This is a genomic window from Sandaracinobacter sp. T42, assembly GCF_059115405.1.
Map to the genome: position 1 here is coordinate 1802067 of NZ_CM181101.1, position 55376 is coordinate 1857442.

At 66.4% G+C, this 55376-nt stretch carries 53 protein-coding genes and 3 tRNA genes (2 of these 56 cut by a window edge); 25 read left to right on the forward strand and 31 right to left on the reverse strand.

The features are described 5' to 3' along the window. On the forward strand, nt 1-3330 hold the 3' portion of the coding sequence (locus ACW9TV_RS08750) for a TonB-dependent receptor (protein WP_494303099.1). It extends 6 nt beyond the left edge of the window; the window shows 3330 of its 3336 coding nt (coding positions 7-3336); its start codon lies off the left edge, out of view; the stop codon is at nt 3328-3330. A gap of 82 nt (nt 3331-3412) precedes the next feature. Further along, nucleotides 3413-3497: transfer RNA gene (locus ACW9TV_RS08755), tRNA-Leu, on the forward strand. Nucleotides 3498-3501: 4 nt separating this feature from the next. Here the strand turns inward: ACW9TV_RS08755 and ACW9TV_RS08760 are convergent. Beyond that, complete coding sequence (locus ACW9TV_RS08760) at nt 3502-3999, reverse strand: MarR family winged helix-turn-helix transcriptional regulator (RefSeq protein WP_494303100.1); 498 nt, start codon at nt 3997-3999, stop codon at nt 3502-3504. A gap of 193 nt (nt 4000-4192) precedes the next feature. Between ACW9TV_RS08760 and ACW9TV_RS08765 the strand changes: the two genes are divergently transcribed. Beyond that, a complete protein-coding gene (locus tag ACW9TV_RS08765) occupies nt 4193-4402 on the forward strand; it encodes a DUF2061 domain-containing protein (RefSeq protein ID WP_494303101.1) in 210 nt (69 codons plus the stop codon). Here ACW9TV_RS08765 and ACW9TV_RS08770 read toward each other — a convergent pair whose 3' ends face one another. The 4 genes from ACW9TV_RS08770 to ACW9TV_RS08785 all read right to left on the reverse strand — a co-directional run bounded on the left by ACW9TV_RS08770 (nt 4403) and on the right by ACW9TV_RS08785 (nt 8322). Further along, on the reverse strand, nt 4403-4978 hold the full coding sequence (locus tag ACW9TV_RS08770) for a DUF2939 domain-containing protein (protein WP_494303102.1): 576 nt from the start codon (nt 4976-4978) through the stop codon (nt 4403-4405). Between the two features lie 78 nt (nt 4979-5056). Further along, complete coding sequence (locus tag ACW9TV_RS08775; RefSeq protein WP_494303103.1) at nt 5057-5476, reverse strand: OsmC family protein; 420 nt, start codon at nt 5474-5476, stop codon at nt 5057-5059. A 3-nt stretch (nt 5477-5479) separates the two neighbouring features. Then, complete coding sequence (locus ACW9TV_RS08780; protein WP_494303104.1) at nt 5480-6874, reverse strand: alanine/glycine:cation symporter family protein; 1395 nt, start codon at nt 6872-6874, stop codon at nt 5480-5482. Beyond that, entirely contained in the window at nt 6871-8322 is a 1452-nt protein-coding gene (locus tag ACW9TV_RS08785) for an alpha/beta hydrolase (RefSeq protein WP_494303105.1), read from the reverse strand. Before ACW9TV_RS08785 ends, ACW9TV_RS08780 begins: the two co-directional genes overlap by 4 nt. A gap of 89 nt (nt 8323-8411) precedes the next feature. On the opposite strand from ACW9TV_RS08785, the gene ACW9TV_RS08790 reads away from it, so the two are divergent. The 3 genes from ACW9TV_RS08790 to ACW9TV_RS08800 all read left to right on the forward strand — a co-directional run bounded on the left by ACW9TV_RS08790 (nt 8412) and on the right by ACW9TV_RS08800 (nt 12751). Then, nucleotides 8412-9416: a ligase-associated DNA damage response exonuclease gene (locus ACW9TV_RS08790; RefSeq protein ID WP_494303106.1), complete on the forward strand. Its 1005-nt coding sequence runs from the start codon at nt 8412-8414 to the stop codon at nt 9414-9416. Between the two features lie 37 nt (nt 9417-9453). Further along, a complete protein-coding gene (locus ACW9TV_RS08795) occupies nt 9454-11028 on the forward strand; it encodes a cisplatin damage response ATP-dependent DNA ligase (RefSeq protein ID WP_494305070.1) in 1575 nt (524 codons plus the stop codon). A gap of 208 nt (nt 11029-11236) precedes the next feature. Beyond that, nucleotides 11237-12751, forward strand: a complete 1515-nt coding sequence (locus ACW9TV_RS08800; RefSeq protein ID WP_494303107.1) for a hypothetical protein — start codon at nt 11237-11239, stop codon at nt 12749-12751. On the opposite strand, the gene ACW9TV_RS08805 is transcribed toward ACW9TV_RS08800, so the two are convergent. Further along, nucleotides 12739-13614, reverse strand: a complete 876-nt coding sequence (locus ACW9TV_RS08805) for an acyl-CoA thioesterase (RefSeq protein ID WP_494303108.1) — start codon at nt 13612-13614, stop codon at nt 12739-12741. The two genes, ACW9TV_RS08800 and ACW9TV_RS08805, sit on opposite strands and share 13 nt — an antisense overlap. A 67-nt stretch (nt 13615-13681) precedes the next feature. On the opposite strand from ACW9TV_RS08805, the gene ACW9TV_RS08810 reads away from it, so the two are divergent. After that, nucleotides 13682-14575, forward strand: a complete 894-nt coding sequence (locus ACW9TV_RS08810; protein WP_494303109.1) for an alpha/beta fold hydrolase — start codon at nt 13682-13684, stop codon at nt 14573-14575. On the opposite strand, the gene ACW9TV_RS08815 is transcribed toward ACW9TV_RS08810, so the two are convergent. The 4 genes from ACW9TV_RS08815 to ACW9TV_RS08830 are packed head-to-tail and all read right to left on the reverse strand — an operon-like array spanning nt 14553 to nt 19732. Then, nucleotides 14553-15842, reverse strand: a complete 1290-nt coding sequence (locus ACW9TV_RS08815; protein WP_494303110.1) for an adenylosuccinate synthase — start codon at nt 15840-15842, stop codon at nt 14553-14555. The genes ACW9TV_RS08810 and ACW9TV_RS08815 overlap by 23 nt on opposite strands. Nucleotides 15843-15859: 17 nt before the next feature. Then, on the reverse strand, nt 15860-16987 hold the full coding sequence (locus tag ACW9TV_RS08820; protein ID WP_494303111.1) for an ATP phosphoribosyltransferase regulatory subunit: 1128 nt from the start codon (nt 16985-16987) through the stop codon (nt 15860-15862). Next, on the reverse strand, nt 16984-18579 hold the full coding sequence (gene serA / locus ACW9TV_RS08825; RefSeq protein WP_494303112.1) for a phosphoglycerate dehydrogenase: 1596 nt from the start codon (nt 18577-18579) through the stop codon (nt 16984-16986). The genes ACW9TV_RS08820 and serA overlap by 4 nt, the downstream gene beginning before the upstream one ends. 4 nt (nt 18580-18583) lie before the next feature. Continuing rightward, nucleotides 18584-19732: a phosphoserine transaminase gene (locus ACW9TV_RS08830; RefSeq protein ID WP_494303113.1), complete on the reverse strand. Its 1149-nt coding sequence runs from the start codon at nt 19730-19732 to the stop codon at nt 18584-18586. Nucleotides 19733-19910: 178 nt separating this feature from the next. Here ACW9TV_RS08830 and ACW9TV_RS08835 point away from each other — a divergent pair, with 178 nt between their 5' ends. Further along, the gene (locus ACW9TV_RS08835) at nt 19911-20786 is read left to right on the forward strand and encodes an LOG family protein (RefSeq protein WP_494303114.1); all 876 of its coding nucleotides are present in this window, start codon (nt 19911-19913) and stop codon (nt 20784-20786) included. Here ACW9TV_RS08835 and ACW9TV_RS08840 read toward each other — a convergent pair. Together ACW9TV_RS08840 and ACW9TV_RS08845 are read right to left on the reverse strand one after the other, a co-directional pair. After that, the gene (locus ACW9TV_RS08840) at nt 20783-22231 is read right to left on the reverse strand and encodes a S41 family peptidase (protein WP_494303115.1); all 1449 of its coding nucleotides are present in this window, start codon (nt 22229-22231) and stop codon (nt 20783-20785) included. The two genes, ACW9TV_RS08835 and ACW9TV_RS08840, sit on opposite strands and share 4 nt — an antisense overlap. 103 nt (nt 22232-22334) lie before the next feature. Further along, nucleotides 22335-23000 carry a c-type cytochrome gene (locus ACW9TV_RS08845; protein ID WP_494303116.1) on the reverse strand — a complete coding sequence of 222 codons (666 nt, stop codon included), beginning with the start codon at nt 22998-23000 and terminating at the stop codon, nt 22335-22337. A 178-nt stretch (nt 23001-23178) separates the two neighbouring features. Between ACW9TV_RS08845 and ACW9TV_RS08850 the strand changes: the two genes are divergently transcribed. Continuing rightward, on the forward strand, nt 23179-24087 hold the full coding sequence (locus ACW9TV_RS08850; RefSeq protein ID WP_494303117.1) for a prephenate dehydratase: 909 nt from the start codon (nt 23179-23181) through the stop codon (nt 24085-24087). 108 nt (nt 24088-24195) lie between these two features. After that, a complete protein-coding gene (locus ACW9TV_RS08855) occupies nt 24196-26631 on the forward strand; it encodes a putative bifunctional diguanylate cyclase/phosphodiesterase (protein ID WP_494303118.1) in 2436 nt (811 codons plus the stop codon). Here ACW9TV_RS08855 and nudC read toward each other — a convergent pair. Together nudC and ACW9TV_RS08865 are read right to left on the reverse strand one after the other, a co-directional pair. Further along, on the reverse strand, nt 26546-27427 hold the full coding sequence (gene nudC / locus ACW9TV_RS08860) for an NAD(+) diphosphatase (protein ID WP_494303119.1): 882 nt from the start codon (nt 27425-27427) through the stop codon (nt 26546-26548). The genes ACW9TV_RS08855 and nudC overlap by 86 nt on opposite strands. Beyond that, nucleotides 27424-28491: an A/G-specific adenine glycosylase gene (locus ACW9TV_RS08865; protein ID WP_494303120.1), complete on the reverse strand. Its 1068-nt coding sequence runs from the start codon at nt 28489-28491 to the stop codon at nt 27424-27426. Before ACW9TV_RS08865 ends, nudC begins: the two co-directional genes overlap by 4 nt. Nucleotides 28492-28518: 27 nt before the next feature. On the opposite strand from ACW9TV_RS08865, the gene ACW9TV_RS08870 reads away from it, so the two are divergent. Next, nucleotides 28519-29034 carry a DUF721 domain-containing protein gene (locus ACW9TV_RS08870; RefSeq protein WP_494303121.1) on the forward strand — a complete coding sequence of 172 codons (516 nt, stop codon included), beginning with the start codon at nt 28519-28521 and terminating at the stop codon, nt 29032-29034. Between the two features lie 6 nt (nt 29035-29040). Here ACW9TV_RS08870 and ACW9TV_RS08875 read toward each other — a convergent pair whose 3' ends face one another. Then, complete coding sequence (locus ACW9TV_RS08875) at nt 29041-29217, reverse strand: YegP family protein (RefSeq protein WP_374388842.1); 177 nt, start codon at nt 29215-29217, stop codon at nt 29041-29043. Nucleotides 29218-29368: 151 nt separating this feature from the next. On the opposite strand from ACW9TV_RS08875, the gene ACW9TV_RS08880 reads away from it, so the two are divergent. The 6 genes from ACW9TV_RS08880 to ACW9TV_RS08905 are packed head-to-tail and all read left to right on the forward strand — an operon-like array spanning nt 29369 to nt 32509. Next, entirely contained in the window at nt 29369-29689 is a 321-nt protein-coding gene (locus ACW9TV_RS08880) for a DUF1476 domain-containing protein (RefSeq protein ID WP_494303122.1), read from the forward strand. 7 nt (nt 29690-29696) lie between these two features. Then, the gene (locus ACW9TV_RS08885) at nt 29697-29930 is read left to right on the forward strand and encodes a BolA/IbaG family iron-sulfur metabolism protein (protein WP_494303123.1); all 234 of its coding nucleotides are present in this window, start codon (nt 29697-29699) and stop codon (nt 29928-29930) included. A 20-nt stretch (nt 29931-29950) separates the two neighbouring features. Further along, nucleotides 29951-30277, forward strand: coding sequence for a Grx4 family monothiol glutaredoxin (gene grxD / locus ACW9TV_RS08890; RefSeq protein WP_494303124.1), 327 nt, complete (start codon nt 29951-29953; stop codon nt 30275-30277). Nucleotides 30278-30296: 19 nt separating this feature from the next. Continuing rightward, on the forward strand, nt 30297-31043 hold the full coding sequence (locus ACW9TV_RS08895; protein ID WP_494303125.1) for a glycerophosphoryl diester phosphodiesterase membrane domain-containing protein: 747 nt from the start codon (nt 30297-30299) through the stop codon (nt 31041-31043). A gap of 3 nt (nt 31044-31046) precedes the next feature. Further along, nucleotides 31047-31544 (forward strand): dihydrofolate reductase, encoded by a 498-nt coding sequence (locus ACW9TV_RS08900; RefSeq protein WP_494303126.1) that lies wholly within the window; start codon nt 31047-31049, stop codon nt 31542-31544. 41 nt (nt 31545-31585) lie between these two features. Beyond that, entirely contained in the window at nt 31586-32509 is a 924-nt protein-coding gene (locus tag ACW9TV_RS08905) for a bifunctional riboflavin kinase/FAD synthetase (RefSeq protein ID WP_494303127.1), read from the forward strand. A gap of 80 nt (nt 32510-32589) precedes the next feature. Here ACW9TV_RS08905 and ACW9TV_RS08910 read toward each other — a convergent pair whose 3' ends face one another. Next, nucleotides 32590-32766, reverse strand: coding sequence for a (2Fe-2S)-binding protein (locus tag ACW9TV_RS08910; protein WP_494303128.1), 177 nt, complete (start codon nt 32764-32766; stop codon nt 32590-32592). A 218-nt stretch (nt 32767-32984) separates the two neighbouring features. Here ACW9TV_RS08910 and wecB point away from each other — a divergent pair, with 218 nt between their 5' ends. Then, complete coding sequence (gene wecB / locus ACW9TV_RS08915) at nt 32985-34139, forward strand: non-hydrolyzing UDP-N-acetylglucosamine 2-epimerase (protein WP_494303129.1); 1155 nt, start codon at nt 32985-32987, stop codon at nt 34137-34139. Here the strand turns inward: wecB and aroA are convergent. Next, nucleotides 34136-35485, reverse strand: a complete 1350-nt coding sequence (gene aroA, locus ACW9TV_RS08920) for a 3-phosphoshikimate 1-carboxyvinyltransferase (protein WP_494303130.1) — start codon at nt 35483-35485, stop codon at nt 34136-34138. The two genes, wecB and aroA, sit on opposite strands and share 4 nt — an antisense overlap. Nucleotides 35486-35630: 145 nt before the next feature. Here aroA and ACW9TV_RS08925 point away from each other — a divergent pair, with 145 nt between their 5' ends. From ACW9TV_RS08925 to ACW9TV_RS08935, 3 genes are all read left to right on the forward strand, one after another. Further along, nucleotides 35631-35954, forward strand: a complete 324-nt coding sequence (locus tag ACW9TV_RS08925; protein ID WP_494303131.1) for a TIGR02300 family protein — start codon at nt 35631-35633, stop codon at nt 35952-35954. Nucleotides 35955-36076: 122 nt separating this feature from the next. Next, nucleotides 36077-36152 (forward strand) — tRNA-Ala (locus tag ACW9TV_RS08930). Nucleotides 36153-36386: 234 nt separating this feature from the next. After that, nucleotides 36387-39290 (forward strand): TonB-dependent receptor domain-containing protein, encoded by a 2904-nt coding sequence (locus ACW9TV_RS08935; protein ID WP_494303132.1) that lies wholly within the window; start codon nt 36387-36389, stop codon nt 39288-39290. Nucleotides 39291-39383: 93 nt separating this feature from the next. Here ACW9TV_RS08935 and ACW9TV_RS08940 read toward each other — a convergent pair whose 3' ends face one another. The 10 genes from ACW9TV_RS08940 to ACW9TV_RS08985 form a co-directional block, all read right to left on the reverse strand. Beyond that, a complete protein-coding gene (locus ACW9TV_RS08940; protein WP_494303133.1) occupies nt 39384-39704 on the reverse strand; it encodes a hypothetical protein in 321 nt (106 codons plus the stop codon). A 1-nt stretch (nt 39705) separates the two neighbouring features. Continuing rightward, nucleotides 39706-40158: a DUF6325 family protein gene (locus ACW9TV_RS08945; RefSeq protein WP_494303134.1), complete on the reverse strand. Its 453-nt coding sequence runs from the start codon at nt 40156-40158 to the stop codon at nt 39706-39708. Between the two features lie 57 nt (nt 40159-40215). Next, complete coding sequence (locus tag ACW9TV_RS08950) at nt 40216-41031, reverse strand: universal stress protein (protein ID WP_494303135.1); 816 nt, start codon at nt 41029-41031, stop codon at nt 40216-40218. 113 nt (nt 41032-41144) lie between these two features. Further along, nucleotides 41145-41927 (reverse strand): carbonic anhydrase family protein, encoded by a 783-nt coding sequence (locus tag ACW9TV_RS08955; RefSeq protein ID WP_494303136.1) that lies wholly within the window; start codon nt 41925-41927, stop codon nt 41145-41147. Nucleotides 41928-42028: 101 nt separating this feature from the next. Further along, nucleotides 42029-43321 (reverse strand): fumarylacetoacetase, encoded by a 1293-nt coding sequence (gene fahA, locus ACW9TV_RS08960; protein ID WP_494303137.1) that lies wholly within the window; start codon nt 43319-43321, stop codon nt 42029-42031. After that, nucleotides 43318-44583, reverse strand: a complete 1266-nt coding sequence (hmgA, locus tag ACW9TV_RS08965; RefSeq protein ID WP_494303138.1) for a homogentisate 1,2-dioxygenase — start codon at nt 44581-44583, stop codon at nt 43318-43320. The genes fahA and hmgA overlap by 4 nt, the downstream gene beginning before the upstream one ends. Next, nucleotides 44580-45671 carry a 4-hydroxyphenylpyruvate dioxygenase gene (gene hppD, locus ACW9TV_RS08970; protein ID WP_494303139.1) on the reverse strand — a complete coding sequence of 364 codons (1092 nt, stop codon included), beginning with the start codon at nt 45669-45671 and terminating at the stop codon, nt 44580-44582. The genes hmgA and hppD overlap by 4 nt, the downstream gene beginning before the upstream one ends. Nucleotides 45672-45713: 42 nt before the next feature. Further along, on the reverse strand, nt 45714-46139 hold the full coding sequence (locus ACW9TV_RS08975; protein ID WP_494303140.1) for a MarR family winged helix-turn-helix transcriptional regulator: 426 nt from the start codon (nt 46137-46139) through the stop codon (nt 45714-45716). A gap of 5 nt (nt 46140-46144) precedes the next feature. Next, nucleotides 46145-47764 (reverse strand): acyl-CoA dehydrogenase family protein, encoded by a 1620-nt coding sequence (locus ACW9TV_RS08980; RefSeq protein WP_494303141.1) that lies wholly within the window; start codon nt 47762-47764, stop codon nt 46145-46147. A gap of 58 nt (nt 47765-47822) precedes the next feature. Next, the gene (locus ACW9TV_RS08985) at nt 47823-48698 is read right to left on the reverse strand and encodes a LysR family transcriptional regulator (protein WP_494303142.1); all 876 of its coding nucleotides are present in this window, start codon (nt 48696-48698) and stop codon (nt 47823-47825) included. Nucleotides 48699-48804: 106 nt separating this feature from the next. On the opposite strand from ACW9TV_RS08985, the gene ACW9TV_RS08990 reads away from it, so the two are divergent. From ACW9TV_RS08990 to ACW9TV_RS09000, 3 genes are read left to right on the forward strand one after another with little or no spacing between them, the layout of a single operon-like run. Beyond that, nucleotides 48805-50298: a CoA-acylating methylmalonate-semialdehyde dehydrogenase gene (locus tag ACW9TV_RS08990; protein WP_494303143.1), complete on the forward strand. Its 1494-nt coding sequence runs from the start codon at nt 48805-48807 to the stop codon at nt 50296-50298. Between the two features lie 4 nt (nt 50299-50302). Further along, entirely contained in the window at nt 50303-51178 is an 876-nt protein-coding gene (mmsB, locus tag ACW9TV_RS08995) for a 3-hydroxyisobutyrate dehydrogenase (RefSeq protein WP_494303144.1), read from the forward strand. 14 nt (nt 51179-51192) lie between these two features. Beyond that, a complete protein-coding gene (locus ACW9TV_RS09000; protein ID WP_494303145.1) occupies nt 51193-51663 on the forward strand; it encodes a low molecular weight protein-tyrosine-phosphatase in 471 nt (156 codons plus the stop codon). A gap of 89 nt (nt 51664-51752) precedes the next feature. Here the strand turns inward: ACW9TV_RS09000 and ACW9TV_RS09005 are convergent. The 4 genes from ACW9TV_RS09005 to ACW9TV_RS09020 all read right to left on the reverse strand — a co-directional run bounded on the left by ACW9TV_RS09005 (nt 51753) and on the right by ACW9TV_RS09020 (nt 54429). After that, a tRNA-Pro gene (locus ACW9TV_RS09005) sits at nt 51753-51829 on the reverse strand. A 75-nt stretch (nt 51830-51904) separates the two neighbouring features. Then, nucleotides 51905-53206: an FAD-dependent oxidoreductase gene (locus tag ACW9TV_RS09010; protein ID WP_494303146.1), complete on the reverse strand. Its 1302-nt coding sequence runs from the start codon at nt 53204-53206 to the stop codon at nt 51905-51907. 93 nt (nt 53207-53299) lie between these two features. Continuing rightward, complete coding sequence (locus ACW9TV_RS09015) at nt 53300-54118, reverse strand: hypothetical protein (RefSeq protein ID WP_494303147.1); 819 nt, start codon at nt 54116-54118, stop codon at nt 53300-53302. Next, nucleotides 54115-54429, reverse strand: coding sequence for a hypothetical protein (locus ACW9TV_RS09020; protein ID WP_494303148.1), 315 nt, complete (start codon nt 54427-54429; stop codon nt 54115-54117). Before ACW9TV_RS09020 ends, ACW9TV_RS09015 begins: the two co-directional genes overlap by 4 nt. A gap of 62 nt (nt 54430-54491) precedes the next feature. Between ACW9TV_RS09020 and ACW9TV_RS09025 the strand changes: the two genes are divergently transcribed. Beyond that, on the forward strand, nt 54492-55376 hold the 5' portion of the coding sequence (locus ACW9TV_RS09025; protein ID WP_494303149.1) for a sigma-54 interaction domain-containing protein. 183 nt of this gene lie beyond the right edge of the window; 885 of the gene's 1068 nt are visible here — the first part of the coding sequence; its start codon is at nt 54492-54494; its stop codon lies off the right edge, out of view.

Below are 55376 nucleotides of genomic sequence, written 5' to 3' on the forward strand. Positions count from 1 at the left end.
TTTCGGCTTTCCACTCTCGTCTGGGCGGGTCTTCGCCTCGGCGCCTCCGCCTCCATCATCGCCCTCGCCGCTACCTCTGCCTATGCGCAGGAAGTCTCCGGCACGATTCGGGGCGAAGTCCAGGATGAGAATGGCGCGCCGCTCGCCGGTGCAACCGTCACCATCGTCCATGTCCCTTCGGGCACGCAGAGCGTCGTGACATCCGGTGCCGGCGGCAGCTTCAACGCCGCCAACCTGCGGATCGGCGGCCCCTATGACATCAGCGTCACCGCGAGCGGTTTCGAAGGTGCGAAGGCGACGATCTCCACGGTCTCCGCTGGCCAGCCGCAGCGGATCTCCGTCGTTCTCGTGTCGGAAGGCGCCACGATCGAGGTGACCGCCGCCCGCTCGACTTCCAGCATCGCGCTGGGCACCGGCCCGGCGACCGTTATGTCGTCCACGGAGATTGCCGGCGTCGCCAGCATCAACCGCGACATCCGCAGCCTCGCCAACCGCAGCCCCTTCGTTCAGTTGGATCCGACGAACGGCACCGGCGCCATTTCCATCGCGGGTCAGAACAACCGCTTCAACCGCATCACGGTCGACGGCATCGGCTTCGGGGATCCGTTCGGCCTGGAGGCCGGGGGCCTTGCTTCCGCCCGCGGCCCGGTGCCGCTGGATGCGATCGGCCAGTTTTCCGTTGAAGTTGCCCCTGCGGACATCCAGCAAGGCAATTTCCAGGGCGGCGCCGTCAACACCGTTCTGAAATCCGGTGGCAATGACTACAACTTCACCGGATTCTACAGCTTCACCAACGACGGCATGGCTGGGAAGAGGTCCCGGAATACGCGCGTCGTCCGTGATTTCGACTCCAAGATCTGGGGCGTTCAGGCGACAGGTCCGATCATCAAGGACAAGCTGTTCTTCGCCGTCACCTACGAGCAAACGAAGAACACGACGCCGACTGATGTCGGGCCGGCCGGTGAAAACTTCAGCTCCACGCTGAATGCCGTGACGCGCGCAAGCGTCGATCAGATCCAGGGCATCGCGCAGAGCGTCTATGGCTATGACGCGCTGGATGTCGCGACATCCGTGGCCGAAAACGACAAGAAGCTCGCCGCCAAGGTCGACTGGAACATCAGCGACAAGCACCGGCTGGCGCTGACCTACATCTATTCGAACGGCGACCTGCTGGCAGGGCAGACAAGCACGAACGAAGTGTCCGCCACCAACCCCACGCTGTCGCTTCAGTCCAACAACTATTCGCAGGGTGCGATCAACCATTATGGTGTCGGCCAGCTGAACTCCGACTGGACCGAGACCTTCTCGACCCAGGTGCGTGTCAGCTACAACGACTACAAGCGCCTGCAGGTGCCATATAATGGCCGTGACTTCGGCCAGTTCCAGGTCTGCCTTGCGCCGAATGCGACGACTGGCGCACCGACCCCGAACTGCCCTGCCAACATCGGCCGTATCCAGTTCGGACCGGACGTGTCGCGGCAGGCAAACGAACTGTTCGTTCAGACGCTCGGCGTGGAGTTCCAGGCCCGTCTTCGCCAGAACGACCATGATGTGAAGCTGATCGTCGAGCGGCGCCAGCAGGACTTCAACAACCTGTTTGCTCAGAATGTCGCGGGCAACTGGCGGTTCGACTCGATTGCCGACCTTCAGAACCGCCGCGCCAACAACCTGGTGATCTCCACGCCGACCAGCGGTGACATCACAGACGTTCGCGCCCTGTTCGGCAGCACGACCTGGACGTTTGGCGTGCAGGATGTGTGGGACGTGAACAGCGACCTGACGATCCTCTATGGCGCGCGCTACGACCTTTATGAATCGAGCGATCGTCCTGTGTTCAACCAGGCTTTCTTCAACCGCTATGGCTTTGCCAACAACGGTACGCTGAACGGTCGGGGCATCCTGCAGCCGCGCTTCAACGCCGACTGGCGCGCGACAGACAGGCTCAGCACCAAGCTTTCGGCTGGCCTTTATGCCGGTGGCAGCCCGAATGTGTGGATTTCCAACAGCTTCTCCAACCCGGGGCCGCTGCTGGCGACTGCCACCGTCACCCGTGGCGCCGGCGATGTGTTCAGCATCAGCGGCATCACCGGCCTGACGCCCGCCGAGGTGCAGGCTCTCGGCGCGGCGACGTTGAACAATGTTTCCGGCGGGACCGGCGTTCCGCAGTCGCTTCTGGATCGGCTGCAAAGCAACGGGCCGGCTCTTGCGTCCACAAACGCCATCGATCCGAACCTGGAACTGCCCTCGCAATGGCGGATCGCCGCCACCTTCGACTATGATGCGAACTTCGGTCCGCTGGGCGATGACTGGCAGCTGGGCGCAGACGTGATCTGGTCGCGCGTGAAGTCCGCACTGACCTGGACCGACCTGCGTTCGGTGCGCAACACCGTGCAAGGGACCCTGCCGGATGGTCGTCCGCGCTACATGGCTTACCCGGGCGGCGGCAATAACCAGGATCTTCTGCTGACCAACACGGATCGTGGCTACAGCTGGAACATCATCGGTCGCCTCGACAAAAATTGGGACAACGGGCTTTCGCTGGGTGCCGCCTACACCTGGCAGCGCGTGCGCGATGTGAGCCCGGCCACGTCGTCGACCGCCGGTTCCAGCTTCGGCCAGGCCGCCGCGGCGGATCCGAACAACAGCGCCTACGGCATCTCCAACTATCAGCGGGACAGCGCGTTCCGCCTGAGCGTTGGGTATCAGAAGGAACTGTTCGGCGACAATCTGAGCCGCGTTGACCTGTTCTTCAATTCGGTGTCCGGCCAGCGCTACAGCTATGTGTTCCAGGATTCGACGCCGAACCGGTCGGCCGTGTTCGGAACCACGGGTCAGAACAACCGCTATCTCCTGTATGTGCCGAACGTGGCGTCGATCGATGCCGACCCGATCGTCAGCTATGCCGGAACCTCCACGCAGACGGCGGCGCAGGCGTTCGAAGCGATGCGCAACTTGGTGGAGAACAGCGTTCTTGATGGGTATCAGGGCAAGATTGCGCCCAAGAACATCGGCAAGTCGCCGCGGTTCAACAAGATGGATATCCGCATCAGCCAGGAACTGCCGTTCGTGCTTGGCGGCAAGGTGCAGGTGTTCGCCGATGTCGAGAATTTCCTGAACCTGATCAACAAGGACTGGAACGCACTTCGTCAGGTGGCGTTCCCCTATCTGGCGACCGTGGCCAACGTCAGCTGTGTTGGTGGCGCCAATGTGGGCACCCCCTGCACCAAATATGTCTACTCCAACGTCCGCAATCCTTCACTGACGCAGTACAACAACTACTCGCTGTGGCAGGTCCGGCTGGGCGTCCGCCTGAGCTTCAACGGCCTCTGAGGCGAATGACAGGATTTGGGCGGCGCCTTCGGGTGCCGCCCTTTTCTTTTGCCCCAAGTGCCGCTAGCAGGCGGCACCCGCTGCCCCCGTGGCGGAATTGGTAGACGCGTGCGACTCAAAATCGCGTGCCGCAAGGCTTGCCGGTTCGAGTCCGGCCGGGGGTACCATGGGTCAGCGGCGCCAGTTTGGCCCCTGTGACCGTGCCGGGTGTCCAGCGCTGCTGCGCGCCACCGCTTCGGCCAGGCCCTCTGCCAGGGCAGAAAGAGGGCCAGCCAGCGACCGCACCGTTTCTGTCGGGACTGCGTCGACAGCCAGCGCAATCTGTGGCCCGATCCGCCCCAGGCATCCATTGAGGGTCAGCTGTCCCGCGTCCGTAAGGGCGATGCGGCGCAGCCGTCTGTCGGCCGGATCGGCCGACACGCACACCAGCCCCTGGCGTTCCAGACGCCGGATCGTCGTCGTCATCGTCTGCCGGGTGACGCCCAGCCGAGCTGCAAGACGCATCGGGGTAAAGACTGCCCTGTCACAGCCAAGTTCCGTCATCACGGCGAGTTGCGCCAGCGTCAGGCCGGCGGGCAGGGCGCGTTCCACCAGTGATCGGGCAAGCTGATCCACGGCGGCGATGCGCTGGAACAAGGTGTAGAGTGACGCTTCTGGACCGGACAGCAAGGGCAACCTCCGGCTGCAATCCTGCCGCGCATTTCACAGGCGGGGGAAGCCGGACAGCATTGGGAATGATCCGAAACCGATTAGTCTGCCTTCGTCGATCGGCAGCTTGAATGAGAGTCATTCGCAAATAAGGTTGGCGCCCAGGCCGGGGGCAACGGTAGATGGCCGGGACTGCCGCTTTCCGGGGACGCTCATGCGCCGACTTGCCAAGACTGCCAGCTACTGGCTGGTGCACATCAGCGTCGCATTCACGCTGGCCTATGTGCTGACGGGCAAATTGGCTGCGGCGATGGCGATGGGCCTTCTGGAGCCGACGGTACAGGCGCTCGTCTTCTTCCTGCACGACTGGCTGTGGGACCGGGCTTCCGCGGGCGGTGGTGAAATGACGGACGGAGTCGCCTGATCAGGCCGATGGGGCCGGGGCCGCCGTTGGCGGATCCAGATCGACGGCCGCCAGCCGCCAGGAAAAGCCGTCCCGGCGGAACGTCAGTTCCGGCGAACGCGGATTGCCTGCTGCCGAGACATGAAAGGCTTCAAGCCCCTCCCGTCGGACAGAAAGATCAGGGCCAGCCAGTACTGAAAGGCTTTCCAGAGCCGGTTGCCCGAACAGGGCGCCGCCATTGCCGGCCGCCGCGACCACCAGCCCGACCGTGTCGGGCGAGACGGCGGAATCGACCAGCGGATCGATGAAGGCCCGGGCCATCGCGACCCCCACGGCCTTCAGCGAACCGGGCTGGCTGACGCGCGATTCCGCATCCAGTTGCGCCTGCAACTCGCTCTTCAGCGATTGGCGAAGCGCGGGATAGTCCACATGGCGGGAAAAGCCCTCTGCGTCTCCGCCAAGGGCCGCGCGCTGCATCGCGCCAAGCGTGAGGCGCGGCGACGCGGCATACCAGCCACCGAAGGTTGCGAGGCCAAGCGCCAGCGCAGAGCCGGCGGCGATCGAGGCGCGCCGGAAGGCGCGGGCGGGAATGATCATCGAAATGGAGGATCCTGCGAAAGTGTCGCGATTGGCGGACGCCTTTGGACGCTGCTGCCGGAACCCCCGATGAATGGGCTATTCAGCGTCCGTCAGGATTTGGGGGGTGCCTTCCAGTGAGCGCTGCACCGGGCATTTGGCGGCGACCTCTATCAGCTTGGCCTTCTGCTCCGCAGACAGGCCCGGGCCGCGCAGGCGGATCTGCTTGGCGAACATGTCCTGCCGGGGGCTGATGGCGCCTGGCCCGCCCTTCCGGTGGGTCACCGTCACCTCCACATGCTCCAGCGGCCATTTCTGCTGCAAGGCATACCAGCGCACCGTCATCGCGGTGCATTCCGCCAGCGCTGCGGTCAGCAGGTCGTAGGGGGCCGGGCCCAGATTTCCGCCGCCCTGATCCACCGGTTCGTCCCCGGTGAGCCGGTGGCCCGAAACCTCGATTGCAACGGCAAAGTCGCTTTCGCCCGATTCCGTGACATGGGCTGTCGTCGTGTCTGCCATCTCTTAAAGTCCCTTGCGCCAGGCCAGGTAGGATTGCATTTCCGCCCGCAATGGCTTCGCCAGCAGATAGACGCCGATGATGTTCGGGATGGCCATCAGGAAATAGACGGAATCGACGAAGTCGACGATCTTGCCCAGTTCCAGGATCACGCCCAGCGGAAGGATGCAGCAGAAGGCGGTCTTCACCAGCAGTTCGCGCCGCCGGCCGTGCCCGGCCAGATACTGGAAGGCTTCAGCGGCATAGAAACCGTTGGCGATCACGGTCGCATAGGCGAACAGGAAAACGGCGACGGCCAGCAGCATCGGAAACCAGGGCGCGATGGTGGCGAACGCGGCGGTGGCGATCTCCACGCCTTCCAGCCCGCCGTTGGTCGCTGGATTCCAGGTGTCGGCCACGACGAAGGCGATGCCGGTGATGGTGCACATCACCACCGTGTCCATGAACGGCTCGATCAGCGCCACCAGCCCTTCGGAAGCCGGATGCCGTGTCTTGGCCTGTGCGTGGGCGGCGACCGCCGTGCCCAGTCCGGCCTCGCAGCTGTAGATCGCCCGGCGCATGCCCGTCACGAAGGCGCCCAAGATGCCGCCGAACAGGCTCTGCGTGTTGAAGGCTTCCGAAACGATAAGGCCGACTGCGCCCGGTATCCGGTCGTATCCGGCGATCAGGATTGCAAGGCAGCCGCCCATGAAGATCAGGCTCATCGCGGGCACCAGGATCGAGGTGGCGGATGCGATCCAGCGGATCGACCCCAGCAGCACCAGCGCCACCATCAGCGCGAAGAAGATGCCGAACAGCAGGCGGTCATCGAAGCCGAACTGTTGCGCCATCGGCGGATAGGCCTGATTCACCTGGAACAGCGACAAGGAGCCGCCGATCATCAGGAAGGCATGGAACAGCCCCAGCCCGCGGCCGAGCTTCGGCCTCCCGATGGAGGCAAGGCCGCGCTCCAGCGTGATCCAGGCGCCACCCCGGATGCGGCCGCCCGCCATCTCCTCGCGGAACATCAGCCCCAGCGTCACTTCCGCGCACTTCAGGCCCATGGCGAACAGGCCGATCACGAACATCCAGAAGATGGCGCCCGGTCCGCCCACCGTCAGCGCGACGCCGATGCCGGCGATATTGCCAAGACCGATGGTCCCCGACAGCGCGGTTGCTAGGGCCGCGAACTGGCTGACCTCGCCCGGCGCCGTCGGATCCCAGTATTTGCCGCGCAGGATGCGCCAGCTTTCCGAGAATCCCCGGATCTGCGGGACTCCCAGCCAGAAGGTGATGAAGATCATGGCGAAGGCCAGCCACAGCACGATCAGTTGAACATCCACCCCGCCGATCGGCACGGTATAGAAGACAAAGGCGGAAAGCCGCTCGATGCCGCCGTTGATCAAATCGATGAAGCTCATTGTTCGCGGCCCAGTGTCTGGTCGATCCGCCCCAGAACCCAGGGCATGAACGGATTGGAACTCACCCGCGCCAGCGCGGCGGGGGAAATGCCCAGCACGCCATTTTCCCCGCGGGTCGCCAGCGCTCCAAGCGCGACGCCTTGCGGATCATCCGGGGAGGGTTCAGCGCCATAGAGCCCGTCCGACAGAGGGAAGGGCAGGGCGACATGACCCAGAGAGAAGAAATCCCGTCGATAGGGAATGCCAAGCGGTTCTTCGACGGGAACGGTGGAATCCGGCGCATAGCTTCGCACCACGGTTTCCGGATCGCCCGTCGTCACATTCCCCACGATGCTCAGCCGGTAGTTGTGCCGGCCGGTCGGGCGCAGCCTGTCCAGCGCGGTCTGCGCCGAGGGGCGGATGAGCGGGCCGACATAGGCGGCGCGATTGATGTCGAACAGGATCAGTTCCGATCCGTTTGCCGGCAGATGGGCATACAGGGCCTCCACCACGGCGGGCGCACTGACGGTTGAATCGACGACCGACTGGAAGGTCAGGACCGGCGGCAGTGTGTTGATGCGGCCGCTGGCGCGCGCAGCCTCGATCCTGTCGTTCAGGATGCGGGTGACGCGGTGGGATTCCGCACCTGCCTTTACAGGGAAGCTATTGTATTTGAAGGGATTGTATTCAGGCATGACATCAAGCCAGGCGGCCTTGACGAAGGCCGGAAAGACCGCCGGTATCGCCGCCAGCCCGGCGAAACGGGCAAAGCGCGTCAGCCCGATCATCGGGGACAGCAGCACCACCTGACGAGGCGCGCCCAGAGACGGGTTTTCGGTTGCGTCCAGCGCATGGATCATGGCGAGCGCGGCGCCATTGGAATAGCCGGCGATGTGCAGCGGCTTGCCGGGCGCCCGGCGCATGGCCTCACGCATGGCGAGCCGTGTCGCGGCCTGCCACTGTTCCGCCCGGGCGTTCGCCAGGCCGGCGGGCACGGTTCCATGGCCCGGCATGCGGATGGCCACCACCGCCCAGCCGCGCTTCTGGTACAGATCCCCCACATGGCGCAGGCTGTAGGGGGCGTCGGTAAGCCCGTGCAGCAGCACCACCGCGCCCACCGGTTCGCCGGCGGGATCCAGTGTGAAGCTGCGGTTCCAGTTACGGCGCAGGTTGGCCGGATTCAGCGGCGCATCGGCCCAGTAGCGGTTCTGCGGTATCCGCTGATCCGGCGGAAGCTTCGCCGACACCTCGGTAGCCACAAAGCGGAATGCCGCGTCCTCGGCCTTCAGCCAATGTGCCCAGTCCATTGAGTCAAGCTCGCTGGCGGATGGCTCGGGCGGCACCAGACGGTGCCATGGCTGAAGTTCGGGTCCGCGCATCGACTGCACCGCGCGAACCAGGAACACGGCACCCAGCAGCAGCAGCGCGCCGATCAGCAGATACTTGATCGTGGACATGACGATGGACATGCGCTTGCGTAGCCGACAAGTCGCGGCGCGCGAAAGCGTTTTCATGCGCGAGGCTGGAGCTTTGGCCGCAGCCGTCCTATCTGGGGCGGATGGCACCGGATGTGCTGACCTGGATCCAGCCCCGCCCCGAAGGGCTGTACCTGCCCACGGCCGATGCCTGGATCGATCCGGCGGGTCCGGTTCAGCGGGCCATCATCACTCACGGACATTCCGATCATGCGCGTGCCGGCCATGGCGAAATCCGGGCGACGGCGCCCACCCTTGCCATCATGGCGGAGCGTTACGGTCCTCAGCCGGGCGGCTGCCCGCTGCCCTATGGCGAGACGTTCGAGATGGGCGGCGTTCGCATCAGCCTGCATCCGGCCGGCCATGTGCTCGGGTCGGCCCAGGTCCGGCTGGAACGGGACGGCGTGGTTGTGGTGGTGTCGGGAGATTACAAGCGTCGGCCCGACCCGACCTGTGCGCCGTTCGAGCCTGTCCCGTGCGACATCTTCGTGACCGAGGCGACCTTCGCGTTGCCCGTCTTCCGCCATCCGCCTGCCGAAGCCGAGGTGGCGCGGGCGCTGGCAATGCTGGCGGCCAACGGGGATCGCTGCCTGCTGATCGGCGCCTATGCCCTGGGAAAGGCGCAGCGGCTTGTGGCGCTGCTTCGGGCGGCCGGATACCTGGCTCCTGTGTATCTGCATGGCGCGATGCTGCGGCTGATGGCGCTTTATCAGGCGCATGGAATCGAACTGGGCGAACTGCGCCCCGCAGCCGATGTTCCGCCGGCAGAACTGCGCGGGCAGATCGTGATCGCGCCGCCATCCGCCCTGCAGGATCGCTGGAGCCGGCGGTTGCCCGATCCGATCACGGCGATGGCGTCGGGCTGGATGCGGGTGCGGGCCCGCGCGCGCCAGCGCGATGTGGAACTGCCGCTGGTGATTTCCGACCATGCCGATTGGGACGAACTGACCGCGACCATCGCAGAGCTTCGCCCGAAGGCCCTGTGGGTGACCCACGGACGCGACGATGCGCTGGTGCGCTGGTGCAGCCTGCGCCAGATCGATGCCCGGGCACTGCATCTCGTGGGCCGCGAGGATGAGGATGACTGACGCCGCGCCAGCCGCGCCCGCTGGATCCATGCGGGGGCTGTCCGGTTTCGCGGACCTGATCGACGGTCTGTCCTGGACCAGTGGCCGGAACGCCAGGCTGAAGCTGATCGCCGACTGGCTGACGCATACGCCCGACCCGGACAGGGGCTGGGGCCTCGCAGCGCTGACGGGCGCGCTTGATCTGCCGTCGGTGAAGCCAGCCCTTGTCCGCGCCCTGATCGAGACACGGGTCGATCCGGAGCTGTTCCGGCTGTCTTACGATTATGTGGGCGACCTGGCGGAAACCGTGTCGCTGCTGTGGGAGGGGGCTGGCGGGGATCCGCACGGCCTTGCCGACGTGGTGGATCGGCTGCGGTCCGTGGGCCGCGCCGAAGCGCCGGTTGCCCTGGCCGACCTGCTGGACAGGCTGGATGCGCCGGCGCGCTACGCGCTTCTGAAGCTGGCGACCGGCAATCTTCGCGTGGGTGCAGGGGCCCGGCTGTCGCGTCTTGCGTTCGCGCAGGCCTTCGGTGTTTCCGTGGAGGATGTGGAAGAGCTGTGGCACGGGATCCGGCCGCCCTTTGCCGAGCTGTTCGCCTGGGCCGAGGGGCGTGGCGAACGGCCTGATCCCGCCGCCCGGCCGCTATTCCGTCCCTTCATGTTGGCCCACCCGCTGGAGGCGCCGGAGTCGCTCGACGTGAATGCCTTTGCGGCTGAGTGGAAGTGGGATGGAATTCGCGCGATGGCCGTGCGTGTGGCGGGGGCCGCCAGGCTTTATTCGCGCGACGGCAACGACATTTCGGCGACTTTCCCGGAAATCGCTTCCGCTCTGTCGGCTGACGCTGTTCTGGATGGCGAACTGCTGGTGCGGGCGCCGGATGGCGGCGTGGGCAGTTTCAACGCGCTTAAGCAGCGCCTCGGGCGAAAGACGGTCAGCCCGCGGATGCTGGCCGAATATCCCGTATTCCTTCGCTGCTATGATCTTCTGTTCGAGGGGAGCGAGGATCTGCGCGGCCAGCCGCTTGCCTTGCGCCGGGCCCGCATGGCGGCGGTGGTGGCGGATCTCGATCCCCTGCGCTTCGATCTTTCGCCCGATGTGCCGGCGGCCAGTCTCTCCGAACTCGCGGCGCTGCGGGCGGATCCGCCCCATCCGGCGATCGAGGGCCTGATGTTGAAACGTCGTGACAGCCCCTATGTGGCGGGCCGCCGGGCGGGCCTATGGTACAAGTGGAAGCGCGAGGCGCTGAGGGCCGATTGCGTGCTGATGTACGCGCAGCGTGGCCACGGAAAGCGATCCAGTTTCTATTCGGACTTCACCTTCGGAGCCTGGAGCGATGAGGGCGTTCTCCTCCCCGTTGGCAAGGCCTATTTCGGCTTCACCGATGCAGAGCTGAAATGGCTGGATCAGTGGGTTCGCGGCCACAGCATCAACCGCTTCGGCCCCGTGCGCGAGGTGGCGAAGTCGCTGGTGCTGGAAGTCGCCTTCGACGCCATCGGGCCGTCCAGCCGCCACAAGTCCGGCTTGGCCATGCGCTTTCCCCGCATCGCCCACATCCGCACAGATAAGCCGGCGGCCGAGGCGGACACGATCCGGACATTGCGGGCACTGGCGATGGAAAAGCCCCCGAAATAGCCCAAAAGCTCAGCCAATCCGTTCCTGTCGGCAGATGGCGTGTGTTGCGTTTGCTGCCTTGCGCATGGCCCTGTCGATCGCCAGCGCCATCTCGGCCGGCTGTCTGGCAGCCGTCACACTGCTTCACACTTCACAGGGAATGGGCGGCTTTCGCCGATGCGGCGTCAGGGTTACCCTTGGTTCACCATGGTCAGGCGGTAGGTTTCGCGTGCGCTTTCTGATTGCCATTCTCTGCCTGCTGCTGCCTGCACCGCTCTTCGCCGGCTGGAAGGTCGCGGAAACCGGGCGGTTCCGGGTTCATGCCGACATGCCGGCGCGCGCGCTTGAATCCCGCGCCCTTCTGCTGGAGGATTTCCACCAGCTGCTTGTCCGCGCCACGGGGCGGGATCTTCCACGCGATGCGCCCCGGCTGGATGTGTTCCTTGTGCCGGACATCCAGTCCGCCAGTCCGTGGCAGCCGGTGGGGGCCAATGTGTCCGGCTTCTACCGGGCCAGCCCGGGCCGCATTTCGGCTATCGCCCTCGAAGAGGTGCGAGGCAGCCAGTCCTCGGGCCTGGCGCAGGCGCTGCTGCTGCACGAATATGCGCACCACTTCCTGCTGGGCGCGAGCCGCACCGCCTATCCCGCCTGGTATGTCGAAGGGTTCGCGGAATATTTCTCCACCGCGCGTTTCCGCGACGACCGCATCGAATATGGGGAGGCAAGTCCGATCCGCGCGGCTGCCCTTTCACAGGCCCGGTGGATCCCGCTGGAATCGCTGCTGGCCCGCGATCCGGCCCTGCTGCGGGGTAGCCAGTCCGCGATCTTCTATGCGCAGAGCTGGTTGCTGACCCATTACCTGTTCCGGGCGCCGGGCATGCGGGAGAAGCTTGCTGCCTATCTGAAGGCCTATGCGGCGGGCGCGGACCCGGTCGCGGCCTTCCGCACCCATGTCGATCCGGATTTTCGCGCGTTCCAGGAACGGCTCAGGACCTATGTGCTTCGGGAAGCGACCTTTTCCCGCTTCGATCGGGCCGGTGGGCAGGCCGTGAAGGTGACCGTTTCGGAACTGCCGCCCTCCGCTTCGGATCTGCTGTTGCCGATGGTCGCGGTGGAACATGGCGTGCCGCCCGCCCGCCGTGCGGAGGCGCTGGCTGACCTGCGCGCCCGCGCCGGGCGGTATCCCGGTGATGCCCTGTCTGCACGGGCGCTCGCGCTTGGGGAACTGATGCTGGGTTCGCCGTCTGTGGCGGCTGAGCTGCTGGATGCCCAGATCGATCAGTTCCCGCGCGACGCGGATCTGCTGCGCTGGCGGGCCCAGGCGGCGCGGATGGTGGATCCGAAGGGAGACAGAGAAGTAGCGCGCCGCTATCTGCTGCGCGCCTGGAATGCCGACCCGCAGGATTGGCGCACGCTCCATTCCTATGCCCGCCTGTATCGCAGCCAGACAAGGCCGATGCCCGACGATGCAATGGCCGCGCTGCTGAAGGCCTATGGCCTTGCGCCGCAGGTGACGGATGTGGTGCTGGATACCGCGCTCGCCCTTTCCAACGCAGGCAGGCTGGCAGAGGCCGCGCAGGTGCTGCAGCCGCTGGCCTGGTCGCCCCACGGGGGGCCGGCCGCGGAGCTTGCCCAGCGCATGCTGCTGAAGGCACGGGCAGGCGACAAGGCCGGCGTTCAGGCCGAAATCGGGGAACTGCGCCGAATCCGGCTTGCGCTGGTCGCCACGGCTCAGCGCCTGTAGCGGATCAGTCCTTCCTGGACGACGGTGGCCACCAGCAGTCCATCCTGCCGATAGATTTTCCCGATGTTCAGCCCGCGCCCGCCTGAAGCGGCCGGGCTGGCCTGATCGAAGAGGTGCCAGGCCGAAGGATCGGGCTGGTGATGGAACCAGATGGCGTGATCAAGGCTCGCGGCCTGAAGCTTCGGATCGGTCCAGGCCACACCATGGGGCAGGGTGCAGGTGTCCAGCAGGGTCATGTCTGTCGCATAGGCGAAGATGGCCGCCCGCAGCGCCTGGCCTTCCGGCACGTCCCCGTCTGCCCGGAACCAGTTGTGGGCGACGGGTTCGGTCGGCTTCGGCTTGAACGGATTGTGCCGCTGAACAGCCCGGAACTCGAACGGGCGATCCCGTTCCGCCCAGATGGTGCGGAAGGGTTCGGGGATGCGGTCGCCGGCAAGGGCGTGCAGTTCGGCGTCGTTCAGCAGGCCTTCCGGGCCCTTCACTGCGGGCATGCTGTCCTGGTGGGTCAGCCCCGGCTCGACCAGCTGGAAGCTGGCCGCCAGCGAGAAGATGGCCCGGCCGTGCTGGATGGCGGTGACGCGCCTTGTGGTGAAGCTCGCCCCGTCGCGCTCGCGGTCCACCTTGTAGAGGATGGGAATTCGCGGTTCCCCGGGGCGGATGAAATAGCTGTGCAGCGAATGCACCGGCCTGTCTTCGGCCACGGTGCGCTGGGCGGCGGCAAGCGCCTGCGCCACCACCTGACCGCCATAAACCCGCACCCAGCCGGCGTCGGTGTTGGCGCCGCGATAGAGGTCGACTTCGATCTCCTCCACATCGAGGAGGTGGATCAGGCGGGACAGCGGGGTGGAGCCGGGTGTTGACATGCGCTGGCGGTTAGGCCCCGCGCGCGCCGCTTGCAACCTGCCGCAAGGATTGGCACCCCCATTGGCCATGCGACGCGCCCCCAACCTGTTCGCGGCCCTTTGTCTTGCGCTCGGCACGGCGGCCTGCGCCGCGCCGGAGGATCGGGCCGTCACCCTGCCGGACGGCCGAATCCTGAACCTCTACTGCCAGGGGGGGCAAGGCCCGGTGGTTGTGTTCGACAGCGGCTGGGCGGCGGACAGCCGGGTCTGGCGACGGGTGATGTCTCAGCTGCCGCCGGAGGTGAGGGCCTGCGCGTCCGACAGGGCGGGGCAGGGATCAAGCAGCCCGGGCCCGCTGCCTCGGGACGGCGCGGCCGTTGCGGCGGATCTGCACGCCGCGCTGAAGGCGGCCGCCCTGCCGGGCCCCTGGGTGCTCGTCGGCCATTCGCTGGGCGGGCTCAACATGCGCCATTTCGCGCGCGCATTTCCGCCGGATGTCGCCGCGCTCGTGCTTGTCGACCCGACGGGTCTTTCCGCGCCCGGCAGCTTCGCGGCGCTGGCTACCCGGTCGCGCAACTGCGTGGAGGCGCTGAAGGCAGATACGTTTCCGCCCGACAGGCCCGATCTCGGCCGCTGCAAGGGGGCGGATCGGGCCGTCGCGCTCGCCCGTTGGGAAGCCCGGCTGTCCGAGATCGAATCCGTCGGCGGCACGACCTCCTCGGGCCTTGCCGATCAGGGGCCGGGCAGTCTGTCTGTGCCGCTGATCGTTCTGCGCCCCGCCCCGTCGCCACAGCCCGGTCAGGAGCAGCCGGCCGGGCCCTTCGCGGACCCACTCACCACCCTGTCCACGAAGGGCGAGGCGCGGCTGGTTCCCGGTTCCGGCCACATGATCATGATCGACCAGCCGCAGGCGGTCGTTCAGGCGATCCTGGATGCGCTGAAGGCGGCGAAGCCGCCCGTCAGTCCCGGAACGGATCCCTGACGAGGATCGTATCGTCCCGCTCGGGGCTGGTGCTGACGAGAGCGACTGGGCAGTCGATCAGTTCCTCGATGCGGCGGATATATTTGATCGCCGCCGCCGGCAGGTCCGCCCAGCTGCGCGCGCCCTGCGTGCTTTCCTGCCAGCCTTCGAAACGTTCATAGACGGGCTTCGCGGCTGCCTGTTCCGCCGCGCTGGAGGGCAGATAGTCCAGCGTGCGGCCGTTCACCTCATAGCCGGTGCAGACCAGCAGTTCCTCGAACCCGTCCAGCACGTCCAGCTTGGTCAGCGCGATGCCGTCCACGCCCGACAGCGCGATGGACTGCTTCACCAGCGCTGCATCGAACCAGCCGCAGCGGCGCTTGCGCCCGGTTACGGTGCCGAATTCCCGGCCCCGCTCGCCCAGCCGTTCGCCGGTCGCGTCCGACAGTTCGGTGGGGAAGGGGCCCGATCCCACGCGGGTGGTGTAGGCCTTCACGATCCCCAACACATAGTTGATGGCGCCGGGGCCCATGCCCGAGCCGGCCGCGGCCTGCCCCGCCACGACGTTGGAGGAGGTGACGAAGGGATAGGTGCCATGATCGACATCCAGCAGCACGCCCTGCGCGCCTTCGAACAGGATGCGCGCGCGCTGCCGCCGCTTGGCCGCCAGCGTGAGCCACACGGGCGCGGCAAAGGGCAGGATGTCGGGTGCGATGGCGCGAAGCTCCGTAAGCAGCGCCTCACGGTCGATCGGTTCCACACCGAAGCCGGCGCGCAGCGCATTGTGGTGCGCCAGCAGCCTGTCGATCTGCGGCGCGGCATTGTCCAGATCGGCAAGGTCGCAAACGCGCAGCGCCCGGCGGCCGACCTTGTCCTCATAGGCGGGGCCGATGCCGCGCCGGGTTGTGCCGATCTTGCCCGCGCCGCTGGCGTCCTCACGCAGGGCGTCGAGATCGCGGTGGAAAGGAAGGATCAACGGGCAGTTGTCCGCCACCATCAGCTTTTCCGGCGTGATCTGCACGCCCTGCGTGCGCAGACGCGCCATTTCATCTTTCAGCGCCCATGGGTCCAGAACCACGCCGTTGCCGATAAGGGAAAGCGTGCCGCGGACGATTCCGGACGGCAGGAGGGAAAGCTTGTAGACCTGTTCGCCGACGACGAGCGTATGCCCGGCATTGTGGCCGCCCTGGAATCGCACCACCACATCGGCCCGCGCCGACAGCCAGTCGACGATCTTGCCTTTCCCCTCGTCACCCCATTGGGCGCCGATCACGACCACGTTCGCCAAGACGAATTCCTTTCGGGTCAGCCCTTAGCGACTGCTTCGCGCCCGTTCCAGACATGCGTGCAGCCTTCGGACGAATCCATCTCGCACAGGCCCTGCACCGTCGCCCAGCCTTCGGCCCGCAGCCGCGCCGCCACCTGCGGATCGGTGCCCAGCGGCAGGAACAGCCGCCGGCCTGGCAGGATGCCCAGCCCCGCATCGACGAGGGTGTCCACATAGAGCGAAACGCCCGCGGCCCGTTCCTCGCTGCCATCGGGGTGGCGCACGCGATAGGCGCCGCCGCGCCCGATCTCGGTGGCAAAGGGGCGGCCGCCGGCGCTGCCGAACAAGGAAAAGCCCACCCAGCTATGATATTCGAATCCATGCCGTTCCGTTGGATCCAGCGTGACCCTGACGTTCGGCAGTGCGCGCACCAGGGCAGTCAGCTCAATGGCAAGGGCGGGGGCGATCCCCGCAAGACGGGGCAGGGCGGTTTCCACCCCGCCGGCCAGATCCAGCAACTGGCGGTATTGCTCCGCCTCCGGGGTGCCCAGCGCGCCCCAGTCCTTGCCGTCCAGCGCAGCCAGCAGCGAATCGATGTCGGCTACGGGCCATTGCCCGGCGGCCAGTTCGGGCACCAGATCAGGGGTGGTCAGATCCACGGACAAGTCGCTGACGCCGGCAGCCGCCAGCGCTTCCAGCGCCGTCGTCACCAGTTCGGCGAGTGCCGCCACGCTGTCGCTGCCGATCAGCTCGGCGCCCGCCTGCGTCAGTTCCCGCGCGGGATCCAGCTGCCCGGCGCGTGCGCGCAACACGGGCCCCGCATAGGCGAGGCGCAAGGGGCGTGGCGCATCCGCCAGCCGGGTCGCGGCGATCCGCGCGATCTGGCCGGTGATGTCCGGGCGAAGGGCGAGCCCTTCGCCGGTGGCAGGGTCTGAGGTGCGGAACAAGGCGCCGCCCAGCGGCTTGCCCAGCCAGCAGGCCAGCGAGGCTTCATGTTCGACTAGCGGGGGCGAAACGCGAGCGTAACCGCGCGCCGCGAAGCTGTCGACGACGATGCGCGTGAGGGCTGACGCGGCTTCCGCCGCCGGCGGAAGCCGGTCGCGGAAGCCGGATGGCAGAAGAGCAGCCGTCGGGCCCGAGGCCGGATATGCAGGGCAGTCCGTCACCCGAACTTCAGCGCCTTCACGGTCTTCACGCCCGGCAGGCGGCAGATGTCCTGCAGGGTGGCCTCGTCGACGGCCGAATCGAGCGACAGCAGCAGGATCGCCTCAGCGCCCGCGTCGCGGCGGCCCAGGTGGAAGGTGCCGATGTTCACGCCGGCCTCGCCCAGTCGCGTGCCCAGCCGGCCGATGAAGCCCGGCTTGTCCTCGTTGATGATGAACAACATCCGGGGCGCGAAATCCGCCTCCACCTTGATGCCGAAGATCTCGATGAGGCGCGGCTGCGCCGCCCCGAACAGGGTGCCCGCGACAGAGCGCTCGCCGGCCGGCGACTTCACCTTCACCCGAACCAGCGTCTGATAGTCGGTGTCGCGCTCGTGCCGGACTTCGGCGACCTCGATGTTGCGATCCCGCGCCATGGTGGGGGCGTTCACCATGTTCACCGTGTCGCTGAAGGTGCGCATCAGGCCTGCCAGCACCGCGCCGGTGATCGGCTTGATGTTGAGCTGGGCGGCCGCGCCCTCGACCTCCACCGTGACGGCGCGGATTTCATCGCCCGTCAGCTGGCCGATCAGATGGCCCAGATGCTCCGCCAGAGCCATATAGGGTTTCAGCTTCGGCGCATCTTCCGCCGAAAGGCTGGGCATGTTCAGCGCGTTGGTGACGCCGCCTGTCAGCAGGAAGTCTGACATCTGCTCGGCCACCTGGATCGCCACATTCACCTGCGCTTCGTCGGTGGAGGCGCCGAGGTGCGGGGTTGAGATGAAATTGGGGGTGCCGAACAGCGGGCTCGTCGTCGCGGGCTCTTCCACGAAAACGTCCAGCGCAGCGCCTGCGATATGGCCGGAATCGAGCCCCGCCTTCAGCGCGGCCTCGTCGATCAGGCCGCCCCGCGCACAGTTGATGATGCGCACGCCCTTCTTCGTCTTCGCCAGATTTTCGGCAGAGAGGATGTTGCGCGTGCTGTCCGTCAGCGGGGTGTGCAGCGTGATGAAGTCCGCCTTGGCCAGCAATTCGTCCAGCGTCACCTTCTCAACGCCGATGTCCTGCGCGCGCTCGGGCGTGAGGAAGGGATCGAAGGCGATCACCTTCATCTTCAGCCCAAGCCCGCGTTCCGCCACGATGGAGCCGATGTTGCCGCAGCCGATGAGGCCCAGCACCTTGGAGGTGACTTCCACCCCCATGAAGCGGTTCTTTTCCCACTTGCCGGCCTGGGTGGAGGCGTCTGCCTCTGGCAACTGGCGGGCGAGGGCGAACATGAGCGCGATGGCATGTTCGGCCGTGGTGATGCTGTTGCCGAACGGTGTGTTCATCACCACGATGCCGCGCGCGGTGGCGGCGGGCACGTCCACATTGTCCACGCCGATGCCGGCGCGGCCGATCACCTTCAGTCGCTTCGCCGCATCCAGCAGCGGGGCCGTTGCCTTGGTGGAGGAACGGATGGCGAGCCCGTCATAGTCGCCGATGATGGCGATCAGCTCGTCCTTCGTCAGGCCCGGCTTCTCGTCCACCTCGATCCCGCGGGCGCGGAAGATCTCGGCGGCTTTGGGGGACATCTTGTCGGAAATCAGCACCCGCGGGGGTTTTGTGTCGGGCATGTCTTCAGGCCTCCTTCGCGGTGGCATAGGCCCAGTCGAGCCAGGGAATCAGGGCTTCGATATCGGCGGTGTCGACGGTTGCGCCGCACCAGATGCGCAGGGACGGCGGGGCGTCCCGATAGCCGTTGATGTCGAACGCGACGCCTTCCTTCTCGAGGAGGGAGGCCATCGCCTTGGGCAGGTCCGCCGGCCCGTCGATCCGGATGCAGACCGAGGTGTTCGAGCGGGTGGCCGGATCGGCCGCAAGGTTCGAAGCCCAGGGCGTGCGATCCACCCAGCCATTCAGCGCGGCGGCGTTGGCGTCCGCGCGGGCGAACAGGGCAGGGAGGCCGCCGATGGATTCGGCCCAGCGCAGGGCGTCCAGATAATCCTCCACCGCCAGCATGGACGGGGTGTTGATCGTCTCGCCCTCGAAAATGCCTTCGATCAGCTTTCCGCCCTTTGTCAGCCGGAAGATCTTGGGCATCGGCCAGGCGGGGGTGTGGCTTTCCAGCCGGGCGACCGCCCGGGGCGAAAGAATGAGGATGCCGTGCGCGCCTTCGCCGCCCAGCACCTTCTGCCAGCTGAAGGTCACCACATCGAGTTTCGCGAATGGCAGATCCTGCGCGAAGGCGGCGCTGGTTGCGTCGCACAGCGTCAGCCCTTCGCGCGCATCGGAAATCCAGTCCGCATCCGGAACCCGCACGCCGGACGTGGTGCCGTTCCAGGTGAAGAGAATGTCAGACGCCTGATCAACAACCGAGAGATCAGGCAGCATGCCGTAATCGGCCTTGAGGACGGTGGGGTTCAGCTTCAGCTGCTTCACCGCGTCCGTCACCCAGCCTTCGCCGAAGCTTTCCCAGGCAATCGCCGTCACGGGGCGGGCGCCCAGCAGGCTCCACATCGCCATCTCGTAAGCGCCGGTGTCGGATGCGGGGACGATGCCGATTCGATAGTCGGCCGGAACGCCCAGGATCGCACGCGTCCGCTCGATGGCGTCCTTCAGGCGCGACTTGCCGATCCTGGCGCGGTGAGAGCGCCCGAGGCTGTCCGTGGGGAGGGCTGAAAGATCATATCCGGGGCGCTTGGCGCAGGGACCGGATGAAAAATGTGCACGCGCGGGGCGAGTCGCAGGTTTGTGCGCTCCGCGCACGGCGGTTGGCTTTGCAGTCATATTCTCTCCTCTCAGAGAGCGCGCGCCGCGTTGGGGCGGCGTGGCCCGCTGCCGCTCATAGAGGTGAATTGTGTCAGGTCAAGGAAAAGAGCGGCGGCCCTGCCCGGCAGACCCGCACGGCGCCTGCGGATGCCGGAGATCGGGGTGTGGAAATCCGCTGCCCACCTGATTATGTTGGATGGCAATGAAAAAGGAAGTGATGCACACGCCGTTCAAGCCGGCGTCCCGCGAGGCGGACTTCGCGGCCCACCCGACCCCCACGGCGCAAACGGAACATCCCGCTTACCGCCTGGCGTTCCAGGATCATGATTTCCTGCTCCGGGACGAGCTTCGCCCGGTGCGCTTCCAGCTGGAGCTGCTGAAGCCCGAACTTCTTCTCACGGAAGCCGGGATCGCCTCCACCTTCGTGTTCTACGGCTCGGCGCGGATCCCCTCCCCGGAAGAGGCTGCGGACCTGCTGGCAGGCGCGGACACCCCCGAACGCAAGGCTGTCGTCGAACGGCTTGTCGCCAAGTCCCGATACTATGAGGAGGCGCGCAAGCTTGCCTATCTTGCCTCTTGCCGGGACTGCAACGTCGGCGGACCGCGCGACTATGTCGTCTGTTCGGGCGGCGGCCCTTCCATCATGGAAGCCGCCAACCGCGGCGCGCACGAGGCCGGCGGGATTTCCGTGGGGCTCAACATCATCCTCCCCCACGAGCAGCTGCCCAATGCCTATGTCACGCCGGGCCTCAGCTTCCAGTTCCACTATTTCGCGCTGAGGAAGATGCACTTCCTGATGCGGGCGCGCGCGGTTGCGGTGTTCCCCGGCGGGTTCGGCACGTTCGACGAACTGTTCGAACTGCTGACGCTGGTGCAGACCGGCAAGATGGCGCGCATCCCGATCCTGTTGTTCGGCAAGGCGTTCTGGGAAAATGTCGTCAACTTCCAGTCCCTTGCGGACGAAGGCGTGATATCCCCGCGCGATCTTGAACTGTTCCACTTCATGGAAACAGCGGACGAGGCCTGGGATTTCGTCTGCCGCCACGCGGCTGAGACGGCGAAGGCCGCCTAGAACAGACCCGGATTCTCCCGCTGGGCGGTCGTGGCCCGCAGCGCCGCCGGCCGGGCGTCGCCGGCGGACATCGCGCGCGCCACCGGCTCGATGGGCGGGCAGTTCAGGCTCTGATGCTGGCCGCGCAGGAACCAGATGGCGCGTTCCGTCGACTGTTCCTGCGGATTTCCCATGGGCAGTCGGCTGTCGTCGATGGCCGCGCAGCTCGCGCCGGTCTTGCCGGCCAGGCCGTTGTAATAATCGCCCTGACGATCGGCATTCTGCGTGGCGAAGGCAACGATCCGCAGTCTGTCGTCGCAGGCGGCACGGTCCACGGCGATCTGGCCGACCGGTTTGCCATAGGTGTTGGCGCCGATGATCGCGCTGTTCTCTTTCAACCAGGGCGTCATGCTGTTGATGACCATCTCACTCGCGGATGCGCTGGCCCCGGTCACGATGAATGCCACCCGCATCGGCGCGACCGAACCGGATTCGGCCCTGAACCGCCGCGTTTCGTCATAAGCGGACTTCGACGCCCGAAAGACGGTGTAGTTCTGCACATCCATCGGGGTGCGGGCGCCGCCCAGCAGATCCGCAAGCAGTTCCGCGACGCTGACAAGCCCTCCGCCATTGTAGCGAAGATCCACGATCACCTTGTCAACCCCCCGGGAACGGAATTGCGCGAATGCCGATCTCAGCTGCGGGGTTGCCGTGCTGATGAATGTCCTGAGGTGCAGATAGCCGATCGGATCATTGCCGTAGGGGTCGATGATCTGCACGCCGTAGCGGGAAGGCACCGGCTCTATGGCATAGTTCGCCTTCGTCAGCGTTTCGGTTTCCTGGATTGCGCCATGAAGGACATTCCAGCTGTATCGGATCGTCCGGGTCACACCGGGCGTCGAAGGCCCCAACGCCGCATAGAGTCCCTCTTCACCTTCGTTCCGCAGGATCTCGCCGACATCCCGCATGTCGGAAGGGCTGTTCCCGATCGCCAGGATCTGCGAGCCGCGTTCCAGCTTCGTCGCGGCCGCGGGGGATCCCTCGAACACGTCGAGGATCCAGGCCTCGTCGCCAACGATCTTCAGGCGGATGCCCAGCCCGGCCGTGGAGCCGGACTCGTAATAGGCATTTTCCTCTGCAATCGACGTGACATAGGTGAATTGACGATCCTTGCCCTGCAAGCGTGCCGTTGCTGTCAGCGAATCCACATAGTCCGCAACGCTGGAATAGGCCGCCGGGTTTGGAGCGGCCGGCAGCGTGTCAGGAAACAGATACCATTCGGCAAGTTGCGTTGCGGCCCAATTCTGCCGTTCCCGCAGGGTGCAGCCTGTTGGCGTCGGGGAAGGGGTGGGGGCCGGCGTGGGTGTCGGCGCAGGCGCAGCCGGCGTGCCGCCGCCTCCGCCGGATGAACAGCCGATCAGAAGTGCGGAAACCGCCGAAGCGGCAAGCAGGGTCAACCGGAACATGCGTGCAGGCGTAACGGGCTGCGCAGCAATGAAAAGAGGCCGCACAAAGCGGCCTCCTTGAAATCGGAAGATGTCAGGGCCGAATTAGTCTGGCCCGGGTTGTTCAGGACTTTGCCGGTGCAGCCGGTGCGGCAGCCGCATCGGCGGCCGGCGCCGCAGCTGCCGGCGCTGCGGACGCGTCTGCCGGGGCAGCCGCCGCATCAGCGGCCGGTGCAGGCTCTTCGGCGGGCATGGCAGGCGCGGGAAGCGGGCTGTCGCTCTTGCTGTTGAGGAAGGCGATCAGGTTGGCGCGGTCTTCCGGCTTGCTGATGCCCGCGAAGCTCATCTTGTTGCCGGGAATCGCCTTCTTGGGGTTGGCGATCCATTCGGACAGGGCCTTCCAGTCCCACTTCTTGTCGGATACGGCCTTCATGGCGTCGGAATAGCCGAAGCCGCTGGAATGGGCATGGGATGCGCCCACGATGCCATAAAGATTGGGGCCGATGCCGGCCGCGCCGCCCTTGTCGATCGTGTGGCACGAAGCACACTTCTTGAACTGCGCTTCGCCCTTCGCGACGTCGGCCGAGGCGAGGTAGAATTCGATCGGCTTGTCCGCCGCGGCCGCGCCGCCGGCAGCTTCGCCCTCGGCTTCAACGCCTTCCACCACGAAGGCCGGCTTTTCCGGCCCGTGGGTGGGGAACATGTAGCCAGTCAGGATCGACAGGCCCAGAACGGAAATGGCGGCCGCCAGCACCCAGCCGGCAATCTTGTTCCACTCGTAGCTGTCCACCTGTCCTGCTCTCCGAAGCGTGCATCATACGGGCGATGCCGGGCGGCACCACCTTCCGCCGGGCCTCATAGAAACAGCGGTGCCGGTTGGCAATGGCTGCCTCACCTCGCCAATTGCCGCAGGTTCGCACGGATGGCGGATGGTTGACGGGCCGGGGAAGGGCGGGCAAGCGCCGCCGATGCAAAGCTACCCGCCCCTTGCCCAGCACCTTGTGGATGAAATGCGCGCCCGCGCCGCCGCCGCCCCTTCGCGCGCGGTCGCGTTCCAGGGCGCGCCGGGGGCCTATTCGCACCAGGCGGTCCGCGAAGTCGCGCCCGAAGGCCTGCCGCTGCCCTGCTTCAGTTTCGAGGACGCGCTGGCCGCCGTTCAGGACGGGGCCGCCGCGCTGGCGGTGATCCCGGTCGAGAACAGCCTGCATGGCCGTGTGGCCGATGTGCATTTCCTGCTGCCCGAGTCCGGCCTGTTCGTGACGGGCGAGCATTATGTGAAAGTGGAACATTGCCTGCTGGGCGCACCGGGCGCGGCCTTGTCCGACGTGAAAGAGGTGATTTCCCACCCGCAGGCGCTGGGCCAGTGCCGCAAGCGACTGCGTGCGCTGGGCCTGCGCCCTACCAGTTTCGCAGACACGGCAGCGGCTGCCGCCGCTGTTGGCGGGGGGGATGATTCCACCGTCGCCGCCATCGCTTCGCGCCTTGCGGGCGAACTCTACGGCAACAGCCTGCTGGTGGAAGGGCTTCAGGATGCGGATCACAATCGCACCCGTTTTCTGCTGCTCTCGCGCACACCGCGCGATCCCGGCCGGCTGGAAGGGCCGGTGAAGACCACGCTGGCTTTCGAGGTGAAGAACGTGCCCGCCGCGCTGTTCAAGGCGCTGGGCGGTTTCGCCACCAACGGAATCAACCTCACGCGGCTGGAAAGCCACCTGCGCGGCGGCGCCTTCACGGCGGCCGAATTCCTGATCGATATCGAAGGGCGGCCATCCGATGCGCATGTCGCCCGCGCACTGGAAGAACTGGCCTTCCATTCGAAATGGGTTCGCCTTCTGGGCAGCTATCCGATGATTCCCCCGGAAGTCGCCGCGCCCTGAGGCCGGAAGGCGGCGCGCTTAAGTCATTGCGAATCCCGCCGTTCAGGCCTTTCGGGTCTGCGCGACGGGAGCAGTCATGTCGACGGAACAATTCGGGCGGCAAGCGCCATGACGGTCATGTTCAAGCCTCCGGCGGCCGACCGCGCCCGGTTCGGCTGGCGCGATCTGCTGCGGCTGGGGCCGGACGAGGATGCTTTCTGGCGTCGCGTCAGGCGGAACCAGCTGGGCTATGTGGTGCGCTATCTGCCGGTGCTGGCGCCGGTGATGGTCTTCTATGCCGCCATCGTCATGCTGGCTTTCGCCCCTGTCGCAAGCCCGGCCGTGTTCGCTGCCTGGCTGTTCGCGCAGGGCCTGCTGACCCTTCACTGGCTGTTCCGGCGCACGTCGCGCCGGCTGCATGGCCGGGGCGCCCGCGCGACACGGCCCTACATGCGGCGGCTGCTGGGTGAAATGGCGCTCAGCGGCTGCGCCTGGGGTATATTGTTTGCGGATATCCTGCCGCTGGCGGACCATTCGGACGCCATGCTGGCGGTGACGCTGTCGATGGCCGCGATCGGCGCGATGGCGATCACCACGGCAGTCTTTCCGCTTGGCGCGCTGGCGCTGTGCGTGCCGGTGCTGCTGGGTGTCGGGCTGGGTCTGGCCCGGATCGGCTGGACCGACATGTGGATGTCCGTGGCGCTGCTGCTCGGCTTCACCGGGATGCTGGTGCGCGGCACGCTGCAATCCACCTTTGCGCTTCTGTCGCGGCTCAGGGCCGAGCAGCAGTTTGTCGCGCAGGAAGAAGTCGTGCGTCTGCTGCTGAACGAATATGACACCAACGGATCCGAATGGCTGTTCGAGATCAACCCGGAAGGACGGGTCACGTTCGTGTCTTCCCGTTTCGCGGATGTCACCGGCACGCCGGTCGAGTCGGTCATCGGCAGCCTGTGGCTCGATGCGCTTGCCGACCGGGAGGATGCGAAGCCGTTGTTCGAGATCGTCGCGAAGGGGCAGCCCTTCCGCGACCATCTGCTGTCGGTGGAGATTGGTGGCGAGCGGCGCTGGTGGTCGCTCTCGGGCACGCCGAAGCTTGGCCACAAGGGCGAATTCCTGGGGTATCGCGGCGTCGGTTCCGACGTGACCGATCGGCAGCGTGCGTCCCAGCGGATCGCGGAGCTGGCGACTTTCGACGCCCTGACCGGCCTTGTGAACCGCCGCATCGTGCATCAGGCGCTGGGCGAAGGGCTTCGATCCGGCAAGGTGGCGCTGCTGTTCGTCGATCTCGACAGGTTCAAGGCCGTGAACGACAGCCTTGGCCATGGCACGGGCGACCGGCTGCTGGGCGAAGTGGCGGCCCGCATCCGCGAGGTGATCGGCAATGCGGGGGGCGTTGTCGCCGGACGGCTGGGCGGTGACGAATTCGCCGTCGTGCTGCCCGATGCCGATCAGGCGGAGGCGGTGCGGCTTGGCGAGCGGCTGATCGCACGCCTGTCACGCCCCTATGATCTGGAAACCAGCCGGCCGACCATCGGGGCCAGCATCGGCCTTGCGCTCGGCCCGGACGACGGCGCCACCGTGGAGGCCCTGATGCGGGCGGCGGATCTGGCCCTCTATGATGCGAAGGCACGGGGGCGTGGCCAGGTTCGCGCCTATGACAGGGCGATGCACCAGCGCGCGGAGGACAGGCGTGAACTGGAGTTCGATCTGCGCTCCGCCATCGAGCACAACCAGTTGCGTCTGCTGTTCCAGCCGGTCGTCAACGCCATGGACGAGCGGATCGTGGGGTTCGAGGCGCTGCTGCGCTGGCGGCATCCTGTTCGCGGCGAGATTTCACCCGCCGTCTTCATCCCGATCGCCGAGGAGACGGGCCAGATCGGCCGGATCGGCGCCTGGGTGCTCCAGGAAGCGGCAAGGGTGGCCGCCGGCTGGCCGCGAAATATCCGTCTGGCGGTGAATCTGTCCCCGCTGCAGTTCGATGATCCCCGGCTTGTCGAGATCGTCCGCCTTGCGCTGGCCCGCGCCAATGTCGCGCCGGACCGGCTGGAACTGGAGCTGACCGAAAGCCTGTTCCTGGATGAGCGGGCGCAGACGGCGGCGATGCTGGCCGACCTGCGTTCGCTGGGGGTCAGCTTTGCGCTGGATGATTTCGGCACGGGCTACTCGTCTCTGGGGTATCTGCAGAAGATTCCGTTCGACCGCATCAAGATCGACCGCAGCTTCGTGCAGGCCAGCGCAAGGGGCGGGGCCGAGGCTGTGGCCATCGTTCAGGCCATCGTCGCCCTGGCAGACAGGCTGGGCATGGAAACCACGGCCGAAGGCACGGAAACGCGAACGGATTTCGAATCGATGCGGCGGCTGGGCTGCAATCAGATGCAGGGCTGGCATTTCGGCAAGCCCATGACGGCAGAGGAAACCCGACGCCTGCTGGATCGCAACAGCATGAAGGTGGAGCTGGTGGACAGCGGCCAACGCCCGGTCAGGCCGCAGAATCCGCCCATGTCGCCAGAAGCCAGTGCGCAATCGCCAGCGGGGGCGGCGCATTCCAGTCCGCCTGCCCGCTGAGGGCGGCGCGAACCTCCGCCCGCGTCACCCAGCGCGCATCGGCGATCTCGCTCTCGTCCAGTTTCAGTTCGAAGGAGTCCGCCGTGGCGAAGGCGCCCATCATCAGGCTGGACGGGAAGGGCCAGGGCTGGCTGGCGCCCAGACGCACACCGTGCACGCGCACGCCCGCTTCCTCGAACAGTTCCCGCGCGACGGCCTCCTCAAGCGATTCGCCCGGTTCGACGAAACCCGCCAGCGCCGAGAAGAAGCCGGCCGGAAAGTTGGGCCCACGCCCCACCAGCGCCTTGCCGTCCTTTTCGGCCAGCATGATCACCACCGGGTCGACACGCGGGAAATGCTCCGCTCCGCAACCGCCGCACAGCCGGCTGTAGCCTGCCTTCCGGAGCTCGGTCGGCGCGCCGCAGTTGGCGCAGAAGCCGTGACGACGATGCCAATCCAGCATGGAACGCGCCTGCGCAACGATGGCCGCTCGCGAATCGCCCAGCACGGTTCCCGCGACACGCGCATCCGTCGGCCGGGCCGGAATGTCGTCGTCGGCGGTGCCGTCCACGGCGAAGCGCGGATCGCCCTCCGGCGTCAGGCCAAGGAAGATGGTGGTGCCCTTCGGCACCTCGCTGCGGCGCGCCCAGTAGAGATCCTGCCCGCCTTCCGCCATCAGCGGCTTCAGCTGATCCAGGATCAGGAAGCGGGCGGTCGGGTCCATGCGCAGCGCCTGGATCGCGGCGTCATCCCGGCGCAGATGGTCTGCCCTGTCCAGCGGTGCGCCAGTGAACCCCAGATGTCCCGTGAAAGTCATGCGCCCTCCAGTAGCGGCAGTTGGTGGGCGAGCGCCAGTTCGGCGGCGCGCGCAAACAGGGTGGGAAGCCCGGCTGTGCCGACGTCCATGCGGCTGGTCCAGATGGGCTCGATGCCGGGCGGCAGGCTTTGCAGATCGATCAGTTCCGTCACGGCCACCTTCAGCTCCAGCTCGAAATGGGTGAAGCCGTGCCGAACCCCGTCCTCCAGCAGGTGCCAGCGGGGGCCGGCCGGCAGGTCATTGCCCCCGCCCACGGCCCATTCGCTGCCGGGCAGGGCCAGCATTCCACCCAGCAGGCCCTTCGCGGGGCGGCGCACCAGCGCCACCCGGCCGCGATGCTCGATCCACCAGGCGGTCCCTTGCTTCAGTGGCCGGGGCCGGCGCGCGGCCTTCCGGGGGAAGGATTCCGGCATGTCGGCCATGTGCGCCGCGCAGCCATCAGACAGCGGGCAGGCCGGGCACAACGGCTTGCGCGGCGTGCAGATGGTCGCGCCCAGATCCATCAGCGCCTGCGCGAAATCGCCCGGTCTCCTGGCCGGCACATGGGGCGCCAGCGCCTGTGCCAGCCTTGCGCGCCCCGCTGGCAGCACATCGGGCAGGGCAAAAAGGCGGCTCGTCACCCGCTCGATGTTGCCATCGATCACGACGGCGACCTCCCCGAAGGCGATCGCGGCGATTGCGGCCGCCGTATAGGGGCCGATGCCGGGCAGGGTGCGAAGTTCCGATTCCGATGCGGGAAATGCGCCCATGCCGGCCACTTGCCGCGCCGCCGCCAGCAGGTTGCGGGCGCGCGCATAATAGCCAAGACCGGCCCATTCACGCATCACCGCTGCATCGTCCGCCGCCGCGAGCGCCTCCACCGTCGGCCAAAGGGCCAGGAAACGCTCGAAATAGGGGCCGACAGCCGCAACGGTCGTCTGCTGCAGCATGATCTCGGACAGCCACACATGATAGGGATCGGGCCGACGGCCGTCGTTCGGCGGCACCCGCCAGGGAAGGCTTCGGGCATGGCGGTCATACCAGGCCAGCAGCTTCGCGGCGATGATTTGCGGGGTGACGGCCATGCCCGCTCTCTGGCACAGGGCGGGTCGATGGCGAAGCCTCCCAAGGATAGGAAGGGTCAGGAACCCGCGCCCCGCCGCAACGGGGTCAGAGACGTCGGTTCGTTGCTGCCGGATGTCGGCGGCACCGCGTTTCGCCGCTTCGGTTTCGTCCAGGGCGCGCTGCTGGCGCGCTGGAAGGAAGTTGTCGGGCCGGTCTATGCGCGCTGGTCCGTCCCGGAATCCCTGCGGTTTCCACGCGGGCAGTCAACCGGCGGCGTGCTAACGATTCGCGTGGAGGGGCCGTTTTCCCTGCAGCTCCAGCATGTTGCGCCGCAGATTCTCGATCGGGCAAACCGGATTCTCGGCGCCAATGCGGTCGCGAAGCTGAAGCTGGTGCAGGGTGAGGTTCCGAAGCCGGCCGAACGTTCGCAGCCGGTCGTGGCGCCGGTAACGCCTGCGCCTGCCGTGAACCTTTCGGGTGTCCGCGACGAAGGCCTACGGTCCGCGCTGGAGGAACTGGCAGCCCAGCTGGGCAGCGCAAAGGCACCGCCCAGGATCGGCTGAACCCGCTCAGACTTCCACGACTGGCGCGTCCGCGCTGGCCTTCACATTCTCGATTCCCTTCAGCGCCGCCGCTTTCGAGGAATAGCCTTCGGACGAAGTCGCCAGCACATTGCCGTTGCTGTGCTTCAGCCGCCAGCGGTGCTCGCCTGCCTTGTCCTTGTAGAGTTCGAAGGTCAGGGCCATGCAATTCCTCCTTTTTTCCGATGTTGGGTGCTGCAGGGTTGCAGCTATGCTGCCCTGCTGCAACCCTTCGGTTGAACTGCGCCCGGATGCCGCCTATCTCGGGCGCGACACATGGCCCCGGGGCGGGGCCGCACAACTGCTGGGAGCAGGCATGACCACGTTCGACGATCGCGAGAAGGCGTTCGAAAACAAGTTCGCGCACGAAGCGGAAAAGGAATTCCGCATCACCGCCCGGCGCAACCGGCTGCTGGGTCTGTGGGCGGCCGAGCGTCTGGGTCTGACCGATGCGGAGGCCGAATCCTATGCGAAATCGGTTGTGCAGGCCGATTTCGAGGAAACGGGTGATGAGGATGTGATCCGCAAGCTGATCGGCGACCTGCTGAAGGGCGGCGTCGAGACGAGCGACATCGAAGTGCGCGAGATGCTGGCCCGCAAGGCAGCCGAAGCGCGCGAGCAGATCGAAAAGGCCTGATCCGGTCATGCCGATGCCCGGCCACGAGATCGAGGCAGCCATCCGGGCTGCGATTCCGGATGCAGACATCCGCCTGACGGACCTTGCCGGCGATGACGACCATTGGGCCGCCCATGTCACCTCGGCGCGGTTCGCCGGGCTGAGCCGCGTGAAGCAGCATCAGATGGTCTATGCCGCACTCGGCGGCCGGATGGGGGGTGTGCTGCACGCCCTTCAGCTGACGACGTCCACACCGGCCTGATCCGCCGAGGAGAACGAGAAATGAGCACAGTCGCCGAACGCATCGATGCAATCGTGAAGGGACATGATGTTGTCCTGTTCATGAAGGGCTCGCCCCTGTTCCCCCAGTGCGGCTTTTCCAGCCGCGCAATCGCGATCCTCGAGCATCTGGACGTTGCCTTCCACTCGGTGGACGTTCTGCAGGACATGGAGATCCGGCAGGGCATCAAGGAATATTCCGACTGGCCGACAATTCCGCAGCTCTATGTGAAGGGCGAGTTCGTGGGCGGTTCGGACATCATGATGGAGATGTTCGAGGCAGGCGAGCTTCAGGCGTTGATGGCCGACAGCGGCGTGAAGGCCGGCTGAGCCGGCAAAGCGCACCAGCTTGGATCCGATCAGCTTCGGCCAGATCTGGCCCGCCACGGTTGCGGGCGTGCGGCGCCATGGCGACATGCTGTGGACGATCGCAGCTGCCTTCCTGTTTCTGCCGCAGCTGCTGTTCGCGCGGCAGGTGAATGACCGCACCCCGGATCAGCTCTTCAAGGGCGAACATGTGGCGATGGACGCCGCTGCCGTGCTGCTGGTGCTGGCGGGCACGCTGATCGCGCAGTTGATGATCGCCCGGCTGATCGCGCGTGGCGGCACGGGCGGCCAGCCGCTGGCGCATGATCTGGGCGCAGCCCTGCGCCTGTTTCCCGCGGCGCTCGCCCTGTTCCTGATTCAGGGCATCGCAACCGGGCTCGGGCTGTTCCTGTTCATCCTGCCGGGCCTTTGGATCCTGACCCGCCTGTCGCTGGTGATCCCGCTGGTCGCGACCGCTCACCCGGATCCGCTCGATGCACTGAAAGCCAGCTGGGCGCTGACGTCTGGGCGGGCCTTTCGTCTGTTCGGCATGATCGCGGTGCTGATCACCGGCTTCATGCTGCTCTCTTTGGGGATTCTGGGCCTCGGGGCCGCGCTGGGCGTGATCTCCACCCTGGCGACTGGTGCGTCCGCGCAGGGCTGGGGCATCGGCCGCTGGCTGTTCGAGATGCTGAACGCCGGCGCGTCGGCGGCCTTCGGCACTTTCTATATCGCCTTCATCACTACGCTCATGCTGGCACTGAAGCAGCATCCGGCCAGGCAGGCCTGAGAGATGCAGCCCGATATCGTGCTGGTGGTCGCGGCGGCCGACAATGGCGTGATCGGCAAGGATGGCGCGATGCCCTGGCACCTTCCCGCCGATCTGCACCGGTTCCGGCGAATCACGATGGGCAAGCCGGTCATCATGGGCCGCAAGACTTTCGAATCGATCGGCAAACCGCTGCCGGGGCGGCACAATATCGTGCTTAGCCGGGATCCCCGCTGGCGCGCGCCGGGCGCAAGCATCGTGCCCGGCCTGGCCGAAGCGATCACGGCTGCCGGTGATGAACCCCTTGCGGGCGAGCTGATGGTGATCGGCGGGGCGGAAATCTATGCGCTCGCGCGGCCTGTCGCGACGCGGATCGAGCTGACGCGGATCCACCTCTCGCCGGAAGGGGACACCTTCTTCCCCGATCCCGAACCGGCACAATGGAAATTGCTGGCGCAAGAGGATCATGCCGCTGCGGCCGACGCCCCGGCACACTGTTTCCAGACCTTTATCCGGCGCTGACCCACTGGCCGAGCCAGTCACAGCGCGCTAACGGACGTGGCATGAAGCGACTGGAAGGGCAGGGCGAGGCGCCCTCTGATCTGAAGGGGGGCGCGCTGGCGCTCGGCAACTTCGATGGCGTGCACAGGGGGCATCAGGCCGTTATCGGGGCCGCGATCGCGCGGGCGCGGGCCATTGGCGCCCCGGCGCTCGTCGCTACCTTCGATCCGCATCCGTCCCGTCTTTTTCGCCCCGATGCTCCGCCCTTCGCACTGACCACGCTGAACCAGAAGCTGCGCCATTTCGAGTCGCTTGGCGTGGACGGGGCGGTCGTGATCCCCTTCGATGCCGGGCTCGCCGGCCTGTCGGCAGCGGATTTCGCCGCACAGTGGCTGGCCGGCAGGCTGGGTATCCGCCATGTGGTGACCGGCGAGGACTTCACATTCGGCAAGGGGCGTTCGGGCACCGCCGCGACCCTGGCGGATCTGGGCCGGGTCCACGGCTTCACGGCCGAGGCGCTGAGCCCCATCATGGCAGCGGATGAAGCTGTTTCCTCCACCCGCATCCGCGCGGCGCTTGCCGCCGGCGACATGGCGGAAGCTGCCCGCCTGCTGACCCGACCTTTCGCCATCGAAGGGGAAGTGATCCACGGCGACAAGCGGGGCCGCACCATCGGAGTTCCGACCGCGAATCTGGATATGGGGCCCTATCTGCGCCCTCGCTACGGGGTCTATGCTGTTCGGGTGCATCTGCCCGATGGCGGGTGCGCGAACGGGGTCGCCAATCTGGGCATCCGGCCGATGTTCGATCCGCCCAAGGAACTGCTGGAAACCTGGATTCTCGATTGGTCGGGCGATCTCTATGGCCATAAGATCGAGGTGGAGCTGGTGGAATGGCTGCGCCCGGAACTGAAGCTCGACGGGCTGGAGGCGCTGAAGGCGCAGATTGCGCTGGACGAACAGGCCGCCCGCAGGGTTCTGGCCTGATCGGCCGACTGGTCGCGTAGAGGGAAGTGACGTTCGAGGCTGTCAGGCTTCGCTGAGCGGACTTCGTTCAGCGGCGACCTTCAGACCGCAACGCGGCCTGCCTCTTCCCGCACGAGCTGGCGTGCAAATGGCAGACACTGGCCGCACTGCGGCCGGCAGCCGAGGCGCTGATATGCCTCGCGCTCGCAGCGCACGCCACCCCGTGCAACTTCACGCACTTGAGATTCACGCAGAGCATTGCAAGAGCAGACGATCATTAGCGCTGGTCCATCCGGGGCCGGAGCGGCCCGCTTTTGCGATTAATATGCATTACACCGCCCAGTTGCAAGAGATTCGCATCAATGCGGGGTTAACCGATTTTGGACGGCTCCCTGCCCAGAAAGCGGTGGAACAGCGCCCAAGTCGTTGATACGCAGGGTTTCAGGGTCGGTTTTTTGGCGAGGTGGCGGTTGCGCCCCGTCTGGAGACCGAACCTATGGACGAGTATCCACCGCTTCTGGCGGTGTGCGGAACCAGGCCGGAAGTGGTGAAGATGGCGCCCGTGATCGCGGCGTTGCGCGCCCGCGGCCGGCGCGTTCTGCTGGTGATGACAGGGCAGCACCCCGATCTTGCGCCGCAGATGCTGCGGGAACTCGGCCTGTGTCCCGATATCGACCTTGGCATCGGCATGGTGGCGGGAACGCCGGCCCAGATGCTGTCGGCGCTGCTTGTGCGCCTCGCTCCCATCTTCGCGGCCTGGCGGCCCCGGCTTGCGCTGGTTCAGGGGGATACGATCTCGGCGCTCGCGGGTGCGCTGGCGGCGGCCTATGCCCAGGTGCCTGTCGCGCATGTGGAGGCGGGGCTTCGCACCGGCGACACGGCCGAACCCTTCCCCGAGGAAATGCATCGGCAGTTGATTGCCCAGATCGCGGCGATCCACCTCGCGCCGACAGAGGCCGCCGCCGCCGCATTGCGGCGTGAAGGCGTCGCCGGTCATCTTGTCCATGTCACGGGGAACAGCGGCATCGATGCGCTGCATGCCAGGATCAGGGTGCTGGATGCAGATCCGTCGATCGAGGATGCGATGGCCGCCCGCTTTCCCTTCGCGGTCAGTCCCCGACATCCCCTTCTTCTCGCCACTGTCCACCGGCGCGAGAATCTCGGCGGACGGCTTGGCGCCATCGCCGCCGCACTGGCCCGCCTCGCAGCCTTCTGCGAGGCGGAGATCGTGCTGCCCCTTCATCCGAACCCGGCGGTGCAATCCACCCTGAGAGAGAGGCTGGACGGGCTGGATTCCGTTCACATGGTTTCGCCGCTCGATCATCTGGAGATGATCTGGATGATGCGCCGCGCGCAGCTTCTGCTCACGGATTCTGGCGGCCTCCAGGAAGAGGCGCCGGCGCTGGGCCTGCGCACGCTGGTGCTGCGCAAGGCGACGGAGCGGCCGGAAGCCCTGTCGGCAGGCGCCTCCGAACTGGTGGACCTGAATGCGGACAGCATCGTTTCGGCCGTGCACCGCGCGCTGTCCCGGCCGCGGCTTGCCCCGGTTCATCCGTTCGGGGACGGCCGCGCGGGCGAACGGATTGCCGCCATCCTCGATGACTGGCTGAAGCAGCGCGTGGGGAAAGCGGGCCTTCTGGCCGAGGCCTAGGTGGCGTTCTCGTGCGCGCCAAGCCGCTGCATGAGCGGCAGGAAATCGGGAAAGCTGGTCGCGATCGGGGCGCGATCATCCACGGTGACGGGGTTGCGCGCCACCAGCGAGAGCACCGCGAAGCTCATCGCGATCCGGTGATCCAGATGGGTGGCGATCGTCGCGCCGCCGGGCACGGGCGCGCCGCCGCTTCCTTCGACGATCAGGCCGTCCGGCAGTTCCTCGACCTTCACGCCCGATGCCTGCAGGCCGGCCGCCATCGCCGCGATCCGGTCGCTTTCCTTCACCCGCAGTTCCTCGATCCCGCGCAGGATCGTGCGGCCCTGGGCAAGGGCCGCCGCCACGAACAGGATCGGATATTCGTCGATCATCGAGGGGGCCATTTCGGGCGGCACATCGATCGCGCGCAGGGCCGAGTGGCGCACACGCAGATCCGCGACAGGCTCGCCCCCAACATCGCGCGGATCCAGTAGTTCGATGTCGGCGCCCATCATCTTCAACGCCCGTACCAGGCCGTCGCGCGTGGGGTTCTGGCCCACGCCACGGATCAGCACGTCGCTGCCGGGCACGATCAGGGCCGCGACCAGCGGAAATGCGGCCGAGGACGGGTCGCCCGGCACGTCCAGCGTCTGCGGCTTCAGTTCGGCCCAGCCCCGGATCGCGATGCGGCGGCCGCCCTCTGGCATCGGCTCGACTGTCAGATCCGCGCCGAATCCCTTCAGCATTCGTTCGCTGTGGTCCCGCGTGGGAACCGGTTCTTCCACCACGGTTTCCGCGCCGATGTTCAGGCCCGCCAGCAGAATGGCGGATTTTACCTGCGCGGACGCAACCGGCAGCCGGTAGCGGATCGGCAGTGGGGTTTCCGCCCCGCGTAGAATCAGAGGCAGACGCCCGCCGGGAGACGCCGTGATCTCGGCACCGATCCGGCTCAGCGGCTCGATTACCCGGCCCATCGGCCGGCGGCTCAGCGATTCGTCGCCTGTGAAGCCGGCCGTGATCGGATGACTGGCGAGCAGCCCCATCAGAAGGCGTGTCGAGGTTCCGCTGTTGCCCATGTCGAGCGCAGCCTGCGGTTGCAGCAGGCTTCCGACACCGACGCCGTCCACGATCCAGTGCCCCTCCTGCAGCCTTTCCACCGTTGCGCCCATCGCCCGCATGGCCGATGCCGTCGCCAGCACATCCTCGCCCTCCAGCAGGCCGTGGATCTCGCTGCGGCCGACGGCAAGGGCCGACAGCATGATCGCGCGGTGCGAGATCGACTTGTCGCCGGGCACGCGCACCTCGCCGCCAAGCGGGCCATATGTGCCAAGGGTCAGGGGGGAAGGGGGGGTGTGGCTGTGGCTCATCTTGCCTCTCTTGAAGGCGCGGGCTTTGACAGGCGGCATCGCCTATGGCAAGGCGCGGCCGCTTTCCGCAAAAGACAGTTGATCCCTGTTGCCACCGGCACCAGATGACAAGACTGCCTTTCCGCGAAACAGGAGTTTCTGACACGTGATCAAGCCGGAATGGGGCACCAAGCGCCAGTGCCCGAAATGCGGAACCCGCTTCTACGACCTTCAGAAGGACGATCCGGTCACCTGCATCGGCTGCGGCAGCAGCTGGGTGCCTGAGCCGATCCTGAAGTCGAAGCAGACGCTTCCGTTCGAAGCCGCCAAGGCCGAAGGCCAGGCTGGCGAAGCCGAACCGGCGCTGGAAGCCGATGATCTGGACATCGACGCCGACAATGACGAGCCGTCGGAAGACGCCGATGTCGATATCGGCGGCGACGACGACCTGAGCGAAGTGGTTGTCGAGGAGCGCGAGGAAGATCGCTAAAAAAATGCCGGCGCAAGGCTGTTGGGGGTTGAACCGCCCGGCACCTTGCGCTAGGCGCACCGCTCCCGCCCCCAGGCGGGTCCGGCAGCTCCCCGAACCGGGGGCTCAAAGGTGAAAATTTCGGGGCCTTAGCTCAGCTGGGAGAGCGCTACAATGGCATTGTAGAGGTCAGGGGTTCGATCCCCCTAGGCTCCACCACCTTTCCTTCTTTTGAAACAGGCCTGATGTTCCACTGGGCGAACGCCCGCCCTGTTGCTGCTGTGCAACAGCCGCCATCGGCCGAAGCTTATCCCCTTCAATCGCGCGGCTTCGCCCAGAAACCCCATTGCGTTGCAACGGCTTCCCGATGAACATTGCGGCTGGATGAACGAACCGTCCGGAATGCGGCAACATGGCGAAGGCCGGGGCTGCAAGGCAACAAGGGGGTAATCGATGAAGCTTCTCGTCTCGGCGATGCTGTGTTCCACCTGTCTCGCGGCGCCGGCGCTTGCGCAGGCGGCTGCCGGCGCGGCGGCCCAGGAAGAGATGATCGTGGTGACGGGCTCGCGCATCAAGCGCTCCATACAGGAAAGTCCTGTCCCCCTCACGATCATCAGCACCGACGATCTCCGTCGTGAAGGGATCGTCAGCCCCGAGCAGTTCATTTCCTATCTCACGTCGAACGGCAACGGCCTCGACAATCTCGCCTCCAACGCGGACGTCGTGTCCGGCGCGGCGCGGGGCAACAACGGCGCGTCTTCCGCCAACCTGCGCGGGCAGGGCGCAGCGGCAACGCTGGTGCTGCTGAACGGCCGCCGTGTCCCCGCCCACGGCCTGAACGGCGGCGTGGTGGACGTGAACCAGATCCCCATGTCCACCGTGGAGCGTGTCGAGGTGCTGAAGGATGGCGCGTCCGCCATCTACGGCACCGATGCGGTGGGTGGCGTGATCAACTTCATCACCTACAGCAACTTCCAGGGCGTGAAGGCCAGCGGCTTCATGGACGTGACGGAAGCCGGCGGTGGCAACCTCTGGCGGGGCTCGTTCGTCGCCGGACATGGCGATCTGTCGTCTGACCGGTTCAACGTGATGTTCGGCGCGTCCATCACCGATGCCAAGATGCTGCGCGGCGACCAGCGCGATTTCGTGAACACCTTCCAGGTGAATCGCGGCCTGTCCGTCGATACGCGCGGAACGCCGTTCGCCACCATCTTCCCGCTGGGCGTTTCCCCCAACAGCCCCAACGGAACGATCATCAACTCGGCGGCCACTGCGCCCTTCCTCCCCGGCAGCAGCACGGTGCGTGCGGGCGGCGGCATCAACCCGCTGGATCTGCCCGGAAACCTGGGTTGCGGCGCGATCGACGGGATGGGCAGCTACGATGAGCTTCTGTGGGACGTGCCGACGGCGAAATATGCCTGCGCCTGGGATACCGGCCGCGCCGCGGTCATCCAGCAGCCGATCCGCACCATCTCCTGGTTCGGTGCGGCCACCGGCCAGTTCGGGGATCATCAGCTGAAGTTCGAGGTGACGGGATCGCAGGCCGATTCCCGCAAGCTCTTCTCCAACAACCAGCTGACGTCCAGCGCCTCGGCGGCCGCTACCGCGCTGAACTATGTCTATGTGCGCAACCAGTACAGCGCGGCCACCTATGATCGCGTCTTCAACCAGCTGGTTTCGGTGTTCCCGACACTTGAATCACGCAGGGGGCTGCCGATGGCACTCCGCTGGCGGTGCATGGAATGCGGCCCGCGTGTCATCGAGACGAGCACGGACACGATGCGCCTTGCGCTGACGGCGGATGGCCCCATCGCCGGCCCGTGGGAATATCACGCCGGCGTTTCCTACGGGAAAAGCGAATCCACATCCACGCTGGGTTCGGGCTTCTTCTATACCCGCACCGTGCGCGATGCGAACGGCAACGTCATCGTGAACGGCATGGTCGACGCGCTGATGACGGGCCGGATCAACCCCTTCCTGCTACCGGGCGAATCCCAGTCCGCCGAAGCCATGGCCCTGATCGAGGCGACGTCGGCTGCCGGCGTGCAGCTTTACGGCGGCACCTACGGCCTGTGGCAGGTGGATGTCGCCGCGACAGGCCCGCTGTTCGATGTCTGGGGCGGCACGGTGCAGGCGGCCGTCGGGGTCGATTGGCGACGCGAGGAATACAGCTTCAACGGCGACGCTCGCGAGGCGGCCAACCGGCCGCCCATCTTCAACGCGCCGTTCGATGATGCGAACATCCTCGACAGCCGCCACCGCAACATCAAGGCGGCCTATGCCGAAGTGATGCTGCCGCTGTTCACCGGCTTCGAATTCACCGCCGCCTTCCGGGTCGACGATTACACAGGGTTCGGAACCACCACGAACCCCAAGTTCTCGGTGAAGTACCGGCCCATCCAGCAGCTGATGTTCCGCGGTTCCTACAACACCAGCTTCCGGGTGCCGACCTTCAACCAGACCTACAACGGAACGCTGGAATCGCCCTATTCCGGCCGCGACATCTATGATCCGGAAACCTGCTCGGCCGGGCGCGTGGATACGTCCATTCCGGGCTGCGACGCCATCCAGCCCACGATCCTGACCGGCGGGCGGCTTGATCTGGGGCCGGAATCGGCACGGCAATGGTCTGCCGGCGTGGTGCTGGAGCCGACACCCAACATCATGGTTTCGGCCGACTGGTGGTATATCCGCCGGGAAGGCAAGATCGATGTCCTTTCCCTGCAGGACATGATCGCCAACTACGACCTGTTCACCGACCGCTTCATCCGGGATGCCGGCGGCAACATCGTCACCATCGACCGCACATGGGTGAACAGCGGCGAAACCGAAACATCCGGCATCGAATTCGCCGGGCGCGCGGGCACGCCGCTGTTCGCGGGTGATCTTTCGGTCGGCTTCGATGGCAGCCTGCTGCTGAAGAAGCGCTCCCGGCTGGTGCCCGGCGCTCCGCAGGGTGTCAGCGAAGTGGGTCGCTTCACCTTCGCGGGCGATCTGGGCCTGAAGTGGAAGCACAACATCTTCCTTACCTACAACCAGGGCCCCTGGACGGCGTCGCTCTCGCAGCTGCACCGCTCTGGCTACACCAACCAGGAACTTCCGGGCGTGACCTCCGGCCGGGTTTCCCCGCCGGATCTGCAAGAGCGGGTGAAGCCCTACACGATCTACAATTTCTCGGCGGGCTACAGCCCGAACGAGCAGTGGCGGATCACGGCGGGCATCAAGAATCTGTTCGATACCGATCCGCCGTTCGCCATCACCTACGACAGCAACACCGGCGCCGGCAGCAGCTGGGAACCGCGCGTCGCCGATCCGCGCGGTCGGTCCTTCACGCTTTCGCTGGAATACAAGATGTAGGCCGCAAGGGCAGGGTACAAGAAAGGGGCCCGGAACCAGCTGGTTCCGGGCCCCTTTCGCTTTCAGGCCAGGCCGGTCAGGCCAGAGGTTCGATCAACCCAGGCGTTCCTTCACCTTCGCGATGAACTCGGAATCCGTGAGGATGCCGTTGTCATGCGCGGCGGAAAGCTTCCGCAGCGCGTCCAGCGCCTCGCCGCCAGGGGCAGGTGCAGCGGCGGGTGCGGGGGCTTGCGCGCCGCCGACGGCCGCCATCTTCTCGGCATGGGCCAGTTCCGCGGCATGCATTTTCTGCTGCTGCTTCGCGGCGGAGCTTCCCGCCACGGCCGTCGCCGTCTTGGTGATCACGGCGGTGCGCGCCGCTGTCCCGGCTGCGCGGCCGATCAGGCTCGGCCGGCCACGTCTCGATCCCAGCATCTCAGTTTCCTTCCGTCAGTTGCGCGACCGCCGTCAGCGTGGCGCGGGCCTGATCCACCAGGTCGCCCGGGATCCGTTCCGAAACCAGCAGTTCGCCGCCCGCACTGCGCACGGCGTCTGCGAAGCGCGTCGCCCAGATATGCTCCACCAGCAGTGCCGCGACTGTCGTTTGCGGCTCCAGATTGTCGGCAACGTCCATCAGGTCCGCTTCGGACATCAGGCCCCGTACTTCGCCCGCCAGTGCCTTCACGGCATCGGCCACGTCGTCGGGCAGTTCCTGCATCTCCAGGATCGCCACTTCGCCGTCAGCGTCCTTGATCACGATCGCGACATCCAGCAACCGGACAAGTCCGTTGCCCACAAGCTCGCCAAGGGCGGGCGCAATGGCGCCGTTGAAGCGGTTGCCCTCGAATCCCAGAAGCAGGAATTCGACCGGGCCGATCGGTGCTGTCATATAGGTCTCACTTCGGATGACCGGCTTTGCCACCGGTCGGTTTCAAAGGGATGACGATCAGTGCGCCAGCAGCAGCGGCAGGTCGCTTGCCGCCAGAAGCCGCCGGGTCACGCCGCCCAACAGGAACTCCATCGCCCGGCTGCGGCCATAGCCCCCCATCACCAGAAGGCCTGATCCCAGTTCCTTGGCGGTCGTCAGCAGCGTGTCGGCAGTCGATGCGCCGGCTGAACTGCGCTCATGCAGTTCCGCACTGATCCCGTGGCGAGACAGGTAAGAGGCAACAGCCGTCGGCGGCAGATCGCCCGTACCCGTCGGGTCGATGGTCACGATGTCCACCCGGCTCGCCTGCCGCAGCAGGCTGACGGAGCGTTTCACGGCATGTGCGGCTTCCGGCGTCGGCTTCCAGGCGACGAGGACCGGCTTTTCCACCTCCAGCCGGCTGGCGTGGGCCGGCATCGCCAGCACCGGCGCATCCGCCTTCGTCACCACGGCGGCCAGGGTGCTTGCCAGCTCGCGCTGATCCGAAGCCGCGATGGACATCACGATGGCGTCGGACAGAAGGGAGCGGTCCACCAGCGTCTGGGCAGGATCGCCCATCGATTCCGTGAAGGTATAGGGCACGCCTTCTTTCTGAAGGCGGGCTGACAATGTCTGCCGCTCGGCTTCGGCAAGCCGGGCTTCATCCTCCATCAGCTGCACCACCATGGCGGCGCTTCCGGCGAATCCAGCCGCATCAGCCCCCAGAAAGGCGGGAACACGGCGCGTCTGCAGACACTCCAGATGGCCTTCGGTGAACCGTGCCAGATCCAGCGCGCCCTGCAGGCGGGATTCGAATTGGGGATCCGTCCCAAGGTGCAGAAGAATCGATTTCATGTCAGCCTCCCTGGTGCACTTGTTCACCTTTTAACAGTTTGGCACCAGACTGAATCTCTGACCTTGATGGGGATCAAGGCCAGAGATTCGATTGTGGTTGCTGTCTGCGGCGATCAGAGCAGGGTGATGCGTCCTGTCTTCAGGTCATACATCGAACCGACGATCTTGATCTTACCCGCGCTTTCAAGGTCGCGGAGCACAGGCGAGCGGTCGCGGATGAGGGTGAGCGTCTGCTTCACCTGCGTCGCAGCCACCCGGTCCACATAGTCGTAGTTCTTGCCCGACTTCTCGCCCTCGTATGGCGTTGCGGCAATCGCATTGCCAAAGCGCGACAGCAGCAGGGTCAGGTTGCCGAGCCGCACATTGTCGATCGCCCCGGCCACCGCGCCGCAGGCGGTGTGGCCCATTACCATCACGAGCTTCGCGCCGGCGGCCGCAGTCGCAAACTCCATCGAACCCAGGATGTCGTCATTGACCACATTGCCGGCGACCCGCGCGTTGAATGCATCCCCGATACCCAGGTCGCAGAGAACTTCCACCGGCGCCCGGCTGTCGACGCAGGTGAGGAAGATGGCAGCCGGATGCTGGCCTTCGGCGGCCGACTGCTTCTGCTGGCGGAGGAAATCCTGCGGCAGGCGCTTGCCGGTCGCGAACCGCTCATTGCCGTCCATCACATGCCGCAGCACGTCGTCCGGCGTCAGCGCATCGCGCTGAGCGGCCGTCAGGGCGCCCCGCGGACCGACGGTCACCGCCGCCGCCGGCGTCGCCCCCGCAACGGCGGCGACCATCCCGGCCGCCGCAAGGCCGAACAGACCGCGTCGTGCCGGGTCCGCGCAACCGCAATCCGCATGATGCAGATGAGATTCGTCTGTAACGCGGTTGTCATGTTCAGGCATACAATGTCTCCCTGATGGATATTCCGAAAGCAAATGGTGGGTATAATCACATGCTTCAACTCAAATTCATGAAAATTACTGAAGCGTTGTGATATTTCCGGTCAGTCGCAAACTTCCCCTACGCAGTCCCCGAAGCCGATCGATGCAAATCCCGCGCGCCGGGCGGTTGCCGAAATCCGCAGCCGGTCCCCGTCCTGCAGGAAGGTCCGCGTCTCGCCGGTCGGCAGGGTCAGGGGGCGCGCGCCCCCATCCGTCAGCTCCAGAAGCGAGCCTTCCGTCCCGTCTGCTTCGCCCGATACCGTGCCGGTGCCGAACAGGTCGCCCGGCATCAGGTTGCACCCGCCAACCGTATGATGCGCCACCATCTGATGGACCGTCCAGTAGAGCGCCTCCGAACTGCCGGCGGACAGGCGATCCTCGGGCATTCCGGCTTCGCGCATCGCGCGGGTCTGCAACCATACGCCCAGTTCCAGCCGCAGGCCGCCGTGGGCCTGATCGTCCGCATCCAGCAGATAGGGAAGGGGGGCGGGCTCGTCCGCGCCGCGGGCAAAGGCGGGGCCGCGGAACGGCGCCAGAGCTTCCGGTGTGATGATCCAGGGGCTCACGCTCGTCTGGAAGTTCTTCGCCAGGAACGGGCCCAGCGGCTGATATTCCCAGGCCTGGATATCGCGGGCGGACCAGTCGTTCAGCAGGCAGAAGCCTGCCACATGCTCGGCCGCCTGCCCGATCGGAATGGGGCAGCCCAGCGGATTGCCCGGCCCGATCCACACGCCCAGTTCCAGTTCCAGATCCAGCCGCCCGGTCGGGCCCAGGCGCGGGCCCTCGGGCCCCGGCAACTGGCCCGAAGGCCGCTTCACCGGCGTGCCCGACAGCACCACGGACGACGCGCGGCCATGGTAGCCGATCGGCACATGGCGGTAATTGGGCAGCAGCGGATTGTCCGGCCGGAACAGCTTGCCCACCTTGGTGGCATGGTGAATACCGGCATAGAAATCGGTATAGTCACCAACCTCGCAGGGCAGGTGCAGATCGACCTGGCCGATCGGGGCAAGGAACGGCGCCACCGCCGCTTCATGTCGCCTGTCCGTCAGCAGGGCGAACAGCGAATGGCGCAGCGCCCGTCGTGAAAGCGGCCCAAGCGCCAGCAGCTCGTTCAGCCGCTCGTGGACCATGTAGGTCAGGTAGTCGAGATCAGGCAGCAGCCCGGTATCCACCAGTCCGGCGACATCCAGCACGAAATCCCCGATCGCGACCCCCACGCGCGGGCCGGAATCGCCGTCGGAAAATAGCCCCAGCGGCAGGTTCTGTACCGGGAAGCTTTCATGCCCGTCCGCACCTTCCACCCAGCATCGCGCGCCCGCATCGTGGGTGTGATCGAGATCGAACCAGCTCATGCCCCGCCTTTCGGAAAGCCCTGCCACACGGCGTCATAGCCCTGCTGCAACAGCGTTGTGTCTGCCCCCCAGCGCGTCAGCCGGAAAGGGCGGAGTGTCTCGAACATGAAGGCAAGGCCATTGTCCAGCTTCACGGGCCGAAGATCGGCTCGGGATGCCTTTTCCCAGCTCGCCGCATCCGGGCCATGTGCCGACATGCGGTTGTGCAGCGATCCGCCGCCGGGCACGAATCCGCCGCCTTCCTTCGCGTCATATTCGCCCGAAATCAGGCCCATATATTCGCTCATGTGGTTGCGGTGGAACCAGGGCGGGCGGAACGTGTCCTCCGCCACCATCCAGCGGGGCGGGAAGATCACGAAGTCGCAGTTCGCCACCCCCGGCTGGCCGGAAGGGGAGGTGATCACGGTGAAGATCGACGGGTCGGGATGATCGAAGCTGACGGTGCCGATCACGTTGAAGCGTGCCAGATCATAGCGCCAGGGCACAAGGTTGCCATGCCAGGCCACAACGTCGAACGGCGAATGGGGCAGGGTGGTTTCCCACAGTTGCCCGCCCAGCTTCAGGATCAGCTGCGTGGGGCTGTCCGGCTCCGTCGCGGCGACGGGAACCTCGAAATCGCGCGGATTGGCCAGTCCGTTCGCCCCGATCGGCCCCAGATCGGGCAGACGGAACAGACTGCCATGGTTTTCAAGGCAATAGCCGCGTGCCGCGCCATCCACATCGACCCGGAACCGCACGCCGCGCGGCACCAGCGCCACATGGCCGGGCGGAACCGCCAGCATCCCGAATTCGGTGGTGATCCGCAAGTCGCCGGTCTGCGGCACGAAAAGCAGTTCGCCATCGGCTGACTGGAATGCACGGCCTGACATCGGCCGGTTGCAGGCATAGAGATGCACGGAAACCCCGGCGCCTTCCTCGGCAGACCCGTTGCCCGCCAGCGTGTGCAGGCCATCCAGCCAGTCCACCCCATGTTCCGGCAGGGGCAGGGGATCCCAGCGCAGCCGGTTCGGGGTCAGCAGGCCGTCGGCGAAGGGGGGGGCTGCCAGCCCGCCATGCGCCATCGGCCGGAAGGCTTCGTGCGAAGCGGCCGGCAGCCGCCGGTACAGCCAGCTGCGGCGATTCTCGTGCCGGGGGGCGGTGAACGCCGTGCCCGAAAGCTGCTCCGCATACAGGCCCAGGGCGGGCCGCTGCGGCGAATTGCGCCCCTCGGGCAGCGCGCCCGCCACGCTTTCCGACTGGAACTCCCCCCCGAAGACGCTCATGACCGCATGCCCGCCGGGATCACGCCGCGCCGGATCTGATCCAGCTCCAGGCTTTCGAACAGCGCCTGGAAATTGCCTTCGCCGAAGCCATCATTGCCCTTGCGCTGGATGATCTCGAAGAAGATCGGCCCCACCATGTTCTCGGTGAAGATCTGCAGCAGCAGCCCGCCGCCGGTTTCCGGCGCGCCGTCGATCAGGATGCGGCGCTTGCGCATTTCCGCCACGTCATGGCCGTGGCCGGGCAGCCGCTTGTCGATCAGGTCGAAATAGGTGTCGGGGCTGTCCTGGAATTTCACCCCATTGGCCTTCAGCCGGTCCACCGTTTCGAAGATGTTGTCGGTCGCCAGCGCGATATGCTGGATCCCTTCGCCATTATAGGCGCGCAGGAACTCCTCGATCTGGCTGTTTTCATCCTGGCTTTCGTTCAGCGGGATGCGGATCTTGTTGTCGGGCGCCGTCATCGCCTTCGAAAACAGTCCGGTGGCCTTCCCCTTGATGTCGAAATAGCGGATTTCGCGAAAGCCGAAGATGCGGCTGTAGTAATCCGCCCAGCGCGCCATGTCGCCGCGCCCCACATTGTGCGTCAGGTGATCCAGCGTGTGCAGGCCCACATCGCGGTCGGCCTTTGTCGCGCCCGGTACGGCCACGAAATCCACGTCATAGATTTCCGCCGCACCATAGCGGTCCACAAGATAGAGGTTGGCCCCGCCGATCCCCTTGATGGCGGGGATGTTCAGTTCCATCGGCCCAACCTTGCCCGTCACCGGCTCAGCGCCGCGCTTCACCGCTTCCGCGAAGGCGGCCGCCGCATCCTTCACCCGGAACGCCATCGCATTGGCGCTGGGGCCCCGCTTCGCACGGAACTCGGCCGCCTGGCCCTCCGGCTCGAAGTTCAGAAGGAAATTGATGTCGCCCTGCGAATAGCGGCGGACATCCTTGCTGCGGTGGGTGGCCACATGCGTGAAACCCAGCATCTCGAACAGATGGCCCAAGGCAGCCGGATCGGGGCCAGTGAACTCCACGAATTCGAACCCGTCCAGGCCCATGAAGTTGTCAGCCGTCTGCGTGTCGCGAACTGCGGTCGCCATATCCCGTCTCCCATGTCTGAAGCGGTGATAATGTAACCTTTGTTACGTTTTAGCGCAAGCCTCCAGCCGCGTCAGAAGGGTCATCAACTGGTCGCGTTCGGCTTCTGAAAAGCCGTGCAGCAATTCCGCTTCGATGCCCAGCGCCAGCGGCGCGATCTCGGCGTACAGCGCCTGTCCTTCGGCCGTCAGCGCCAGTTCCAGCGTGCGCCTGTCGCTGGCCTGCGCGCGAACCAGCAGGCCGCGATCCACCAGTGCGGCGACGGCGCGGGAGACCGTCATCTTGTCCATCTGTGTCGCGGCCACCAGCCCGGCCTGTGTGGCGTGCGCCTGTTCCGCCACAACGGCGATCACGCGCCATTCCGGGATCTTCAGCCCGAACCGCGCCTGATAGACATGCGCCACCCGGTCAGACACCGCATTCGAAGCGATGGACAGGCGATAGGGCAGGAACTGCGCCAGCCGCAGCATCGGCCTCAGCCCAGCGGCAGCGCGCGGCGCAGGATCGCGCCTGTGTCGATCGCGGTCTCGAACGCGCCATAGGCTGCCCCCCGCGAAGCCAGGCGCAGCGTGCAGAAGGCGTCAGCCGCAGGGTTTTCCCATTCCAGCAGGGTCGCGGCCTGGGCCGCCAGTGCCAGCCTTTCCACGAACAGCCGGGCGGTGCCTTCCGTCACGCCCTTCAGGTCGATGCCATCCATCCAGCTGTCATAGGCGGCGTTGCGCCCGCGCTGCGCCATCAGCCAGTCGATCATCGCGGCCACGCCATCCGGTTCCCGCGCGATGGCGCGCAGCACATCCAGCGCGATCACATTGCCGGAACCTTCCCAGATGGCGTTCAGCGGCGATTGCCGGAAGATCCGCGCCATCGGCCCCGTCTCGATATAGCCCGCGCCGCCCAGGCACTCCATCGCTTCATAGACAAAGCCCGGCGTGCGCTTGCAGACCCAGTATTTGGCAATGGGCGTCAGCAGCCGGCCCAGCGCCTCGCCCCGGTCGAACGCCTGCGCAAGCCGGAACCCGATTGCGGTCGCGGCTTCGCTTTCCAGCGCAAGGTCCGCCAGCACTGCCGCCATCGCCGGCTGATCCACCAGCCGTTTCTGGAAAGCCGATCGGTACGATGTGTGCCACACCGCCTGCGCCAGCGACGCCCGCATCTGCTGCGCCGATCCAAGCACGCAATCCAGCCGCGTGTGCTGCACCATCTGGATGATGGTGGAAACGCCGCGCCCTTCAGGCCCCAGCCTCTGCGCCAGCGCACCATGATATTCGATTTCGGACGAGGCGTTGGATCGATCCCCAAGCTTGTCCTTCAGTCGCATCACCCTAAAACCGGCGTTGCGCTCTCCGTCGGGCAGCCAGCGCGGCACCAGGAAGCAGGTCAGCCCGGCTTCCGTGTAGGCCAGCGTCAGGAAGGCGTCGCACATGGGGGCGGAACAGAACCATTTGTGCCCTGTCAGCCGGAACCAGCCGTCCCCCGCCGGTTCCGCCCGGGTGCTGTTCGCCCGCACATCGGACCCACCCTGCTTCTCCGTCATTGCCATGCCGATGGTCACGCCGGCCTTTTCTGTCGCCGGCCGCACCGCGCCGTCATAGCGTCCCGCCTTGATACGCGGCACCCATTCGGCGGCCACATCGGGTTCCGCCATCAGCGCAGGCACTGCGGCGTAGGTCATCGTCATGGGGCAGATGGTGCCCGAATCCGCCTGGCCCTGAAGGAACAGGATCGCGCCATGCGCCACATGGCCCGCCGGCTGCCCCTCCCACGCGACAGAGGCAAACCCGCTGTCCAGCCCCAGCGCCATCAACTGGTGGTAGGCCGGGTGGAAGCGCACCTCGTCGATGCGGTGGCCGAAGCGGTCGAATGTCTCCAGCACCGGGATCTGGCGGTTGGCTTCCACCCCCCATTCGATCACCTCGGCAGAACCCGCACGCGCGCCCAGCGCCTCCAGCCGCGCGGCATGGGCGGCGCCGCCTGCCTTCGCCACCGCGTCCCGCAGCGCATGGTCATCCAGATAGAGGTTCCGGTCCTCCATCGGTGGCGCCTGGTTGAAAACCTCATGGGTTTCCAGCTGCGCCAGCGGTTTCAGGCTCGACATCGAAATTGCTCCTTTCCGGCAAGCTTAGCCCGGGCGGCGGCGCGCGGCCACGCCCTCTTCACCCGGCCCTCAGCAGCGGTTCGTGCGCGGCCAGATCCACCAGCCAGTTGATGAAGGCATCCACCCGCGCCAGCTGCCGCGCATCGCGGTGCACCACCAGCCAGAAGGTGCGCCGGATGTCCACGGTGGATGCCAGCACCCGATGCAGCGCCGGCATCTGCCGGGCGATGAAATGCGGCAGCACCCCGATCCCGGCTCCGGCCTCCACCATGGCCGCCTGCGCCCCGATGCTGCTGCTGCACAGCTTCGCTTCCAGCCCGGGCGCGAGCTCGTTCAGATAGCGAAGCTCGTCGGCATAGATCAGGTCCGGCACATAGCCGATCAGCGCATGGCCGTGCAGCGCCTCTACACTGGAAGGCAGGCCGGCCGCCGCCAGATAGGTGTGCGAAGCATAGAGCCCCAGCCCGTAATCGGTCAGCCGACGTGCGATCAGCGGGCCCTGAGTGGGCCGCGCCAGCATGACCGCAAGATCCGCTTCCCGCCGCGACGGGCTGAGGAACCCGGCCGACGCCACCAGATCGACCGAAATGCCCGGATGCAAGCCGCGGAACTCGCTGAGGCGGCGCGCGATCACCCAGGTGCCGAAGCCTTCCGACAGGCTTACCCGTATCCGTCCTTCGGTGCCTGTCAGGCTGTCACGTGCCGCAAGCGCCGCCCGTTCGGCCTGTTCGGCGTGGCCCATCAGCCGCACCCCGGCCGCAGTCAGCTGGTGGCCGCCGCGCCCATGCTCGAACAGCGTTACCCCCAGCTCGGCCTCAAGCCGCGCCACCCGGCGCGAGACCGTGCTGGAATCCACGCCCGCCGCATGGCCGGCCGGCTCCAGCCGCCCGGCCCGCGCCACGGCGAGGAAGATGCGCAGATCGTCCCAGTTCATGGGCCCTTTTGCGCAGATGCAAGCATGGCTTGCAATATTGTCCGCTTCACGCCCCGCGCCAGAAGGTTCAAAAGCGCGCCGACACAGGATCGGGAGGGAGCCCCGCATGAAACAGATCGACCATTTCCTCGCTGGCGGATCGGCCGCCGCAAGCCGCTTCGGGGATGTCTATGATCCCAACCTGGGCACGGTGCAGGCGCGGGTGCCCCTGGGCGATGCCGCACTTCTGGAACTGGCCGTGGCCGCCGCGCAGAAGGCGCAGCCCGCCTGGGCGGCGACGAACCCGCAGCGCCGGGCCCGGGTGATGTTCGCCTTCAAGGCGCTGGTCGAAAAGCACATGGACGAACTGGCCCTCATGCTCTCGTCCGAACATGGCAAGGTGATCGCCGATGCGAAGGGCGATATCCAGCGCGGGCTGGAGGTGATCGAGTTCGCCTGCGGCGTGCCGCACCTGCTCAAGGGCGAATATACGCAAGGGGCGGGCCCAGGGATCGATGTGCTGTCCACCCGGGTGCCGCTGGGCATCGGCGCGGGCATCACGCCGTTCAACTTCCCCGCGATGATCCCGATGTGGATGTTCGGCGTCGCCATCGCCTGCGGCAACGCCTTCATCCTGAAGCCCAGCGAACGCGATCCGTCCGTGCCGGTCCGCCTTGCGGAACTGATGCTGGAAGCGGGCGCGCCCGAAGGCATCCTGCAGGTCGTGCATGGCGACAAGGAAATGGTGGACGCGATCCTCGATCATCCCGCCATCGCGGCCGTCAGCTTCGTCGGCTCTTCCGATATCGCGCACTATGTCTATTCGCGCGGCGTGGCGGCGGGCAAGCGGGTGCAGGCGATGGGCGGCGCGAAGAACCACGGCATCGTGATGCCGGATGCCGATCTGGATCAGGTCGTGTCCGATCTGGCGGGCGCCGCCTTCGGTTCGGCGGGCGAACGCTGCATGGCGCTGCCGGTCGTGGTGCCGGTGGGCAAGGCCACGGCGGATGAACTGCGCAGGCGCATGGTGGCCGTGATCGCAAAGCTGCGCGTGGGCATCTCGACCGATCCGGACGCCGATTACGGCCCCGTGGTCAACGCTGCCCACAAGGCGCGGGTGGAAGGCTGGATCCAGACCGGCGTGGACGAAGGCGCCGAACTGGTGGTCGATGGCCGCGGGTTCGAGTTGCAGGGCCATGAAAAGGGATTCTTCATCGGCCCGACCCTGTTCGACCATGTGAAGCCCACGATGCAGAGCTACCGGGAAGAGATCTTCGGCCCGGTGCTGCAGATCGTCCGCGTCGACAGCTTCGAGGACGCGATCGCGCTTCCCAGCCAGCATCAATATGGCAATGGCGTCGCGCTCTTCACCCGCAACGGCCATGCGGCCCGCGAATTCGCGGCCCGCGTGAACGTCGGCATGGTGGGCATCAACGTGCCGATTCCGGTGCCGGTCGCCTATCACAGCTTCGGTGGCTGGAAGCGCAGCGCCTTCGGGGATCACAACCAGCACGGCACCGAAGGCGTCCGCTTCTGGACGAAGGTGAAGACGATCACCCAGAAATGGCCCGATGGCAGCGCGGATGGCGGCAACAGCTTCGTCATCCCGACGATGGGGTAAGATGATGACGACCATCGCATTCATCGGCCTTGGCAACATGGGCGGCGGCATGGCCGCCAACCTCGCCGTAAAGGGCTTCACAGTTCGCGCCTTCGATCTTTCGGCGGAGGCCCTGGAAAAGGCAGGGGCGGTCGGCTGCACGCCCGTCGCATCCGCCGCCGAAGCGGTCGCGGGTGCCGACGCCATCGTCACCATGCTTCCAGCCGGTCAGCATGTGGCCGGGGTTTATCGCGACACCGTGTTCGGCAAAGCTGCGCCCGGAACCCTGCTGATCGACTGTTCCACCATCGATGTCGCCACCGCAAAGGCGCTGGGCGCGGAAGCCGCTGAAAAGGGCTATGTCGCCGTCGATGCGCCCGTCTCGGGTGGAATTGCCGCTGCGAACGCCGGAACGCTCACCTTCATGGTTGGCGGGCCGAATGAAGGCTACGCCCGCGCGCGGCCAATCCTTGAGGTCATGGGCAAGGCCGTGATCCACGCCGGAGACAGCGGCGCGGGGCAGACGGCGAAGATCTGCAACAACATGCTTCTGGGGGCCTCGATGATCGCCACCGCAGAGGCGTTCGTGCTTGCGGAAAAGCTCGGCCTCGATCCGCAGCGCTTCTTCGACATCGCCTCCGTCTCCTCAGGCCAGTGCTGGTCGATGACCAGCTATTGCCCGGTGCCCGGCGTCGGCCCGGAAACCCCGGCGGATCGCGGCTATCAGGGTGGCTTCGCGGTTGCCCTGATGCTGAAGGATCTGCGCCTCGCCGCAGAGGCGGCCAACAGCGCTTATGCCAGCACCCCGATGGGCGCGAAGGCGCTGGAACTCTATGAAGCGTTCGCTGCCGAAGGGCAGGGCGGGCTGGATTTCTCCGCGATCATCAAGTCGCTGGATTAGGGGCGCGCATGCACATGCAGCCGCCTGCGATCCTGTTCGTCTGTCTGGGCAACATCTGCCGGTCGCCGCTGGCCGAAGGCGCGTTCCGCGCCCGTGCCTTGGCGGCCGGGCTTGATCTGCGGATCGATTCCGCCGGAACGGGTGACTGGCATGTCGGCCGTCCACCGGATCCGCGCGCCCAGGCGATCGCGCGCGCCAACGGCGTGGATATCAGCGGCCTCCGCGCCCGGCAGGTGCAGCCCGGCGATTTTCGGCGATTCAGCCACATCTTCGCGGCTGACCACGAAAATCTCATGAACCTCCGCCGGCTGTCGCCCGGTCCGTCGGCGGCGGAACTGTCGCTGCTGCTGGATCTGGTGCCGGGGCGGGAAGGGCAGGCGGTTGCAGACCCCTATTATGGCGACGCCGCCGATTTCGCGCGAAGCTGGGCGGATGTCGATGCCGCAGCCGGCGCGCTCGTCGAACGCCTGCTAAAGCAGGGCTGATACGCTGCACGGCTGAGACAGTGGACGGGAATCACCGCAGGCTTCGCGCGTTTCCGCGCGAAGCCTGCCGGTTCCAACCATTTGGAAGATGGTCGGGGAAAGAGGATTCGAACCTCCGGCCCCTGCCTCCCGAAGACAGTGCTCTACCAGGCTGAGCTATTCCCCGGACCGAGGCGGCGGGATAGTCGCGGCACTCCCCGGCGTCAACACGTAAAACGGGCGGGAACAGCCAAAACGCGGCTCAGCCTGCAAAAACCTGTCTCAACTCTGTCAACTCCACGATCTTTTCGCGGGGGGCGCCAGCCCGGGCGCGGGAAACTTCCAGCGCATCGATCTTCTGCCAGTCCTCGAAGCTCGCCACGGTGACGCCCCGGCGGGCCAGCAGAGCGTCCATTCCGGCGCGGCCCGCACCCGTCATCGCGGGTTCGCGGGCGGCAATCCGCTCCACCAGGGCAAAGCCGTCGGGGCGGTTCGTGCCAATCGTGCCCGAAGGCCCGCGTCGGGCCCAGCCCACGCACCACAGCCCGGGTGAGATCAGCCCGTCCTCATTCACGAAGCGACCCGCCTTTTCGTCGAAGGGCACACCTGGAATGGCCGATGTGCGATAACCGATGGCCGCCACCACCAGCCCGCAGGGGATGATCTCCGTCTCGCCTGTGTCGACGGCCTGCCCGTTCGCGTCCACGCGCGTCTTCATCACCTCGATGGCTTCCACCCGGTCCGTTCCAAGTACGCGCAGAGGGCGGCGGAAGAAATCCAGGCTTACCGTCACCGGCTTGGCTGCATCCGGCCCCTCGGCCGCAAAGCGCCGCAGCACCTCCACCACGCGTCGCTGCCCGGTTTCCAGCGTGGCGTCCGTTTCAGCCGGCGGGAAGTCGGCCGGCCGAACGATGGGCGTCGCCCGTGCCAGTTCCCCCAGTTCGCCCACTTCCTTCAGCGTGAAACTCGCCTGGTGCGGGCCGCGCCGCCCCAGCAGGTGGATGCGCCGCACCGTCGATTTCGAAAGCGGATCCAGCGCATGGTTCACGATGTCGCTGTCCTGCAGTTCGCTGACGGTCTTGGCCAGGATACGGGCGCAATCGATGGCGACATTGCCGTTCCCCACCACCACGGCTTCCTCGGCGTCCAGGGGAGGGGCCAGGTCCTTGTAATCCGGATGCCCGTTGTACCAGCCCACGAAGGCGGCCGATCCGATCACGCCGGGCAGATCCTCGCCCGACACCCCCAGCGGCCGGTCAAGCGGCGCACCGACAGCCAGAACCACATCGTCGTACAGGTCCGTCAGTTCCGCCACGGACACATCCGTGCCGATCGATACATGGCCCAGGAATCGCACGCGCGGGTCGGTTGCCACCTGATCATAGCGGCGCGAAACCGCCTTGATCGACTGGTGATCCGGCGCAACGCCCGCCCGGATCAGGCCATAGGGTGTCGGCAGCCGGTCGATGATGTCGATTCGCACCGTATCGCCGAATGCCTTCAGTGCCGCTTCCGCCGTATAGAAGCCCGCAGGCCCCGAACCGACGATCGCCAATGTGCGCATATCTGTCCTCCCTGCCGTCTTGGTGGCCCGATTTCCGGCCCCGTGCAAGAAAGCCGCCCCGCCCGCCGCGCGGGCCTATGCCAAGAAACAGGGCTATTGCCCCGGTTGGTTCAACACGGCTTCCAGGCAGCCATCCATCGCCTCGGCCGCATGCCGGGACAGGGCGATGAAACTCCGCCGGGCATCGGACGGGTCATTGCGCCGGGTCAGCAACCCGCGATCCACCAGCATCCGGATGGTGCGCAGCGCAGTGGTGGTGGGCACATGGGCGGCGATGCACAGGCTCGACACGCTCACGGGCCGGTCTTCCAGGCGGGATGCGGACAGATCCAGCAGGATGTCCCACACCGGGTCTGAAAACAGCTCCGCCGCAAAGAAGCGCTCCCGGTTGCGGCGGGCCTTGATGTGCGCGCGGATGCGCGCGGCCGTCACCGGGCGAGCGGCTTCCGGGCCCCTCAGCCCGGCAAGGTCGGCTAGCGCCGCCGCCACCCGCTCGGCGTCGCGCTTCAGCGCGGCCAGTCGCTCATCCGCCTCATAGCGGGATCCGGCATCGGCCACGCCACCGGCCAGCCCGGCGGCTATCTCCGTCACCAGCCCGGCCAGTTCCTGCGGTTCGGCAGGCGCGGCCAGAATGCGCATCGGTCGCTCCAGCAGCAGACCCACCTGTTCCGCATCGCCGTCGCCCGTCAGCAGGATCAGCGGCATGGCGGCGAATGTGTCGGAAACCAGCAGGGCGGCAAGATCGGGGCTGATTTCGGCTGCATCCATCACCAGCAGATCCGGCCGCACGTCCTGCAGTTGCAGGCACAGGTCGCCAGAACCCTGGATCACCCGCCAGCGGGCCAGCGCCGCCCCTGGCACTGTTGCGCCGGCCGCCAGAATTTTCAGCGAAAGCAAGGGATTTCCGTTCATTCCGGATGTATCATAATCAGCCAAAGCGCATTCCTAACCGTTGAAAACTCAATGGTTTCCCCGGCCAGATCCGCGCCCACCAGCCCTCCGGCGGCGGCATCCTTGCCAAGGCGGATGTATCCCGGCTGCACGCTGCCGCAGCAGCCATGCCAGAACAGTTCCGCCGACCCCGCGCGCACCTTTGCCAGCCGGCCTCCAAAGGTCAACGCCTGCAATGCTGCAAATGGGGATAACGACACGGGAAGGAAGGGATTTATCCGGTTCGGGCCATCTGCCGGAGGGGCGGTGACCGGCCGAAGAAACACGCGCACACAGGCAATCGAATACCGGGTCGGACACTTCAGCAAACACCCCTTCGAAAGGAAGCAGAGGGATGGGCGAAGTTCCGCTTTCAGTGCACCGCGACAGCGGGCGCGGGCCGCGCGCCTCGGCCGATCTGATCGGCAATTCAGCGGCCATGCGTGCCGTGCGGCAAACAATCGCGCGCATCGCGCCGACAGACGCGACCGTGCTGCTGACCGGGCCATCCGGCAGCGGAAAGGAAAACGCCGCCCGTGCGCTTCATGCCGCAAGCCCGCGCGCCAGCGGCCCGTTCGAGGCGGTGAATTGCGGGGCAATCCCGCAGGATCTGGCAGAGGCGGAACTGTTCGGTGCCGATGCGGGGGCCTATACGGGCGCCACCCGCACCCGCATCGGCCGGCTGGAATCCGCCCATGGCGGCACCCTGTTTCTGGACGAGGTTGGCGACCTCCCGCTTCCGCTTCAGGTCAAGCTACTTCGCGCGCTGGAAACCCGCACCATCGAACGGCTGGGCGGCGGGCGTTCGATCCCGGTCGATTTCCGGCTGGTCGCCGCCACCAACGTCGATCTGGAAGCAGCGGTCGATGCGCGGCAGTTTCGCGCCGATCTCTACTGGCGGCTTGCCGTCGTCCTTCTCGATCTGCCGCCGCTGGCTGCCCGTCTGGGTGACATAGAGGCGCTCGTCGCCCATTTCGCTGACGCCCAGCGGCTTCGGCTGCACCTTCCGCCGGAAGGGCTTGCCCGCCTGCAGGCGCATGACTGGCCCGGAAACCTGCGCGAACTCAGGAATTTCGTCGATCGGGCGCTGGCGATGGGGGAGCGGGTCCTGGACGCCTCCACGGTGGAGCGGCTGATGCTGCCGCGCCGCCGTCCGGTTGGCGCCTGGCTCGGTCAGCCGCCCGAAGCGCCTGCCGTGCGGCCGGCCGCGCTGGCCGGATCTCTCTCCATCGGCGCGAAC

Coding starts and splice junctions, on each gene's coding strand:
- ACW9TV_RS08765 (WP_494303101.1), top strand. CDS start 4,193: ATGCGCCGACTTGCCAAGACTGCCAGCTACTGGCTGGTGCACATCAGC.
- ACW9TV_RS08770 (WP_494303102.1), bottom strand. CDS start 4,978: ATGATCATTCCCGCCCGCGCCTTCCGGCGCGCCTCGATCGCCGCCGGC.
- ACW9TV_RS08775 (WP_494303103.1), bottom strand. CDS start 5,476: ATGGCAGACACGACGACAGCCCATGTCACGGAATCGGGCGAAAGCGAC.
- ACW9TV_RS08780 (WP_494303104.1), bottom strand. CDS start 6,874: ATGAGCTTCATCGATTTGATCAACGGCGGCATCGAGCGGCTTTCCGCC.
- ACW9TV_RS08785 (WP_494303105.1), bottom strand. CDS start 8,322: ATGTCCATCGTCATGTCCACGATCAAGTATCTGCTGATCGGCGCGCTG.
- ACW9TV_RS08790 (WP_494303106.1), top strand. CDS start 8,412: ATGGCACCGGATGTGCTGACCTGGATCCAGCCCCGCCCCGAAGGGCTG.
- ACW9TV_RS08805 (WP_494303108.1), bottom strand. CDS start 13,614: ATGTCAACACCCGGCTCCACCCCGCTGTCCCGCCTGATCCACCTCCTC.
- ACW9TV_RS08810 (WP_494303109.1), top strand. CDS start 13,682: ATGCGACGCGCCCCCAACCTGTTCGCGGCCCTTTGTCTTGCGCTCGGC.
- serA (WP_494303112.1), bottom strand. CDS start 18,579: ATGCCCGACACAAAACCCCCGCGGGTGCTGATTTCCGACAAGATGTCC.
- ACW9TV_RS08830 (WP_494303113.1), bottom strand. CDS start 19,732: ATGACTGCAAAGCCAACCGCCGTGCGCGGAGCGCACAAACCTGCGACT.
- ACW9TV_RS08835 (WP_494303114.1), top strand. CDS start 19,911: ATGGCAATGAAAAAGGAAGTGATGCACACGCCGTTCAAGCCGGCGTCC.
- ACW9TV_RS08840 (WP_494303115.1), bottom strand. CDS start 22,231: ATGTTCCGGTTGACCCTGCTTGCCGCTTCGGCGGTTTCCGCACTTCTG.
- ACW9TV_RS08850 (WP_494303117.1), top strand. CDS start 23,179: ATGCAAAGCTACCCGCCCCTTGCCCAGCACCTTGTGGATGAAATGCGC.
- ACW9TV_RS08855 (WP_494303118.1), top strand. CDS start 24,196: ATGACGGTCATGTTCAAGCCTCCGGCGGCCGACCGCGCCCGGTTCGGC.
- nudC (WP_494303119.1), bottom strand. CDS start 27,427: ATGACTTTCACGGGACATCTGGGGTTCACTGGCGCACCGCTGGACAGG.
- ACW9TV_RS08865 (WP_494303120.1), bottom strand. CDS start 28,491: ATGGCCGTCACCCCGCAAATCATCGCCGCGAAGCTGCTGGCCTGGTAT.
- ACW9TV_RS08870 (WP_494303121.1), top strand. CDS start 28,519: ATGGCGAAGCCTCCCAAGGATAGGAAGGGTCAGGAACCCGCGCCCCGC.
- ACW9TV_RS08875 (WP_374388842.1), bottom strand. CDS start 29,217: ATGGCCCTGACCTTCGAACTCTACAAGGACAAGGCAGGCGAGCACCGC.
- ACW9TV_RS08880 (WP_494303122.1), top strand. CDS start 29,369: ATGACCACGTTCGACGATCGCGAGAAGGCGTTCGAAAACAAGTTCGCG.
- ACW9TV_RS08885 (WP_494303123.1), top strand. CDS start 29,697: ATGCCGATGCCCGGCCACGAGATCGAGGCAGCCATCCGGGCTGCGATT.
- grxD (WP_494303124.1), top strand. CDS start 29,951: ATGAGCACAGTCGCCGAACGCATCGATGCAATCGTGAAGGGACATGAT.
- ACW9TV_RS08900 (WP_494303126.1), top strand. CDS start 31,047: ATGCAGCCCGATATCGTGCTGGTGGTCGCGGCGGCCGACAATGGCGTG.
- ACW9TV_RS08905 (WP_494303127.1), top strand. CDS start 31,586: ATGAAGCGACTGGAAGGGCAGGGCGAGGCGCCCTCTGATCTGAAGGGG.
- ACW9TV_RS08910 (WP_494303128.1), bottom strand. CDS start 32,766: ATGATCGTCTGCTCTTGCAATGCTCTGCGTGAATCTCAAGTGCGTGAA.
- wecB (WP_494303129.1), top strand. CDS start 32,985: ATGGACGAGTATCCACCGCTTCTGGCGGTGTGCGGAACCAGGCCGGAA.
- aroA (WP_494303130.1), bottom strand. CDS start 35,485: ATGAGCCACAGCCACACCCCCCCTTCCCCCCTGACCCTTGGCACATAT.
- ACW9TV_RS08935 (WP_494303132.1), top strand. CDS start 36,387: ATGAAGCTTCTCGTCTCGGCGATGCTGTGTTCCACCTGTCTCGCGGCG.
- ACW9TV_RS08940 (WP_494303133.1), bottom strand. CDS start 39,704: ATGCTGGGATCGAGACGTGGCCGGCCGAGCCTGATCGGCCGCGCAGCC.
- ACW9TV_RS08945 (WP_494303134.1), bottom strand. CDS start 40,158: ATGACAGCACCGATCGGCCCGGTCGAATTCCTGCTTCTGGGATTCGAG.
- ACW9TV_RS08950 (WP_494303135.1), bottom strand. CDS start 41,031: ATGAAATCGATTCTTCTGCACCTTGGGACGGATCCCCAATTCGAATCC.
- ACW9TV_RS08955 (WP_494303136.1), bottom strand. CDS start 41,927: ATGCCTGAACATGACAACCGCGTTACAGACGAATCTCATCTGCATCAT.
- fahA (WP_494303137.1), bottom strand. CDS start 43,321: ATGAGCTGGTTCGATCTCGATCACACCCACGATGCGGGCGCGCGATGC.
- hmgA (WP_494303138.1), bottom strand. CDS start 44,583: ATGAGCGTCTTCGGGGGGGAGTTCCAGTCGGAAAGCGTGGCGGGCGCG.
- hppD (WP_494303139.1), bottom strand. CDS start 45,671: ATGGCGACCGCAGTTCGCGACACGCAGACGGCTGACAACTTCATGGGC.
- ACW9TV_RS08975 (WP_494303140.1), bottom strand. CDS start 46,139: ATGCTGCGGCTGGCGCAGTTCCTGCCCTATCGCCTGTCCATCGCTTCG.
- ACW9TV_RS08980 (WP_494303141.1), bottom strand. CDS start 47,764: ATGTCGAGCCTGAAACCGCTGGCGCAGCTGGAAACCCATGAGGTTTTC.
- ACW9TV_RS08985 (WP_494303142.1), bottom strand. CDS start 48,698: ATGAACTGGGACGATCTGCGCATCTTCCTCGCCGTGGCGCGGGCCGGG.
- ACW9TV_RS08990 (WP_494303143.1), top strand. CDS start 48,805: ATGAAACAGATCGACCATTTCCTCGCTGGCGGATCGGCCGCCGCAAGC.
- mmsB (WP_494303144.1), top strand. CDS start 50,303: ATGACGACCATCGCATTCATCGGCCTTGGCAACATGGGCGGCGGCATG.
- ACW9TV_RS09000 (WP_494303145.1), top strand. CDS start 51,193: ATGCAGCCGCCTGCGATCCTGTTCGTCTGTCTGGGCAACATCTGCCGG.
- ACW9TV_RS09010 (WP_494303146.1), bottom strand. CDS start 53,206: ATGCGCACATTGGCGATCGTCGGTTCGGGGCCTGCGGGCTTCTATACG.
- ACW9TV_RS09015 (WP_494303147.1), bottom strand. CDS start 54,118: ATGAACGGAAATCCCTTGCTTTCGCTGAAAATTCTGGCGGCCGGCGCA.